Annotated in this window: 51 protein-coding genes, 1 tRNA gene, 2 pseudogenes and 1 riboswitch (1 of these 55 running past the window's edge); of the genes and pseudogenes, 25 read left to right on the top strand and 29 right to left on the bottom strand. The window is 45.2% G+C overall.

The genetic code is table 11. The features are described 5' to 3' along the window. Nucleotides 1–370, bottom strand: partial view of a DUF3945 domain-containing protein gene (locus HMPREF3027_RS02440; RefSeq protein ID WP_070706763.1) — the beginning only. Its footprint begins 1,037 nt before the window's first position; 370 of the gene's 1,407 nt are visible here — the first part of the coding sequence; it begins with the start codon at nucleotides 368–370; its stop codon lies off the left edge, out of view. Nucleotides 371–650: 280 nt separating this feature from the next. Here HMPREF3027_RS02440 and HMPREF3027_RS02435 point away from each other — a divergent pair, with 280 nt between their 5' ends. Then, nucleotides 651–3,836: a P-loop NTPase fold protein gene (locus HMPREF3027_RS02435; RefSeq protein ID WP_070706761.1), complete on the top strand. Its 3,186-nt coding sequence runs from the start codon at nucleotides 651–653 to the stop codon at nucleotides 3,834–3,836. Here HMPREF3027_RS02435 and HMPREF3027_RS02430 read toward each other — a convergent pair. The 11 genes and pseudogenes from HMPREF3027_RS02430 to HMPREF3027_RS02385 form a co-directional block, all read right to left on the bottom strand. Then, nucleotides 3,793–4,092 (bottom strand): annotated as a pseudogene (locus HMPREF3027_RS02430) (conjugal transfer protein TraG); the annotation flags it as partial. The gene HMPREF3027_RS02435 and the pseudogene HMPREF3027_RS02430 sit on opposite strands and share 44 nt — an antisense overlap. Before the next feature lie 57 nt (nucleotides 4,093–4,149). Beyond that, nucleotides 4,150–5,409 (bottom strand): DUF1302 family protein, encoded by a 1,260-nt coding sequence (locus HMPREF3027_RS02425; protein WP_070706755.1) that lies wholly within the window; start codon nucleotides 5,407–5,409, stop codon nucleotides 4,150–4,152. Continuing rightward, complete coding sequence (locus HMPREF3027_RS02420; RefSeq protein WP_070706753.1) at nucleotides 5,409–6,194, bottom strand: outer membrane lipoprotein-sorting protein; 786 nt, start codon at nucleotides 6,192–6,194, stop codon at nucleotides 5,409–5,411. The genes HMPREF3027_RS02425 and HMPREF3027_RS02420 overlap by 1 nt, the downstream gene beginning before the upstream one ends. A gap of 21 nt (nucleotides 6,195–6,215) precedes the next feature. Further along, on the bottom strand, nucleotides 6,216–7,940 hold the full coding sequence (locus HMPREF3027_RS02415) for an ABC transporter ATP-binding protein (RefSeq protein ID WP_070706860.1): 1,725 nt from the start codon (nucleotides 7,938–7,940) through the stop codon (nucleotides 6,216–6,218). Then, nucleotides 7,933–9,717 carry an ABC transporter ATP-binding protein gene (locus HMPREF3027_RS02410; RefSeq protein WP_070706750.1) on the bottom strand — a complete coding sequence of 595 codons (1,785 nt, stop codon included), beginning with the start codon at nucleotides 9,715–9,717 and terminating at the stop codon, nucleotides 7,933–7,935. Before HMPREF3027_RS02410 ends, HMPREF3027_RS02415 begins: the two co-directional genes overlap by 8 nt. Continuing rightward, on the bottom strand, nucleotides 9,717–12,107 hold the full coding sequence (locus tag HMPREF3027_RS02405; RefSeq protein WP_070706748.1) for an efflux RND transporter permease subunit: 2,391 nt from the start codon (nucleotides 12,105–12,107) through the stop codon (nucleotides 9,717–9,719). Before HMPREF3027_RS02405 ends, HMPREF3027_RS02410 begins: the two co-directional genes overlap by 1 nt. A gap of 182 nt (nucleotides 12,108–12,289) precedes the next feature. Continuing rightward, nucleotides 12,290–12,454: a hypothetical protein gene (locus HMPREF3027_RS09580; RefSeq protein WP_168165862.1), complete on the bottom strand. Its 165-nt coding sequence runs from the start codon at nucleotides 12,452–12,454 to the stop codon at nucleotides 12,290–12,292. Between the two features lie 21 nt (nucleotides 12,455–12,475). After that, the gene (locus HMPREF3027_RS02400) at nucleotides 12,476–13,108 is read right to left on the bottom strand and encodes a TetR/AcrR family transcriptional regulator (RefSeq protein WP_070706746.1); all 633 of its coding nucleotides are present in this window, start codon (nucleotides 13,106–13,108) and stop codon (nucleotides 12,476–12,478) included. A gap of 213 nt (nucleotides 13,109–13,321) precedes the next feature. After that, a complete protein-coding gene (gene mobC / locus HMPREF3027_RS02395) occupies nucleotides 13,322–15,325 on the bottom strand; it encodes a conjugal transfer protein MobC (RefSeq protein ID WP_070706744.1) in 2,004 nt (667 codons plus the stop codon). A gap of 313 nt (nucleotides 15,326–15,638) precedes the next feature. Beyond that, entirely contained in the window at nucleotides 15,639–16,919 is a 1,281-nt protein-coding gene (mobB, locus tag HMPREF3027_RS02390) for a conjugal transfer protein MobB (RefSeq protein WP_004331460.1), read from the bottom strand. Continuing rightward, nucleotides 16,919–17,296, bottom strand: a complete 378-nt coding sequence (locus tag HMPREF3027_RS02385) for a plasmid mobilization protein (RefSeq protein WP_070706742.1) — start codon at nucleotides 17,294–17,296, stop codon at nucleotides 16,919–16,921. The genes mobB and HMPREF3027_RS02385 overlap by 1 nt, the downstream gene beginning before the upstream one ends. Nucleotides 17,297–17,900: 604 nt before the next feature. Here HMPREF3027_RS02385 and HMPREF3027_RS02380 point away from each other — a divergent pair. From HMPREF3027_RS02380 to HMPREF3027_RS02295, 19 genes and pseudogenes are all read left to right on the top strand, one after another. Further along, nucleotides 17,901–18,689, top strand: a complete 789-nt coding sequence (locus HMPREF3027_RS02380; RefSeq protein ID WP_070706740.1) for a ParA family protein — start codon at nucleotides 17,901–17,903, stop codon at nucleotides 18,687–18,689. After that, complete coding sequence (locus HMPREF3027_RS02375; protein ID WP_070706738.1) at nucleotides 18,686–19,219, top strand: DUF3408 domain-containing protein; 534 nt, start codon at nucleotides 18,686–18,688, stop codon at nucleotides 19,217–19,219. Before HMPREF3027_RS02380 ends, HMPREF3027_RS02375 begins: the two co-directional genes overlap by 4 nt. Then, a complete protein-coding gene (locus HMPREF3027_RS02370; protein WP_070706736.1) occupies nucleotides 19,216–19,971 on the top strand; it encodes a hypothetical protein in 756 nt (251 codons plus the stop codon). Before HMPREF3027_RS02375 ends, HMPREF3027_RS02370 begins: the two co-directional genes overlap by 4 nt. Before the next feature lie 90 nt (nucleotides 19,972–20,061). Continuing rightward, a complete protein-coding gene (locus HMPREF3027_RS02365) occupies nucleotides 20,062–20,283 on the top strand; it encodes a DUF4134 domain-containing protein (RefSeq protein ID WP_371440872.1) in 222 nt (73 codons plus the stop codon). 59 nt (nucleotides 20,284–20,342) lie between these two features. Further along, complete coding sequence (locus tag HMPREF3027_RS02360; RefSeq protein WP_013760809.1) at nucleotides 20,343–20,669, top strand: DUF4133 domain-containing protein; 327 nt, start codon at nucleotides 20,343–20,345, stop codon at nucleotides 20,667–20,669. Then, on the top strand, nucleotides 20,669–23,185 hold the full coding sequence (locus HMPREF3027_RS02355; RefSeq protein ID WP_070706859.1) for a TraG family conjugative transposon ATPase: 2,517 nt from the start codon (nucleotides 20,669–20,671) through the stop codon (nucleotides 23,183–23,185). The genes HMPREF3027_RS02360 and HMPREF3027_RS02355 overlap by 1 nt, the downstream gene beginning before the upstream one ends. 26 nt (nucleotides 23,186–23,211) lie before the next feature. Next, entirely contained in the window at nucleotides 23,212–23,841 is a 630-nt protein-coding gene (locus HMPREF3027_RS02350) for a DUF4141 domain-containing protein (protein WP_004330928.1), read from the top strand. A 32-nt stretch (nucleotides 23,842–23,873) separates the two neighbouring features. Then, entirely contained in the window at nucleotides 23,874–24,911 is a 1,038-nt protein-coding gene (traJ, locus tag HMPREF3027_RS02345; RefSeq protein WP_070706732.1) for a conjugative transposon protein TraJ, read from the top strand. 66 nt (nucleotides 24,912–24,977) lie between these two features. Next, nucleotides 24,978–25,106, top strand: coding sequence for a hypothetical protein (locus HMPREF3027_RS09790; RefSeq protein ID WP_256374350.1), 129 nt, complete (start codon nucleotides 24,978–24,980; stop codon nucleotides 25,104–25,106). Between the two features lie 168 nt (nucleotides 25,107–25,274). Beyond that, nucleotides 25,275–25,898 carry a conjugative transposon protein TraK gene (gene traK, locus HMPREF3027_RS02340; protein WP_004330615.1) on the top strand — a complete coding sequence of 208 codons (624 nt, stop codon included), beginning with the start codon at nucleotides 25,275–25,277 and terminating at the stop codon, nucleotides 25,896–25,898. Nucleotides 25,899–25,902: 4 nt separating this feature from the next. Beyond that, nucleotides 25,903–26,190: a hypothetical protein gene (locus HMPREF3027_RS02335; protein WP_013760812.1), complete on the top strand. Its 288-nt coding sequence runs from the start codon at nucleotides 25,903–25,905 to the stop codon at nucleotides 26,188–26,190. Continuing rightward, entirely contained in the window at nucleotides 26,180–27,427 is a 1,248-nt protein-coding gene (gene traM / locus HMPREF3027_RS02330; protein ID WP_070706729.1) for a conjugative transposon protein TraM, read from the top strand. Before HMPREF3027_RS02335 ends, traM begins: the two co-directional genes overlap by 11 nt. Before the next feature lie 90 nt (nucleotides 27,428–27,517). After that, nucleotides 27,518–27,823, top strand: a pseudogene (locus HMPREF3027_RS02325) (DUF4138 domain-containing protein); the annotation flags it as partial. Between the two features lie 561 nt (nucleotides 27,824–28,384). Further along, the gene (locus HMPREF3027_RS02320) at nucleotides 28,385–30,196 is read left to right on the top strand and encodes a reverse transcriptase/maturase family protein (RefSeq protein ID WP_070706727.1); all 1,812 of its coding nucleotides are present in this window, start codon (nucleotides 28,385–28,387) and stop codon (nucleotides 30,194–30,196) included. Further along, nucleotides 30,168–30,893, top strand: coding sequence for a conjugative transposon protein TraN (gene traN, locus HMPREF3027_RS02315; RefSeq protein ID WP_083317474.1), 726 nt, complete (start codon nucleotides 30,168–30,170; stop codon nucleotides 30,891–30,893). The genes HMPREF3027_RS02320 and traN overlap by 29 nt, the downstream gene beginning before the upstream one ends. Beyond that, nucleotides 30,887–31,477, top strand: coding sequence for a conjugal transfer protein TraO (locus HMPREF3027_RS02310; protein ID WP_070706726.1), 591 nt, complete (start codon nucleotides 30,887–30,889; stop codon nucleotides 31,475–31,477). The genes traN and HMPREF3027_RS02310 overlap by 7 nt, the downstream gene beginning before the upstream one ends. A 12-nt stretch (nucleotides 31,478–31,489) precedes the next feature. After that, nucleotides 31,490–31,951, top strand: a complete 462-nt coding sequence (locus HMPREF3027_RS02305) for a DUF3872 domain-containing protein (protein ID WP_070706724.1) — start codon at nucleotides 31,490–31,492, stop codon at nucleotides 31,949–31,951. Between the two features lie 11 nt (nucleotides 31,952–31,962). Beyond that, the gene (locus HMPREF3027_RS02300; protein ID WP_070706722.1) at nucleotides 31,963–32,469 is read left to right on the top strand and encodes a glycoside hydrolase family protein; all 507 of its coding nucleotides are present in this window, start codon (nucleotides 31,963–31,965) and stop codon (nucleotides 32,467–32,469) included. A gap of 122 nt (nucleotides 32,470–32,591) precedes the next feature. Next, complete coding sequence (locus tag HMPREF3027_RS02295; protein WP_246830509.1) at nucleotides 32,592–35,168, top strand: TrlF family AAA-like ATPase; 2,577 nt, start codon at nucleotides 32,592–32,594, stop codon at nucleotides 35,166–35,168. 153 nt (nucleotides 35,169–35,321) lie between these two features. Here the strand turns inward: HMPREF3027_RS02295 and HMPREF3027_RS02290 are convergent, their stop codons facing one another. The 14 genes from HMPREF3027_RS02290 to HMPREF3027_RS02225 all read right to left on the bottom strand — a co-directional run bounded on the left by HMPREF3027_RS02290 (nucleotide 35,322) and on the right by HMPREF3027_RS02225 (nucleotide 47,784). Then, a complete protein-coding gene (locus HMPREF3027_RS02290) occupies nucleotides 35,322–35,552 on the bottom strand; it encodes a hypothetical protein (RefSeq protein WP_070706720.1) in 231 nt (76 codons plus the stop codon). Between the two features lie 4 nt (nucleotides 35,553–35,556). Then, nucleotides 35,557–35,811, bottom strand: a complete 255-nt coding sequence (locus tag HMPREF3027_RS02285) for a hypothetical protein (RefSeq protein WP_070706718.1) — start codon at nucleotides 35,809–35,811, stop codon at nucleotides 35,557–35,559. Nucleotides 35,812–35,838: 27 nt separating this feature from the next. After that, complete coding sequence (locus HMPREF3027_RS02280) at nucleotides 35,839–37,113, bottom strand: PcfJ domain-containing protein (RefSeq protein ID WP_070706716.1); 1,275 nt, start codon at nucleotides 37,111–37,113, stop codon at nucleotides 35,839–35,841. A 4-nt stretch (nucleotides 37,114–37,117) separates the two neighbouring features. After that, nucleotides 37,118–37,537: a PcfK-like family protein gene (locus tag HMPREF3027_RS02275; RefSeq protein WP_070706714.1), complete on the bottom strand. Its 420-nt coding sequence runs from the start codon at nucleotides 37,535–37,537 to the stop codon at nucleotides 37,118–37,120. Nucleotides 37,538–37,558: 21 nt separating this feature from the next. Then, entirely contained in the window at nucleotides 37,559–38,227 is a 669-nt protein-coding gene (locus HMPREF3027_RS09835; protein WP_371440869.1) for a hypothetical protein, read from the bottom strand. A gap of 127 nt (nucleotides 38,228–38,354) precedes the next feature. Continuing rightward, nucleotides 38,355–38,687 carry a hypothetical protein gene (locus HMPREF3027_RS09740; RefSeq protein WP_070706709.1) on the bottom strand — a complete coding sequence of 111 codons (333 nt, stop codon included), beginning with the start codon at nucleotides 38,685–38,687 and terminating at the stop codon, nucleotides 38,355–38,357. A gap of 167 nt (nucleotides 38,688–38,854) precedes the next feature. Beyond that, a complete protein-coding gene (locus tag HMPREF3027_RS02260) occupies nucleotides 38,855–39,328 on the bottom strand; it encodes a DUF1896 domain-containing protein (RefSeq protein WP_070706706.1) in 474 nt (157 codons plus the stop codon). 27 nt (nucleotides 39,329–39,355) lie between these two features. Beyond that, entirely contained in the window at nucleotides 39,356–40,597 is a 1,242-nt protein-coding gene (locus HMPREF3027_RS02255) for a site-specific integrase (protein ID WP_210400666.1), read from the bottom strand. Nucleotides 40,598–40,957: 360 nt separating this feature from the next. Then, nucleotides 40,958–41,042, bottom strand: a tRNA-Ser gene (locus HMPREF3027_RS02250). Between the two features lie 114 nt (nucleotides 41,043–41,156). After that, nucleotides 41,157–42,248, bottom strand: coding sequence for a mannose-1-phosphate guanylyltransferase (locus HMPREF3027_RS02245; RefSeq protein WP_070706702.1), 1,092 nt, complete (start codon nucleotides 42,246–42,248; stop codon nucleotides 41,157–41,159). Between the two features lie 4 nt (nucleotides 42,249–42,252). Then, complete coding sequence (locus HMPREF3027_RS02240) at nucleotides 42,253–43,998, bottom strand: bifunctional metallophosphatase/5'-nucleotidase (RefSeq protein ID WP_070706700.1); 1,746 nt, start codon at nucleotides 43,996–43,998, stop codon at nucleotides 42,253–42,255. 11 nt (nucleotides 43,999–44,009) lie between these two features. Then, nucleotides 44,010–46,178, bottom strand: coding sequence for a S46 family peptidase (locus HMPREF3027_RS02235; protein ID WP_070706698.1), 2,169 nt, complete (start codon nucleotides 46,176–46,178; stop codon nucleotides 44,010–44,012). Nucleotides 46,179–46,198: 20 nt separating this feature from the next. Continuing rightward, nucleotides 46,199–46,687: a CYTH domain-containing protein gene (locus HMPREF3027_RS02230; RefSeq protein ID WP_070706696.1), complete on the bottom strand. Its 489-nt coding sequence runs from the start codon at nucleotides 46,685–46,687 to the stop codon at nucleotides 46,199–46,201. Between the two features lie 23 nt (nucleotides 46,688–46,710). Then, the gene (locus HMPREF3027_RS02225; protein WP_070706694.1) at nucleotides 46,711–47,784 is read right to left on the bottom strand and encodes a Smr/MutS family protein; all 1,074 of its coding nucleotides are present in this window, start codon (nucleotides 47,782–47,784) and stop codon (nucleotides 46,711–46,713) included. A gap of 166 nt (nucleotides 47,785–47,950) precedes the next feature. Between HMPREF3027_RS02225 and HMPREF3027_RS02220 the strand changes: the two genes are divergently transcribed. From HMPREF3027_RS02220 to HMPREF3027_RS02200, 5 genes are all read left to right on the top strand, one after another. Further along, nucleotides 47,951–48,259, top strand: coding sequence for a DUF4286 family protein (locus tag HMPREF3027_RS02220; protein WP_070706692.1), 309 nt, complete (start codon nucleotides 47,951–47,953; stop codon nucleotides 48,257–48,259). Then, nucleotides 48,256–49,197 carry a 16S rRNA (cytosine(1402)-N(4))-methyltransferase RsmH gene (gene rsmH, locus HMPREF3027_RS02215; protein WP_070706690.1) on the top strand — a complete coding sequence of 314 codons (942 nt, stop codon included), beginning with the start codon at nucleotides 48,256–48,258 and terminating at the stop codon, nucleotides 49,195–49,197. Before HMPREF3027_RS02220 ends, rsmH begins: the two co-directional genes overlap by 4 nt. 492 nt (nucleotides 49,198–49,689) lie before the next feature. Beyond that, on the top strand, nucleotides 49,690–51,399 hold the full coding sequence (locus HMPREF3027_RS02210) for an MAC/perforin domain-containing protein (protein WP_070706688.1): 1,710 nt from the start codon (nucleotides 49,690–49,692) through the stop codon (nucleotides 51,397–51,399). Nucleotides 51,400–51,403: 4 nt separating this feature from the next. Continuing rightward, on the top strand, nucleotides 51,404–52,855 hold the full coding sequence (locus tag HMPREF3027_RS02205; RefSeq protein WP_168165860.1) for a BACON domain-containing protein: 1,452 nt from the start codon (nucleotides 51,404–51,406) through the stop codon (nucleotides 52,853–52,855). A 546-nt stretch (nucleotides 52,856–53,401) separates the two neighbouring features. After that, nucleotides 53,402–53,601, bottom strand: a riboswitch (cobalamin riboswitch). Between the two features lie 147 nt (nucleotides 53,602–53,748). Next, nucleotides 53,749–54,963, top strand: coding sequence for an L-serine ammonia-lyase, iron-sulfur-dependent, subunit alpha (locus tag HMPREF3027_RS02200; protein WP_070706684.1), 1,215 nt, complete (start codon nucleotides 53,749–53,751; stop codon nucleotides 54,961–54,963). A gap of 57 nt (nucleotides 54,964–55,020) precedes the next feature. On the opposite strand, the gene HMPREF3027_RS02195 is transcribed toward HMPREF3027_RS02200, so the two are convergent. From HMPREF3027_RS02195 to HMPREF3027_RS02185, 3 genes are all read right to left on the bottom strand, one after another. Beyond that, nucleotides 55,021–55,629, bottom strand: a complete 609-nt coding sequence (locus HMPREF3027_RS02195) for a LysO family transporter (protein WP_070706682.1) — start codon at nucleotides 55,627–55,629, stop codon at nucleotides 55,021–55,023. After that, nucleotides 55,626–55,895, bottom strand: a complete 270-nt coding sequence (locus HMPREF3027_RS02190; RefSeq protein ID WP_141756211.1) for a LysO family transporter — start codon at nucleotides 55,893–55,895, stop codon at nucleotides 55,626–55,628. Before HMPREF3027_RS02190 ends, HMPREF3027_RS02195 begins: the two co-directional genes overlap by 4 nt. A gap of 188 nt (nucleotides 55,896–56,083) precedes the next feature. Beyond that, nucleotides 56,084–57,289, bottom strand: a complete 1,206-nt coding sequence (locus HMPREF3027_RS02185) for an ATP-binding protein (protein WP_070706678.1) — start codon at nucleotides 57,287–57,289, stop codon at nucleotides 56,084–56,086. Nucleotides 57,290–57,671 lie beyond the last annotated feature (382 nt).

Raw genomic sequence — 57,671 nt, 5'->3', positions numbered from 1 at the left:
GATAGTCTTCAAAGGGTACACCAACCTCTGCCAACTGCTGTCTGCTTTCGGGAGTCTCTCGGCTTTGAAGCAGAGTACGCAGGTTATCTACGCCTTGCTCCACATTGCTCGCCAACACCTTGTATAGCCCGAAATGGGAGGGGTTATTGAACTGCTTGAGGAAGTTGGTCATGAAGTTCTTCAGCAGTCCATCCTTGCTATTGAACCTCAAAAAGGCTGCTTGGTTGGCTTCAAGAGGCTCAGTCGTTTTGAGCTTGCCCTTATCATCAATCCCCGAAACGATGGTGAGTTTTCCCGCTTCATGCTGGTTCTTTACCTCGGTGCGATCCTCTAAGACCAGCACGTAGTTGTCATTGCTATTTGCTTCCATAAATCACTCTGTTTGATTTGAATAATACCTTTCAGACAGCAAATATATAGGCTAAAATGACCTCTTCTAAGTCCCAGGGAATTATAAGGAAAGGAAGTGATGAAAAAGAAAATTCGCCCAAACATTTCAACTTCAAGATTATCTGACCTAAAATGAGTACATTTGTCGTACTAGATGGGAAGACTATTGGAAAACATATGGCTACTAAATTGTTGAAAAATAAGATATCACAGTTTAAGTCTACAGCTGACTCAACACTGGTCAAAAAAAAGAGGTAATTATGGCACAATTCAAATTTATATCAAATGAGCCATGCGGGAAAGATTTATTTGCAGGTAAAGCACACGAATCCACTGCCAAGCAAATAGCAAATCTTTTAATAGAAGCCAAAAGCTCTCTTATGATAGGTCTAGAAGGGGGCTGGGGAACAGGGAAATCCAATCTCATTTCTTTAGTTCAAAAAGAAATGAGAGAAAACTCCCCTCTCTTTTTTACGTATGATGCCTGGGGACATCAAGATGACTTGACAAGGCGGTCAATTTTAGAGGAACTTACTTATTACATCTGCAATAATGAGCAAGCTTCTCAAGCATTGAAGGGAAGAAAGAAAGATGTTTGGAAAACAAAGTTAAAGAGCCTTCTCTCCAAAAAAAGGGAAGTTCGAACTACAGACATCCCAAAAGTTAGTGTAGGGATACTTGTTATTACATTAGCCATTATATTAACACCCATTTTCTCTTCAATAGCTGATTCTCTGCCGGCATCAACCTATTGGTTCATAAAACCAGTATTCACGGCTATTCCACTACTCATTACACTTGTTTACATTGTCGTTCGATTTTGTAAAACAAGAAATAGAAGTTGGGAACTACTATTGGAGGAGCTGGTTTCTCTTTACAAGGAGAAAACTAAGGAAAACACGACCTATGAAGAGGAATTTGCTGCAGAACCTTCATCTAAACAGTTTAAGGATTGGATGAAAGAGTTAGATGAGGATTTACAAAATAAGCTTGTTATTGTATTTGACAATATGGATAGACTTCCATCGCATAAAGTTCAAGAATTTTGGGCAGCTATTCATAGCTTTTTTGCGGAGGTCAAATACAATAATATTCAAGTAATAGTTCCCTTTGATCGAAAACACATTCTTGTTGCCTTTTATCCTGAGACCATAGCCTTAGACACAGAAGATGAAATGAAAACATTTTACGGCAATGATTTTATCAATAAAACATTCGATGTGGTTTATCGTGTTGCTCCTCCAACAATGAGCAACTGGAAAGGATATTTAAGCTCAATGTGGAAAGAGGCTGTAGGAGAAGAACTCTCCCAAGAAAGTTCTATTACACAAATATATGATTTGATGACAGAGTCGAAGTCACCTCGTAAAATTATCTCTTTCATCAATGAGTGTATCACATTAAAAAACAATCAGTCGTTTAATGTGCCAGACGAATATATTGCTCTTTATGTTGTAGGCAAGTATTCAATTCAACAAAATCCCTATGACGAACTCTTAAATCTTAAATTCTGCGCCCCTCTTGCCTATAAGTATCGAAATGAAGAGACATCAAAATTTCTTTCAGCTCTTTATTTTCAGTTGCCAACAGAAGAAGCTCTTGAATTAATTTACACAGATCAATTAAGAAGAGAATTAGATAGTGGGAAAAGCGATTTACTTCTCAAGCTCGAGGATAGCACTCTTCTCAATGACTTATTAGAAAATGCCATTGCAAAAGTAAATAACCCTCAGTATGCTACAAATGCTCTGACGCAATCGGGACTAACAATTGAGGTCAAATTTTGGGACCAACTACTTATGAAAACTCAGGCAGGTAAAGACGGTATAAGCCTCAAAGATTATCAAATAGAATTGCTGAAGCACACATCAAAGAATAAAGCTCTCACTCATCTAAAAATGATGATAAAACACCTTTATAGTGATGTGTTGATACAAGAAGATGGAGATAAAGAGCTGAAAATACAAGGCTCTTGTCTAGTCGATGCCGTAAAGCTGTATGATAGCGTTGCAAATCTTAGCGATAAGCTAAGAGAATTTGACTATCTAAATCCGTTTAACCTCCTCAGAAAAACCTATACGCACCCTGAATGCTATATCGATTTTATAGAAAAAGCAAAAGAAGAGCACTCAAAATACTTAATAGAATGCCCTGAAGACAAAGTGGACGATTACCTATCTAAACTTCCTGTTGAAAGGTTAAACACCTTAGTGGCCGTTCCATATCTAAAGCACGAACTTCCTAAATACCAAAAACTATTACAAAGTCAAATCACAGAAGTCGAAGTATCTGATGAAGCCGAAACTCTACTTAATAGATGGGTTGAGTTAGAAAGCATACCACCCACACTGCCTAGTGACAACAACATTGATAATTGGTTTTCTGAGTGTGAGAAAGAGGGGCCTTTCTATTACTATTTAGTTTCAATACGAATGGCTAAAGGGGGGTCGTACACTGGAAGTGAGTTTGATTTACTTAGCGAAAGTGCTAATGAGCAAACAATAAAAACAATCGTTAATCATATTGAGTCGTTTATATCTTATGGAATGCTGTTATTAGGGTGCGAAACAATGGCCCAATATCCTATGTATTGTCAGGTAGTGCAGTATATGATTTCAAACAAACTAGGAAAAGAAGAAAATTCATTGCCAATAGACGCTCTTCTTCCAACGTACAGTTTCTTTGTTAAGACACTTAAGATTAAACTGCTTGACTTGCTTCAAGACTGGAGCCGTTGGAAAGACGACTATGAAAACAAGATAACGATAGAGAATATTTCAAATGTACCTATTGCTTTCTTTGACGAAACTAGAGACATGAATAACATTGGTATAGTGTATCATTGCAACAGCACGGCAATCAACTATATGCAAAAAATAGAAAGCGCTGATTGGGAGGATAATTTCAAGAGAAAAAACACGCAATATCAACTGCTAATTACAACTCGTTCAAACATACCAAAAGCTTATGAAGCTTTTAAGGCTACCATAACGAATGAGTTTAAGGATCAAAGTCGCATAGTTGAAGATGATGTTTATCAAAGTTTGGTAGAGTGCTTTGAGAGTCAAGGCAAAGATTGGTCTTCTGTCTATAAAAACATTCGAGATATGTATGCTAGCTCAGGTGAAAATATAACAGAACAACTTTTTGTTCGTTATGGCCACAACATTATCAACAAAGCATGTCTTATAGACACTCCTGAATCTGTAAGGACTCTTTTACCAACTTCACTTCTAAAAAACGAATTAACACTATCTATTATCACAAGTAACACCTCACAAGTTGTAGAAATAATACAGCATGCTAGTAGAGACTATGCGACAGAGTTTGTTGTTGAGATCAAGTCTGTACTCGAAGTTGAGAAAAACAAAGAGTTGGCAGAATTATTGCACTTGCTTGAAGCTAGTCCAACTTCAAAAGAGATTTCAGTTGCGAATCGTTCTTAATTCTCTCAATCTCTCTATCTACGAGGGATAGCACCTCTTGTTTGACTTGGCGATAATTGGCTTCAATAGCCTCACGCAGACTGTCGGAGCCATTTCCGTTTGTAAAGTCCGCTATGATGGGGATAGGCTGGTAAGCTTTCGTTTCAGCAGAGACCTTGGCAACATCCACCACGATTTCTGCGTGGAAGATTTTCTGATCGATGCGTTCATCGAAATTGTCAGAGACAGCTCCAACGAACATACCCTGAGTGGGGTTGCGTTTCTATTGTTGTGCTATTCAGCTGGTGTCGTTTGCTTTGCTCATTACATTCGATTAAAAGCTATATTTTGCCTTCGCCCATACTTCTGAATTGTTTTTGTACGTGCTGAACATACCTTCATCGCCTCCAAACCAATCATACCCGAGAGAGAGCTGAATGAAGTCATTCAGAGAGTAGGCGGCAGTAAACCGACTAAACCAACCTTTATGATTGAGGTCGAAATAGGTGAAGTTGGAGAGTTGTAGAGTGTTATCCAACAGCTTTTTCGACACATTGAGCGTAAGGAGTGAATTGTGACAAGGCTGTGCAATCTGGTCTTCGTACTTTAGGATGCTTTCAGAGGAAAACTGTGCCATCACCACCCAATCTTTGGGGGCATACCAATCGATACCCACGAGATAATTCACAGTGTTAAAGCCTTTTTGTTGCTGATCGGACGCATCAGGTCTATAGCTGAAATGCTTCCCCACATTGAAGGCTGCTTCTCCTCGTAATACCAGTTGCCCTAGAGGCTTGGATATGTCTCCTCCGAAAAATCCCATTCGGTAGTATTGCGGAGAAACGACAATGTGGGTATCTGTAGGGCGATATGTAAACACGGGCATCTTGTTCCACGTATGCAATGCGGAGAGCGAAAAGTCCACTCCGGGCAAGGTAAAAGAGAGCTTTCCGCCATACTCGATATTGGCAAAATGAAGACTGGGGTGGCTCCCATTTTCTTCCCAGGCAATAGGCAGTGGGCTATCTTTGGGTAAAATGCACCATGGATTTATTGCGTCGGTAGGTAGTTTATACCCTTCAAAGGTTGGCACGGCAAGCAGTTCCAATTTCATTTTATCGTTAAAAACGAAAAGGCGTAGAGCATTGACTGGCATCCGAATGTCATCATAGTCTTGTGCCAAGAACTCTGTCATATCCATAGGAGAGACCAAGTCGGTAATACGCACACCGTCTGCCGCCCCCCAAATGACCAATTGTCGCCCAAGGCGAAAGCCCCAATGGTCATCTCTATGGTCAAGATACGCTTCCCGCAGTTCAAAACCTGTACGCTCTTTTAATAATGCATTGTAAGTTGCGTTGAATGAGACAAAAAGCGAAGAGCCTTCAAAACTTTTACCTATCTCTCCCCTTATTCTCGTGCGCGAAGACATAAAGTTGTTCGGTTTTTCGGATCGGACGGCATGATAGGTATCCACAAATCCTTTGACTTGCCACGATGAAGCCACCTCTTCTTGACCCCATGCGATATGCAGGGGCAAGAAGAGAATAAACAGCAACAAGAATTTTGCTGAATGACTAGTTGTATCTGTCATTAGAATCGGCCTTTTTCCAAGGTGCTTACACTGAATTGAGCCTCGTTCATAGGGGTATTGAACTTGGGATCCTTAACCTCAAGAATCGTCTGATGATTAGTCTGAACATTGGTCATATGCAGTTTTTTTGCAATCCAAAAACCAGAAACCTTCACAATGTCCGACAATTCAAGGCGACGGTGTAGCTTCCCCATCTTGTCGTAGTACTCCACCTTAACGGCGATAAGGCAGTCTTGACGAATCCACGCCACCTTTCTAGAGTAGATCTCACGTTTGTCTTTAGGCGTGTATTCCAGCTTCCAGCACTTGTGTCCGCCAATAGTCTCTTCGCCCAGCAACTGGTGGGAGTCTTCGTCTACATTGCGACTGCCCATATCATCATAGGTGAAGTCACTGCCCATAAAGTAATCCTGCTTGGCAGAAGAGCCACTGATGCGGCGGGTTTTCTTCATCGCGGGCAAGTAGAGCCATCTGTCATCGTCTTTATTAGGATTGTCGTAATCCCAAGTGAGAAAGCCTGTCCCTTTTACATCTCCGGGATATAGGAAGAACATGATACTCTTACGGTCTTTTTTCCCCGCTCCCACGTCTATGGAGTAAGAGATAAGCTTCCGCTCGCGTACCGCCCCACGCTTATTGATCAGTTTCATGACCAATTCCGATTGACGGGTATCGCCATCGGGACGGTCTTTTACTTTTTGGGCAATCTCTCTGCCCGTCTGAGCCATTGCAGTGGCGGCAAAAGCCAATACCACCAAACTTGCTAAAATAATTCTTTTCATCATGATTGGTATTTTGTTGTTGATTTATCCCATTGACTTTTCAAGCATCTTCCTGTAAGTAGCCGATTGCACCCGCAACTCTGCATCCGTACCCATTGCTTCAATCTTACCTTGATGGAGCAACACGATCTTATCGGCTCCACGAATGGTACGCATGCGGTGAGCGATAACAATGACTGTCTTCTCCTTGATCAGCTCCGACAAAGCCTCTTGTATTAGGCTTTCATTTTCCACATCTAGCGAGGCCGTGGCTTCGTCCATCAGGATGATGGGTGCATCTTTTAGGAGAGCTCTGGCGATGGAGATCCGCTGACGTTCGCCACCAGAAAGTCGCTCGCCGTTTTCCCCGATGACGGTATCAATACCATCAGGCATACGATCAATAAACTCATCACAGCGGGCAATTTTGGCGACACGAGTCACTTCCTCGTCCGTCGCTCCTTTCTTGCCGATACGAATGTTGTCTTTGATACTGGCATTGAATAGCACTACATCCTGAAAGACAATGGCGTAGTTCTTGAGCAGTGTTTCGGGGTCTATTTGACTAATGTCCTCGCCACCGAGCAGGATTTTGCCCTGCTGTATGTCCCAAAAGCGAGCGGCCAACTTGGTCAGCGTGGTCTTGCCACTTCCAGAAGCCCCAATCAATGCTGTCACCTCGCCTTGTTTCGCAGTGAAGCTCACGCCATTGATGACGGTATAATCCTCGTAGCCGAATACTACATCTTTGAAATCTATACTATAATCCCTAGGGTTCATCTCTTGTTTGCCCTCCTGAATAGGCATAGTCTTGATCTCCTTGATACGTGCCACCACACCATCGAGTGTCACGATCATAGCCATAAAGGACAGAATGCCCTCTATAGGCACGTAGATGCTTGCCGTGAGGATGAGGTAGGCGATATAAACCAGAATATTGATTTGTCCGGCAATCAGCATGTTGGCACCGACAATCGCCACCGAGACGATTCCGAGCTTCATCAGCATACCAGCCAGTGCGGTGGCAATACCAGCGGAGAGTTCCATCTTTACCTTATTCCTAGTATTACCGTCTATCTTGTGGTAGAACTCGTTCAGTGTCCGCTCTTCTAGATTATAGGACTTAATCTCCTGTATCTGGTCAATCTGCTCTTGTAAGCCGTCAAGCATGTCACGACTGGTCTTCACATAGGCATTCACATCATTCCGTTGTTTCTTCTTGGAAAGTGAAAAGAGTAGTAGCGAGACGGGGATGACCCACAATGCCGCCAATCCGAGCTGCCAATTATAAGCGAGTATCATTACAGATATAATCACCGTAGAAATGGATGTGGCATAGATATGCGGCACGGAGTGTGAGAATATTTGCTCATAGAGATTCAGGTCGCTCATCATCGTCGCCGAGAGGTCGGATACATCACGCTTGCCGAAATATGAGAGAGGCAGTTTCTTCAGACGGTTGGCTATATCGATGCGAGAGTTGGCACTTTCATTATAGACATTGTCGTAAAGGCGTACGTAATCCCACCTTGCCACAAAAAACATCACCAACAGCATCACTAAGATTATGACGATATAGTCTACAAGGGTCAGCTCTACTGGTGCAGGAATACCCTCCAAACTGCCCAAATATTGGAATAAAAAGACAAATCCGATAATGGGCGGAAACATCTTGGTCAGATTTAGGATGGTATGCGAGAAGATAGACTTCTGCAGGTTCTTCGCACCCTGCTTCGACATGGCGTATTTTTGCTTAAAGAACTTATTCATTTTCATAGTCTCCTCCTATTCTCCAATTGACGGCTTTTTGATACTCGCTCCACAGCTTTTTGTAGACACCGCCTAGGGTTAATAATTCGTTATGCGTACCACTTTCCACGATTTTGCCATTCTCCATTACTAGGATTCTATCGGAATTGATCACCGTGGAGAGCCTATGCGCAATCATCAGCGTGGTTTTGTCCTTTGATAGCTCCTTGAACGAGGCTTGAATGATATGCTCGTTCTCGGGATCTGCAAAAGCGGTTGCCTCATCAAGTATCACGAAGTCGGCATTCTTCAGGAAAGCCCTTGCGATGGAAAGGCGTTGGATCTCGCCACCTGAAAAATAGGTGCCCTTAGTGCCGTATACGGTATCCAAGCCCTTTTCTAGATTATCGACAATCTCTTTGGCTCCAGCTCTGACGAGAGCTTGCTCTATCTCCTCATCGCTGGCGTTGGGGTTACCTAGCAATAAGTTCTCCCTTAGGCTCATCTTAAAGAGCTTAGACATTTGGAATACAAAAGCTACTTTTTGGCTCAAGGCCTCTTTCTTATACTCCTTGATACTAGTACCTCCAATGAAGATGTCGCCCTCATCGGCATCGTAGAAGCGAGCTGCCAAACGTGCCACGGTGGTCTTACCTCCTCCTGAAGCTCCCACCAGGGCAACAGTCTCACCTTTGTTCACCTTAAACGATACATTGTCCAGTACTTTGTCTTTCCCATATGAAAAGGAGACGTTTCTGAACTCCAAGCCCTCTCCAACAGCTGTTGCTTCGCCGTAAGTGAGGTCTTCATAATCCAAAGCTGTGTCAATCTTATCCAACGCCAACTCTGCGAAGTAGATGAAGTTTTGCATGGAGGCACTTCGCATCATAAAGACACCGAACACAGGTCCTATTAATAGATAGATAACGGAATTGCCCAGCACCTCTCGCATATCAGCTCCCGAGGTGATCATCATAATGGCAACAGGCACCAAGAAGAATGCCGTAGAGCTTGAAATGGCTTCGTACAGCGACATCTTATTCTTGAACCCCATGCTCCACCGCACCACGAAATCTTTCAGCTTTACGATGAGTGAGTAGAAACGATCGAAGCTCTCCACGCTCTGGGCAAAGGTCTTTACGACTGGGATGCCACGCACATATTCTACCGATTCGGCAGAAAGATTGGCAAGTCCCTCGTAATACTCTTCCCGCAACTTCTTGCTCTTTGGGGTCGCCATAGTCGCCATCAATAGAACGGTTATGACCATCGGAACAAGGCTCACTAGACCAAGCCGCCAGTCGAAAAGGAAGAAGAAGACCAATAGCACGATGGGCGAAACAATCGTCATAGCGAGATCGGGCAACTGATGTGCCAGCATCGTGTGGGTCTCTCCAGCCCCATCGACAATCGTCTTGCGGAGATTGCCACTTTCACGATTGGCAAAGAAGCCCAAAGGTTTCGCCATCATCTTCTTCACGCTGAGTTTGATGATGTTGGCCTCTACCTCAAAAGCGAAGAGGTGGGATACCATCAATGCACAGAAATAGAGTAGCATTCCTGTTGCAGCAAAACTCGCTGCCAGAATGGCGTAGTATCGTATGGCTCCCCCATCGACACTACCACTCAAGATAATCCCGCTGACAATCTTATGGATATAGACCATAGGCATCAGCACCAAAATACCCGAGAGGGCCGAGAAAACCATCGCCAGCGGAAGCATATACCTTTTCTTACCTGCGTAGTGGAGTGATCGCTTCAATACCGACGGCTTCTTCTGTTTGTTTGTATTACTCATTATGATTCAATTATGTTTGTTTGTTCTTTTGGTCTTTCAATAGTGTTCGTCTCCTTGCCAAACAGACGGAACTTCTGGATGAGTATAGGCGTCACAAAGAGGTCAGCAAGCAGTGCCGACAAGATTCCTAGCACAGATAGTATGCCCATATGTACAAAGGAGAGTCCCTCTGATGTGGTGTATACAGCGAAATTGGCACAGATTACTACGCTTGTTAAGACGATTGGAGTGCCAATAGTGTGGAATGAACGAAGGATAGCATTCCTATAATTGCCCTTACGGTCAAACTCAAGATGACTATGATTGATGAAGTGTATGGTATCGTCCACAGCTAAGCCGAGGATCATCGGCATAATAGTGGCCGTCATCATATCCAATGGATAGCCCAGCCACCCCATTAGTCCTCCAACGACCAGTGCCGGGGTGATATTGGGGATTAAACCGACAAGCCCTATGCGTACACTGCCAAAAACGATCATCATCAGTATACCTATAATAAGGAGAGAAATGGCGAACGAAACCATTTGCCCGCGTGCGATATACTGCATCATTACGGTAAACTGTGGGATACTTCCAACGGTAGTGACCGCTGCATTGGGGAAGAGCTTCTGTGCGTAAGCAATTATATCGTTCAACTCTCGCTCCGTTTCCCCAGAATCGTATGAGTTCATCTCCACCATCAGGCGAAGACGGCGGTAGTCGTAATCTATCCAATACTCTGCTTCACTACCTCCCGCATTTTCGTAAAGGAGCAACAGCTGTGCAACCTCATCAGGGTTATGGGGAATGGTATAATAAGAAGGATTACCGTCATGGAGCGTTTGATTTAGGTCTTTGAGTATATTCAATACCGAGGTCGTTCGTTTGGTCAACTTATACCCACCAGCATGCTGTGCAAGGGAGTCCAATCGCAGTAGCATTGCTGGAGACTTTGCCAATCCATCTTCTGGGAAGTCAATCATTACATCGTAGGTATAAACAGACCCAAGTTCGCTTTCCCCTACCTCCAATAGGTTGTTAACGTAATCAATCTTTCGTCCCATCGTTCGCTCTACATCAAAAGCTGTCTCTATTTTGGTGAATTGGTAGATAAGAACCACAGAGATGATCCCAGTGAGCCATAGTATCAAAGTGCCATGCCTGAGTACACTCTTACCTAAGCTTTCTAGCTTCTGATCCATCCACCTTCCACCAGTCTCCTGCACCTTGGGGTGAGGTTTTCCGTCCTTGCCAAAACTGAGGAGAATGGGCATCAAGGTGATGGAGAAAAGAAATGACAGCATCACACACGAAGAGGAGGCTATTCCGATAAAACGCATCGGCTGCATAGGAATGGCGAGGAATGAAAGCAAGGAAGCGAAAGTGGTGAGTGCACTGAAAAGCACTGGCCACCCCATTTCCCCTACCGTTTCCTCTACGGCTTGTTTCCTTATTCCATGAATGAGGAACCTACGCTTGAAATAGGTGTATACGTGAATATTGTATGCAATGGAAACGGCAAAGACCAGCAACATAGGGATCATTACCATACCGCTGTCTATGGTCATACCAACATATCCCAGTACCCCATACACCACGATGATGGAGCTGATAGCGGTGAGAAGAGGGACGACGACCCCTCTAAATGAACGTGTCACCAGTAGGAGAATAAGAATGGAGACGAGGGCTGCGATACCCATTACACGTGGCATTTCCGTCCCAATCCATTTCATTTTCATCGCTGTCACATAGGGTAGCCCAGTTCCTTTGGGATGAAGTGCCTTGTACTTGTCCTTGGTGATAATATGATCTAGTTCATTGCCCGTAAGGACCTCGGGTGAAACAGGGTTCTTCCCCTTATTCCAAACAGAGTCTTCGGGAAAAGTACGTAGCTTGAGTATAATCCACGAAAGCGTCCCATCTTTGGAAATTAATCGCTCTGCTACGTGAGGTTTCATATAAGCCTTGCGACGAATCTCTTCCAATTGCTTGGGATCCGTAGGGATCGTATCGGGAACTATCTGCTCAATGGCGATACCATCTTCGCCTCCCATCATAAACTCGATGTCAGTAAGAGAGGTTATTTTGTCGGCGTACGAAAGGCTGTCCACCATCTCGTTCGTTAGTTCACGGATCAGCTCCAGATTGTCTTTCGTAAACGAATTGTCACACCTAGTCAGCACGGCTGCGAAGTTGTCATTCCCGAATATCTCCTTGAATTCTTCGGTCTTGACAAGCATCGGGTCGTCTTCGAGAAAGTAGTCTTCCCATGAGGCACTTACCTTGAAGTACCTAAGTCCCGATACGCCAATGGCAAGGATCAGGATAAACCCTCCTAGCACTACCCAGCGATTACGCATCATTCTTTTGCCGCATAAGGCAAACCAATTGTTAATTCTTTCTATTTTCATATCGTTTCATGTTATATTGATCTTGAAGTGTCTTTACTCCTAAGTGGCAATAGTCCAAAAGAGAACGGGAAGACGTTTTGTTCAAAAACAAAGCGAGCCGCCTCTGTAGGCGACTCGCTCGATAGGATGATTTCCTAAAATGAAATCTCTTATACTGCAGAACTCCAGAATAAATTCCTCCGCTACTTTGTATTTGGATAGTTTGTATCATTGATTTCATTCTTTATTGTCATTGACCACTCGCCCCAAACTTTAGTGCAATAGACATTGCCACGGCTTTGCCCACACTTATCAGCATCAAAGTGAGAAAGCCCATCAACGCCCTCTTCAAAGAGTAATTCTTTCATTGCTAGTAATATCTGTAATGCTCACAATCCGCTCTGATGATCTACCTTCATAAGTCGCTTCCACCCACCTGTACTGAAGTGGATGTATTCACCGATAAAGCATTCGATATCCTCGGAGGAGAGCTCCTCGTGCAATACAATCTCTCTCACCATACTGATCCACCAAGAGCTGATGAAGTGTATGAAAAAAGGGGAAACATTAGTATCTAGCCCCGGATATAATTCTTTCATCCTTTCTAAATACTCGATTCCGGTTATCGTGCTTTTATCAATCCATCGCTCCCAAAAGTCTTCAAATCGTGTATCTCGAGTATCGAGAAATAGCAACCTGAACTCCTTGCGATAACGAGTAATCACACCCATTACATCTTGCATAGATTGACGGTGATACTCTTCTGAGGTAAAGATCTCAAGTGAAAGGTTATTATCACAATTGTGGTTTTCCAGCATGTTAGTCATCGCCTCCAAAACTGGACGCAAGACGATTGCCAGCAAATCATCCTTGCAAGGATAATAATTGTATATGTTGCTTAGCCCAACACCAGACAGCCTAGAAATCTCACGCATAGACACCGCCTTGAAGCCCTTCCTTAGAAACGCTTCTCGAGCTGTATCTTGCAATAGTCTGCGTGTATGTTCCTTTGTCGTCTGCATAATAACAACTTTATCCTATCTTCTGCGAGCAAAGTTCGCAAAGTTTTCCAGGACACACAATACCTAAAAATAGGGATTTTCCGATCAGCTTTCTTGTTATTTATGACACGATAGAACTGCGAGATGAATGTTTATTAATACTTCCAACTAGTTCATTCCTCTCGTAATCTCTCCAATAGCAACCTTGAAGGCATTGGCATCTATCTTTACGAATCACTCTTTGATGAGGTGAGCAAGTGCAGGGTCGGTCTTGATACGAGCAGTCTCAGAGTCTACGAGGGATAGCACCTCTTGCTTGACTTGGCGATAATTGGCTTCAATAGTCTCCCGCAGACTATCGGAGCCATTTTCGTTTGTGAAGTCCGCTATGATGGGGATAGGCTGATATGCTTTCGTTTCAGCAGAAACTTTGGCAATATCCACAACGATCTCAGCGTGGAATATTTTCTGATCGATGCGTTCATCGAAATTGTCTGAAACAGCCCCAACGAACATACCTTGTGTAAGGTTACTAATCTTACTTGCAGGAATCAAGCTATCCATCTGCGTAGATATAGATGTGGACTTGTCGTTACGGTTGATGGTCATGGACTGCCGTTGCTGAAGCACTTTGCCAAAACGCTCGGAAAGCGTCTTAGCCGTTTCACCAACTACCTGTCCGCTAAAAACATTACCCACGGTGTTCTGTATCACCTTACTCTCCTTATCGCCATAGTCTCGGGTCAGCTGCGAGAAGTCCTGAAAGCCTAGACACACAGCGACCTTGTTACTTCTGGCTGTGGCTATCAGGTTATCTAGACCACGAAAGTAAATGGTCGGTAGCTCATCTATAATCACGGAGCTTTTAAGTTGATGCTTCTTATTGATAAGCTTCACAATGCGACTATTGTAGAGGCCGAGCGCAGCCGAATATATGTTCTGTCGGTCGGGGTTGTTCCCTACCACTAGCACTTTAGGCTCATTTGGGTTATTGATGTCTAGAGAGAAGTCATCGCCCGTCATCACCCAATATAAGGCGGGAGAAATCATTCTTGACAAAGGAATCTTCGCTGATGCTATCTGCCCCTGTAACTGATCTTGAGCTCCACCCTCCCAAGCATCGAGAAAGGGAGAGAGATAGTTAGCAAGCTCGTCATATGAAGTCAGAATAGGGAATATTTGAGCGTAGGGACGATTGAGGAATTCAATAGCATGTGGAAAGGTGCAGTATTTTCCACCCTCATAGATTTTGAGAAACCAAATGATAGCTGCAAGCAAGATAATTGGAGACTCCACAAAGAAGTCCCCCTGCTTCTGTATCCACGTTCGGTTGAGATTAAGCATAATCGTATGTGCCGATTCGTACGCATCGGAGATGTCGCTCATAAAAGCAGGGTTAATCGGATTGCAACGATGACTCTTACGTGGGTCATCAAAGTTAATCACATAGAATTGGGGCTTCACCTCATAAGCATCAAGGTGATTTCGTAAGTGATTGTAAGCAATCTCCGATAGGTCTGGGAACTTGTAGTCATAGATGTACATTGCAAAGCCTTTCTCTATCTGCTGCTTGATGTAATTGTTCACGATGGCGTAGGACTTACCCGATCCCGGTGTACCGAGCACCATCGAGGCACGGAAGGGATTGACCACGTTAATCCAACCGTTATTCCACTTCTTCTTATAGTAAAAACGTGTAGGGAGATTGATCGAGTATTCGTTTTCCATCAGTCTTGTCTCCTGCATGAAGCTCTCGTTCTCCGTATTGAACACATCGTCCATAAGGTTGTTTTTCAGCAGGCGACTCATCCATACGCCAGCCATCAGCAGGCAGATATAGCCCACAGAGAGCGTGAAGATGTAGAGCGAAGCTGCACCAACGACTCCAATCGGAAGTGCCAGAAGCCACCAATTGAGGAAGAAGAGTACAAACCCAATGGCTAAAACAGTCCAAATCTTAGCCCAAGTAATCTTCTCTTCCTTAACCCCACGAGTTCCTAAGCAAGAAAGAGCAAGGAACAGCACACAAAAGAGCTTCGTCCAGAGAATCGAGGAGAAGAGCCCTGCTGTACGTTGAAAGTTCATCAGAATTTTATCTAGTACCGAGAGCGTCAAGCCCCAAGTGTGGAATGCTTCATAGCAAAACCAGTAGCAGTTGATGAGCAGGAATAGTACAGAGATCCCTCTCATAAAGTCCATAATCTTGCCCAATGCTCTCAAATCATCTTCTTGTGCCATAGTTATCTGTTGTTTAATCGTTGTCTAATCACTGTTTCTTCAAAGTCAAATGCGTAGGCTTCTCTGCTTTTCTTTTTCACCGAACTGTATCTTCACGGAGAAAACAGTAGATACCTACGTGACCATTTTCTATTTTCCACGGAGGGGCGATCTATTTCCTCGGAAGTTTCATTTCATTCTTCCGAAGTTTGATTTCATTCTTCCGAACTATCACTCTGTCCTTCCATGGAGATTTATTCTTTTCCCCGTCTCTATTTTCGATTTCCTCCATGAAGAGTGCGATGCCCTCCTCTTTATCATACCCTGCCTTGACTTACCTCTTCCTTCGTCTGAGATGAACCTTGCTCTGTCTGCGGAGCTTGCGTTGCCAAGCCGCCTCTTTCCAATCATCGTTGCTACTACCGAGTGGGAGGTCACCGACAATATCATCTACCAGCTCATCGACAAGGTTGTCTCCCTCGCCCGCATCTGACTGTAACGGTTGAACAGTTGGGGCTTCTTTCAATTGAGAAGAAGAAATACCATACAATGTCTCATCCATAAATGGATTGTAGGTCGGGTTGGAGAGGTAGGCATTAAATGTATTGGCCGAGTACCCCTTGCCTAGTCGGGAGCCATTGAGTGCAATGCCATTCGCATCGTCTATGAACGTAATACCATAGATGCGCCCGCTCTCATTCTTTCGGATAACCGTTCGCAAGCCTTGCTCCTCCAATCGATGTCGCAGCGCTTCCTCTGTCTGGGGAGAAGTACGCATTACTTGTAAGACTTTCTCCCTTACGGCTGGTATCAGAGGCTTGATAGCTTGCTTAGATTGTTGCATCCTATTCTGCACGGCTGTATAGCCCACACCACGACCGATCTCCGAGGCATGGATGGGTGTACTGACCTTATCGCCTTTATCATCAGTCGGTACATAGACCAGGCCATCGTACTTCTTCCCTCGAAACTCTGTTTTGACTTCTTCCACGGCAAGATTGTAGTGGGAAAGAATGGCATTGAGTTCTCCCAGCGAACAGAAGCGGTAATGCTTCAGAACAGAACGAGCTATAGATGCTACCTGCTCTTTGATATTTCCTTTTGCCATATCCACCTTTGAGAGCTCTTGTAGCGATTTATCTGTAATCTCTGTGCTGGGAATTAGATGGTACTTTTTCTCCAGCGCATCCGTAATTTTCTTGCTTCGTCTACCTTCAAACTTATCATTGATCTTTCGACCATCACCGTCTACCCTTAGCGATACGATGTGTATATGCTCACGGGCGATATCATTGTGCTTGAACACAATGTAGGGTTGCTTGCCATAACCCAAAGCCTCCATATACTCCTTAGCTATCTGCGAGAGCGTTTCATCGGACAGCTTCTCGTCTGGATGGGGATTGAGCGAGCAATGGAAGACAGTTTTCTTTGTTCGACACTTTTCGGGTATCAATGCCTGCATATCTGCAAGCACCTCCGACATCGTATATTCGCTGGCTCTGTTTTGGTACAAGCCATGTGCCAATAAGAGTGTCGCTTCCTTTTTATTCACCTTCTTGAAGTTGTAGCCGAGTGCACCCCCGAGGTTCTCCGTTGCTGAAATCTTGGCAATCATTACTTGCGGTAATCAATGGTCAGAGAGATAGCCTGCTCCTGCAAAGCAATGATCTGAGCTGATAGTTGCTCCAGCTTCTCAAGCAGTATCTGAGCAGTTTTCACGCTATGATAGCTGTTGATGGCTCGTACAGCTTGGTTATACAGCACGCCTATCTTATGGATCTGGGCAGTTAACTCGGAGAGCTTACGATAGTACTCCACGGCAGACTTATCTACCGTTATCACCTTGAAATGCTCTCCCAATATCCTTGCTCGCACGAAGTCGGACTTCGTTTCCGCCCCTGATTTATGGAACAACTCAATCGCTCGTTGCTGGTCTTTCGGGTTGGGAAGACGGGTATCCCATCTGTCCCATCGCTCTATCTTTCCATTCATTGTTTTTATCCTTATCTAATTACGACTTTGGAGTAATTCTCTCCCCTTCGGGGCAAGGGTCTTTGTCGGCAGAACCGGAGTTTGTCGGACAAAGACACACCTTGCCAATATCAAGAAGTGATACGATGAAGTATCCACCCCACGGGGGTGTCTACTTCGGGGAGAAAAGCTCCACGACTTCTATCTGCCTGCAAAGTTACAGCGACCTTGTAACTAATTCACTATAAACGACATTCCTATGATTTCACTCCTTTTCCTCATACTTCACTAGAGGTTGAGACTTAGGTTAAGAGCTAGTTATTTTGCAACCAAACTCAGTCATGAGCTAAGTCAATTTTGAGTTGAGTCAAGACCTAACTCTTGAGCTAAGTCAATTTTGAGTTGAGTCAAAACCTAGCTCTTGAACTGAGTCAATTTTGAGTTAAGTCAAGACCTAACTCTTGAGCTAAGTCAATTTTGAGCTGAGTCAAGACCTAACTCTTGAGTTGAGTCAATTTTGAGTTGAGTCAATTTTGAGTTGAGTCAAGAACTAACTCTTGAGTCAGATTTAGAGTGAAACAATCGCCCCATAGGCTTATAACACAAGTAGTAACCAAAGAACAATATGGACACAAACAACCGACCGCTTTACTTAGGCTTCGCTTCACAAAAGGGAGGAGTCGGTAAGAGTACGCTAGCCGAAGTGCTAGCATCTATTTTATACTACGAGAAGGATATCCCTCTTGTCGTAGTGGACTGCGATGGCACGCAAGAGTCATTTTTCAAGCTCAGAGAGCGTGACAGAGATCTTATTGGAACCTCCCCAGATATAGGGAAGGCACTCCACGAGCGACTTGCCCAATATGGGAAGAAGTCTTACCAGATTATCCGAAGTAATCTAGAGCAGGCAATAAGCAATACAGAGCAATACTTGAGTAAAGCACCGATAGCTCCCCAACTCGTCATATTCGACTTCCCAGGTCATGTAGCTACCAGTGCTATGATGGAGCTATCCATTATGATGGACTATATCATCTCCCCCATAGAGGCTGACCCGCAATCATTGGCATCAAGCTTGGCTTATGCCAAGACGATCCAAGAGCTAGGTGTAGGCTTTGCAGAGTCTCAAATCCAAGATCTCTTTTTGCTTTGGAACAAAGTAAATCGCAGTGCCAGCACTATGGTCATCGAACTGTTCAGTCAGCATGCCCAAGAGCAGGGCTTGAAGATCCTAGACGCTCGTATCTACCATTCTGTTCGCTTTAGTCGTGAGCTAGCTCAAGGGGGTGTCAAGGGAGTCTTTCGTTGCTCTTACCTACCTCCAGCTACCACGCTCCGCCCTCAGACAGGTGTAGATGAATGGGTCGAAGAGGTGATGCAGAAACTAGGTCTACAAAAAGGTACAAGCGTATGAGCTCACTGAAAGAACAGCGAGAGCGATTGCTCCAAGCAAAGATGAGAGAGATGGCAAATATAGGGGTCACCAAGCGTACCGCAGAGAATATCCCAGACTTTGATGAGCCGATAGATTTGGATGAAGAACCAACGCTTGAAGATGAGTGTAATGCCGTCTCAGAGACCGAGGAGACAACATCCTCTATTCCGACCTCCTCTCCTCAAGCATCCCAACGTCACAGCTCCAAAAGAAAGCTCTCGGACAAGGATGAGAAGAAGCCTAATCCTAGGAGTTGCTCATCGACACTAGAGTTTGCAGCATACGAAGAGCGTTTCCTGACATCTGTACGAGACGGACGCAACAAGTCTGGCTTCAGCATTCATACCGAAGTGCTACAGCTACTTCGAAATGTGGTGAGTGATCTCCGTGTAGAGACCTCCATCACAAGCTATATTGAGAACATCATATTGGATCACTTGAAAACGCACCAGGAGCTATTAAACCAAATCGCCTCTCAGCGGAGACGAGATAAGACTATTGACCTATGATTGAAGAGACATTAAGATGCTTACTGCTCTTATTAGGGATTGTGTGGGTGATCTTTGGCATCACATATTGGCGGAGACTCTTGAACAGCTCTAAGCAAGACCCTACAAGAAAGGCTACAGCCAAGAAAGAGAAGACGGAAAAAGCAGACTCCAATCAAGAGCGTAAGGAGCTTGTGAGAGACGAATTAGTCGGCAAGAGCAAGCCTTTTATTTCCTCATCTTTCCCTATGGTTCCTAAGAGTTCCTCGTCTGAAAAAGCGGACGATAATCCCGCTACATTTGCAGAGTTAGATAGTGATAAGTCAACTCCAAGAGATGACGCTACAGATCCTTTAGAAGCGGAAAGCGAAACTATCCCTGAGGTAGAAAACGAGATTCAAGTTGCCTATACGATGGAGGATCCAGATGAGGAGAGTATCCTGCGGGAGGAGTTACAGATTGCCAGCGAGGCGATGCCTGAACTCTCCCCGACCGCCATCTTAGCAAGAGATTTATCACGTATTAGCCAATGGAGTAAGCAAGAGGATTCACTGACTAATGAAAATGAAGAGGAGGTGTGCCAGACGCTCCACACCTTACGAGGAACGGAGCTTATGGATCGACTCAAAGAGTATACGCTAGAAGTGGAGGAAGCTCACCGCAATCTCTTTGCAGTCCTGCGGAAAGCTGAAGAGCTAGAAGAGGGACCCGCACCTTCCCAAGTAGAGGCAGAAGCGGGTGAAGAAGACAAACCGCTCTCTTACTACTTGTAACCCAACAATAGAACAGCAAGATTATTCTTTAACAACTTGATATAACGACAGACAATGAACAGACGAATGATTAGCAAGGAACGCCTAGCGATGCTTGCCCTGACCCTGATGATGACAGGTGCGACAGCCTTTGCCCAAGGCAATGGTATGGCGGGCATCAACGAAGCGACCAAGATGGTCACTTCCTATTTTGACCCAGCCACCAAGCTCATCTATGCCATTGGGGCAGTGGTGGGCTTGATAGGCGGTGTCAAGGTGTACAATAAGTTTAGCTCAGGAGACCCCGATACGAGCAAGACAGCTGCAAGCTAGTTCGGAGCTTGTATCTTCCTCATCGTAGCTGCTACTATCCTGCGTAGCTTCTTCCTCTAATGGCTAGTTGGGAAGTAAATAAAGGAGTCGGTCGGACGGTGGAGTTCAAGGGATTGAAGGCTCACTACCTCTTCTTATTTGCAGGAGGGTTACTGGGTATCTTCATCCTTGTAGTGATTCTCTATCTCTGTGGCATCAGTCAGATCATCTGCTTGGGCATAGGCGTAGTGGGTGCCACCGTTGTGGTGTGGCAAACGTTCGCCATGAATCGCAAGTATGGTCAATATGGATTGATGAAGCGAGGAGCTATAAGAAGACACCCGAGGTATCTCTTGAACCGCCGTTCGGTCTATCAGCTTTTTCACCAACTCAATAGCTCTAGATGATGAGAAACAGAAGCAAGATAACCACCTTAGAGTCAAAGTTCCCCTTGCTGAGTGTAGAGCATGGGTGCATTGTCAGTAAGGATGCTGATGTGACGGTTGCTTTTCGAGTGGAGCTACCCGAGCTTTTTACAGTCACATCTGCAGAGTATGAGACGATGCACTCTACTTGGCATAAAGCCATCAAGGTGCTACCCAACTTCACGATCGTTCACAAGCAAGATTGGTTCATCAAGGAGTGCTACCATACGACTTGCAAGCGTGGTCAAGAAAAGCCTTTGAGCTTTCTCGCTCGTGCCTCTGAGAGACACTTCAATGAGCGACCCTATCTGCATCACACGGTCTACCTCTTTATCACGAAGAGCAATCGACAGCGTATGGCACAGCAGAGTAACTTCTCAACACTTTGTAGAGGTCATCTACTGCCTAAAGAGATTACCAACGAAGAGGAGATGGTGAAGTTTATGGAGGCGGTGGATCAGTTCGAACGCATCATCAATGACTCCGAATTGATAAAGCTGGCTCGAATGAGCGAGGCTGAGCTGGTTGGCTCTAGGGAGCAAGCTGCTCTATTAGATCGCTACTTCTCTCTATCAGATAGCAGACACGGCACATTGGAGGATATACGTCTAGGGGCAGACCTCGTACGTGTGGGAGACAATATGCTTTGCCTGCATACGCTCTCTGATACGGATGATCTACCCACTACGGTCAGTACCGATGGTCGCTATGAGCGATTATCAACAGACCGCTCAGACTGTCGCCTCTCCTTTGCATCTCCAGTGGGGCTGATGCTCCCCTGCAACCATATCTATAATCAATACCTCTTCATTGAAGATAGCGAGGCGAACTTGCAGCGTTTTGAGAAGCAAGCTAGGAATATGCACTCTCTAGCGCGCTACAGCCGTAGCAATCAAATCAACGAAGAGTGGATACAGGAGTATCTCAACACCGCACACTCTCAGGGACTCACCTCCATTAGAGCTCACTTTAATGTCTTGGCATGGAGTGAGGATGAAGAGGAGCTACGACAAGTCAAGAATGATGTGGGCTCTGCCCTTGCCTTGATGGAGTGCCGTCCTAGACACAACACCATCGATACAGCGACCCTCTATTGGGCAGCTATCCCGGGTAATGCAGGTGACTTTCCAGCAGAAGAGTCTTTCTACACCTTCATTGAGCCAGCTCTCTGTTTCTTCACGGCAGAGACCAACTACAAGGACTCACTCTCACCCTTTGGGATTAAGATGGCAGACAGATTATCAGGTAAGCCGATACATCTCGACATATCTGATCTGCCGATGAAGCAAGGAATCATTACCAACCGCAACAAGTTTATCTTGGGACCCTCGGGCAGTGGCAAAAGTTTCTTTACGAACCATATGGTACGACAATATTACGAGCAGGGGGCACATGTCCTCTTGGTCGATACGGGTAACTCGTATCAAGGGTTGTGCGAACTAATCCATCGTAAGACAAAGGGGGAGGATGGAGTCTACTTCACCTACACCCATGACCATCCTATCTCCTTCAATCCTTTTTATACGGATGACAAGTTCTTTGATGTAGAGAAGCGGGAGAGTATCTGCACCCTACTGATGACGCTTTGGAAGAGTGCCGATGAGCGGGTCACCAAGACTGAGGCTGGAGAGCTGGGCTCTGCTGTCAATGCCTATATCGAACTCATCTGCTCAGATGCTAGTATTGTCCCGAACTTCAATAGCTTCTACGAATACCTTAGAGATGTCTATCGTAAGGATATGGAGCAACGAGATATCAAGGTGACGCTCTCAGACTTCAATATCAATAACCTTCTGACTACGCTCAAGCAGTACTACAAAGGTGGGCGTTACGACTTCCTACTGAACTCGGATAAGAACATAGACCTGCTCTCTAAACGGTTTATCGTCTTCGAGATTGACCAAGTGAAGGACAATAAAGACCTCTTCCCCGTGGTGACCATTATCATCATGGAAGCCTTTATCAATAAGATGCGCCGACTGAAGGGTATCCGCAAGATGATCCTTATCGAAGAGGCCTGGAAGGCGATTGCTTCGGAGAATATGGCGGACTACATCAAGTATCTCTACAAGACGGTCAGAAAGTATTTCGGAGAGGCTATTGTGGTGACGCAGGAGGTAGACGATATCATCTCTTCACCCGTAGTGAAGGAGAGTATCATCAACAACTCTGACTGCAAGATCCTCCTAGATCAGCGTAAGTACATGACCAAGTTTGATGGCATCCAGTCGATGCTGGGTCTATCCGAAAAGGAGAAGAGCCAAATCCTCTCAATCAATCAGAACAACGATCCTCACCGACTCTACAAAGAGGTGTGGGTCGGGCTGGGAGGTATGCAGAGTGCCGTCTATGCTACAGAAGTGAGTATGGAGGAGTATCTCACCTATACGACAGAGGAGCGAGAGAAGCTGGAGGTGATGCAGCGTGCGGAGCAGCTGGGAGGAGACATTGAGTCGGCTATCCGACAACTCGCCATAGAGAAAAGAGATAAGCAATAATAGTAACAATCAAATACCTAGTGACAATGAAAAAGTATCTGCTGATGGCTCTCTTTGCAATGAGCCTATTTATCCCTCAAGCCCACGCTCAGTGGGTGGTTACCGACCCTGGGAACTTTGCTGGCAACATAGCCAACTCCATTAAGGAGATTGCCACCGCCTCAAAGACGGTCAAAAACACGCTAAGTGGTTTTAAGGAGGTGGAGAAACTGTACAACGACACCAAGAAGTACTACGATGCGCTCAAGCAGGTGAACAACCTTATAGGCGATGCCTACAAGGTGAAGGAGTGCATCCTAATGGTGGGAGACATATCAGAGATCTATGTAACCTCCTACAAGAAGATGCTAGCGGACCCTAACTTCCGCCCCACAGAGCTAGCAGCTATGGCTGCTGGCTATGCCAAGCTTTTGGAACTGAGTGGGGAGAGTCTCAAGGAGCTCAAGTCTGTAGCTAAGAGCAAGGTGTTCTCGATGAATGATAGCGAGCGTATGCAGATGATAGACCGCATCTATACGACACTACGTGAGTATCGATCGATTGTTTCTTACTACACCCGAAAGAATATCTCCGTGAGCTATGTACGTGCTCACGAGAAGAATGATCTAGCATCGGTCAAAGCGCTTTATGGAAATCCAGAGAGCCGATATTGGTAAGAACATCTATGTAAAGATAGCCGTTAGGATCTATGGACTTTGCATCACTACATGAATTACTCCGCTCCACCTATCAGGAGATGATGCCTCTCTGTGGAGAGATGACGGGCATTGCCAAGGGGATTGCGGGATTAGGAGCGCTCTTCTATGTAGCCGTCAGGGTGTGGTCTTCGTTGTCTCGTGCCGAGCCGATTGACCTTTTCCCCTTACTGCGACCTTTTGTGCTGGGCTTCTGTATTATGTTCTTCCCAACGATTGTACTGGGTACGATGAATACTATTCTCTCTCCTGTGGTACAAGGTACAGAGCGAATGGTCAATAAGCAGACGGTACAACTAGACAAGTTGGTTGCTAAACGAGACAAACTACAAGAGGCTGCCTATCTCCGTAACCCCGAGACGGCTTACTTGGTTTCCAATGAAGCTTTTGACCAAAAGATAGAGGAGATGGGGATCATCGGGCCGAGCGATGCGGTGACCATCGCTGGGATGTATGCCGAGCGTGCTGCTTACAAAACGAAGCAATGGCTGATGAAGCAACTCCATGACCTCATAGAGTTGCTATACCATGCAGCTGCTCTGATTATTGATACGCTCCGGACCTTCTTTCTTATCGTGCTGAGCATACTGGGACCAATCGTCTTTGGTATTGCCGTTTGGGATGGATTGTCGGGGTCGCTTACGGCTTGGTTCTCACGCTACATATCGGTCTATCTATGGCTACCCGTGAGCTCTGTTCTCTCGGCTCTCCTCACAAAGATACAGGTGTTGATGGTGCAGAAGGATATTGCAGCATTGAGTGACCCCAACTATCTGCCCGATTCGGGTAGCTGGTACTACATTGTCTTCTTTCTGATTGGTATCGTGGGGTACTTCTGTGTTCCTACGGTAGCGGGCTGGATTATAGAGGCTGGTGGTGGTATCGGGGCATACGGACGCAATGTCAATCAGACGGCGCAACGAGGTGCCCAGGGTGCCTATACGGGAGGTAAGGCGGTCGCTGGTGCCACTGGATCTATAGCTGGCAACGTAGGCGGACGTATCAAAGGGGCACTTATCAAGGGCAAATAGCGTCCCTTCAGCCGAAGGGTGGCTATGACACACTTGATGAGGATGCGATGACCACGTGACGGTCGTATGACGGTCAGGTGGGTAGGATTAGCTCCTCCTATGTGTGTCAATGTAGTAGCTGGGGGAGGAAATCGTAGTGCCTGCCGTGTGGCACTACAGTTTCCTATCCATGGCACTGGAGTTTCCTGCCTATGAAACTAGAGTTTCTTACCTATGAAACTACAGTTTCCTCCGTATGAAACTGCAGTGCCAAGTGGGGTTGGCACTAGAGTTTCACCCGTATGGCACTGGAGTGCCAAGGCACATTGGCACTAGACTACCCCTCAGAAGTTTTTAGATATAAGACAATTAGAATAATGGAATATGGAATTCAAATCACTCACAAACATAGAGACCTCTTTCAAGCAGATTAGGCTCTACGCCATCATCTTTGCGATAGTCTGCATAGCGGTCAGTAGCTATGCGGTCTACGCTTCGTACAGCTTTGCTAAGAAGCAGCGTGAGAAGGTGTACGTACTAGACCAAGGGAAGTCTCTGATGCTGGCTCTGAGCCAAGACGCTTCGATGAATCGCCCAGTGGAGGCTCGAGAGCATGTAAGACGCTTTCACGAGCTTTTCTTCACGATTGCACCCGACAAGGATGCTATCGAGAAGAATATGGAGCGTGCTTTCCAACTATGCGACAAGTCCGCTTTTAACTACTACAAGGATCTAGCGGAGAAGGGGTACTACAATCGAGCTATCTCGGGCAATGTCAACCAACGTATAGAGATTGACTCCATACGGTGTGACTTTGACTCTTACCCCTACGAAGTAACCACCTTTGCTCGGCAGTTTATTATCCGACAGAGCAATGTCACGGAGCGGAGCTTGGTGACTAGTTGCTCGCTGCAAAACTCGGTTCGCTCGGACAACAATCCGCAAGGGTTTCTGATGGAGCACTTCCTCGTGCGAGAGAATCGTGACATCCAAACTTACAAGCGATAAGTCTATGAAGCGGAGAAGTAGACCTACCCTCAGAAGAAGCTATTTGAGAGGGCAGGTACGGCTAAGAGAGCGATGTAATATGCTAACGAACAGACAGCGACAGATTATTGTCTACGGACTGAGTTTCGTCTACTTAGTCTGCTCAATCTGGATGGTGGCACAATTCTTCCTCCCGCACCGTGAGGAGATGCCACCTATCCCTATGGGAGAGCTGGTGGACAGCCCGATACAGAGGGATACAACCTACATCAAGAGAATGGAACATTTAGCGATTAGTAACTATGGAGCATAAACAGAAAGAACAATTGAAGAAGGTGTTAGTCTTCGCAGGGCTAGGGATTATCTTTGCCCTTGCTATGTGGTTTATATTTGCACCCGCCACAAAGGAGCAAACGGACGCTGGTGAGGGGTTGAATGACAACATACCACAAGCTACGACCGAAAAGCTAACGGAGAATAAACTCAAAGCCTATGAACTAGTTGACCATACAACTCAAGAGGAGCAAGCTCGTGAGGAGGTGGGGAGACTGGCGGAGTACTTTCAGCAGGAGGGAAGCTCGTCCGAGAGCAACCCGCAGGAGGCGGTCGTTGGGAATAAGATTGAGTCTTCGATGCAACGCTACGAGGAGAACAACCGTTTGCTAGCGGACTTCTACGGCTCTGACCCTTATGAGGAGGAACGAGAAGCTATGCAACAGGAGATTGATGACCTCAGACGTGAACTGAACGAGCTTAGCCAACAAGACGATGATGAGGAAGTTAAGCAACTAGCTCTTATGGAGAAGAGCTACCAAATGGCGGCTAAGTACTTGCCCGCAGCTAGTGCCTCTCCTGCCCATGGAGCTATGCCTATGAGTGAGCAGGCTCAGGTCGTATCTCCGCCTAGCGGTGGAGCAGCCAAGGACGAGGCTCCCATGGAGATAATAGCTGACCACAAGCCGTTGGTCTCAGCACTGGACCAGCCAATGAGTGACGAGGAGTTTATGGAGATGTACGGAGCCAAGGAGCGGAACATGAGCTTTCATTCACTCTCTAATAGCTCCGCACACTCTGGCGAGCGCAATACCCTTTGCGTTGTGGTAGACAAAACAACGACCCTCAAAGAGGGTGACTACGTTGCTCTTCGCCTACTAGAGACCGCTCGTGTGCAGCAAACTTCAATCCCGAAGCATAGTATCTTAATGGCACAAGCTAAGATAGATGGCAACCGAATGCAGCTAGTGATTAAGAGCATAGAGGTGAATGGTCGCATTCTGCCGGTCAAACTATCTGCCTATGATACAGACGGACAGATGGGAGTCTACATTCCTGGCTCTGAAGAGGTGTCAGCGCTCAAGGAGATGGGGGCAAATGTCGGGGGATCGATGGGAACCTCTTTCACCTTTTCCTCATCGGCTAAAGACCAAATCATCTCAGAGGTGACTAGAGGGGTGATGCAGGGAGCTGGACAACTACTACAGAAGAAGCTCCGCACGATTAAGGTGACGCTCAAAGGAGGATATAGACTATTCCTTGTACAGACGAAGTAAGCTTTTAGAACTCTAACAATAACAACTGATATACTTATGAAGAAATGGATTTTATCTATCGTAGTTTGTGCTACGATAACGCTCCCCGCTATGGCACAACAAGTGGAGGGGAACAATCAACTACTGAGTAGCGGAGACCTTTACCAAGGGATGAGCCGATCGATACCGAATGGACGGGTCGTGTTGCCCTACGGGCTGGAGGTTACGTTTGAAAAGACGGTGCATCTCATCTTTCCTGCAGCTATACGCTATGTAGACCTCGGGTCGCAAAACATTATTGCTGGGAAAGCTGACGATGCGGAGAATGTGCTGCGTGTAAAGGCTGCCGTCCGTGAGTTTGAGACGGAGACCAATATGAGCGTCATCTGCGAGGATGGCTCATTTTACGCATTCAGTGCGCCCATAATAGGGGCTTGATAATAATCACTTTGGCAAGTGATTAGGTTAGTATTCCAATTTATAAACCTATCCCAGACCGACTTATCCGAATGGGAAACCAAACGGGGAGTGAAGCATGTCGGTAACGCGATAAGTCAGTTAATTGCTAAACTGCGACTGAATTGCTATGGGAAAAGACAGACACGAGGATGAAACCTGATTGGTTGAACAATAGTCCTATGACTAATGTAGAGGTGGCAACGGAAAGCAGTTATATACGTTGCCTCGCAGTACCCACGCTTATTGAACGGAGTGATGGGCAAGGAATTTACTGCGACATATCCGTTAGAGAACAGAAAGGGATGTACGTTGCATCCGACAGTCTGTCAAGCCAAGTTATCAAGTCCACTAAATGGGGATTGCCTACACGGAGATGCCGAAAGGCTATGAGCACAGGCTCTGAAAACTCCGCATGGCAACGGAGTTCCCGTAGTAGTCTGAGCGTGGGAAAGCCACGTACATGGCGAAGGGGAACAGCTCGGTAATTTTAATATTGTCAAACGATAACGTGTGAGACGTATGAGAAATCCAGAGACCATATTAAACAGTTTATCTGCACATAGCAAAGATGTGCATTACAAGTACGAAAGGTTGTACCGCATCCTATTCAATGAACAGATGTTTTATGTAGCCTACCAGCGCATTTATGCGAAACCGGGCAACATGACACCCGGCTCAGACGGCAAGACCATTGACGGAATGAGCGTTGATAGAATAGGACATCTGATAGCTGCGCTAAAGGATGAAAGTTACATGCCAACGCCTGCCCGAAGAGTCTATATCCCTAAAAAGAATGGGAAGAAAAGACCATTGGGCATCCCATCAATCGAAGACAAGATGGTGCAAGAGGTCGTCAGACTTATTCTTGAAGCTGTCTATGAGGGACATTTTGAGAATTCCTCGCATGGATTCAGACCAAGAAGAAGCTGTCATACGGCTTTGCGTTCCATCCAAACTCTTTTCACTGGTGCGAACTGGTTCATCGAAGGTGACATCAAAGGATTCTTCGACAACATCGACCACCATATTCTGATTGAAACTCTTCGTGAGCGCATATCAGATGAAAGATTTCTTCGACTGATATGGAAATTCCTAAAGGCTGGATATATCGAAGATTTTACATTTCACAAGACGTATTCGGGAACTCCCCAAGGAGGGATAATAAGCCCTATCTTGGCAAATATCTACCTTGATAAGTTCGATAAATACATGCGTGAATATGCGGAATCATTCGACAAGGGCAAGAAAAAGCGGGAAAACCCACTCCACGCAAGTTACAGCCGAAAGGCTGTAAGATTACGCAAGACTATCCGAAACGCCACTGATGAGGATACGAAACGTGAATTGCTGACACAACTGAAAGAGGTGGAAGCTAAGACACGGAGAGTGCTGGCATCTATGGCAATGGATAGTAATTACAAGAGACTTAAATATATCAGATATGCCGATGACTTTCTAATCGGTGTAATTGGTAGTAAAGCAGACTGTGCGAAAATGAAAGAGAACTTTACAATATTCATGAGAGACAAACTAAAGCTTGAACTCTCCGAAGAAAAGACCCTTATCACAAATGCGCAGGATTCAGCAAAGTTTCTTGGGTATGAAATCTCTGTCAGAAAATCCGAAGCCATGAAGCGAAACAAGCTGGGATGGCTGAAGAGACCGTTCAGCGGACGCATAATACTGACTCTGCCTATCGCCTCCGTCCAAAAGAAATTATTGGAACTGAAAGCAATGGAGCTTAGGGTAATCAATGGAAAGGAAATCTGGTATGCCATGCCACGCAATTACCTGACCAAAGAAGACCCAGCCACAATCTGCGCACGCTATACAACTGAAATCAGAGGTTTGTACCAATATTATAGGATTGCGGACAACATCTCTTTTGCAGGAAGTAAATTCGGTTACATAATGCGATATAGTTTCTGCAAAACTTTGGCAAAGAAACTAAATTCATCAACTGCCAAGGTTATACGAAAGTACAGAAGAGACCATGACTTGGCGATACCTTATCAAGCAAAGAAAGGAGAAACCAAGTTCCGAATATTCTATAATGACGGCTTTGCAAGGCAAGAGCCGGACAAAGACGCAACCTGCGATAATCTACCTAACACGTTTGTACTTCCTTTCCCCACTCTTGCGGAGAGACTCATGGAGCACAAATGTGAATTGTGTGGAGCAACCAATGTCAAGACCGTAATGTATCAAGTCCGTAAACTCAAAGGTATAAATACCGATACGGAGTGGCACCGACTGATGATTAAGAAATGGCGTAAGACGTTGGCAGTATGCAAACATTGTAATGCAAAAATTCATGCCCATGACAAATAAACTGATATTACCAGTGGAGAGCCGTATGCAGGGAGACTTGCACGTACGGTTCGGGGGCAGGCTATGGGAAACCTACCACCGAAAGGTGGTAAGGCGCCCATCGCCGAGCCTACACGTAAAGTATGCTGATGAGCCGGAGAAACTCAGCATAGAGATGAAGGACTTCTTGTCACCAACGGACGGACGCCTGCCAAGCAACCGCTCTGATATTTACTTTAAAGAACTTGGTAACGAGTCGCCCGTATTAGTAAAGCTGATGATGCAGTCTATCTATCAGAATGACAGACGCTGCATTAAGCATATCGGTGCACAGCAGTTCGGCATGAAGTTCCTGCTTCGTGGCTTGTATGCCCATAACGGCTTGCTGTATTTCCACACTCGAATGGAAAACGGCACAAATATGCCGTATTCGTTGGATTTTATCACTTTCAAGGTGGTGGATAAGAAGGTCGCCAAGCGTACTGCCATACAAGAACAGGTGTTGCAGCCACTTCGTGCTTATAATCAGGTAATGCAGGTGAAAGGACAGAGCCACGAGCATTCGGTCTTCGTATTAGAGCAGTTTGCCCTCTCAGATGATAAGCAGCTGGAGGTAACGCTTTATGAGCGAAACGGAGGGCGCACGCTGACCTTTCATGTAACGGCAGAAGACCTGCAGCTGGCAAAGAAGATTGATAACCTCAAACTGAAATGGTAATGAAGAAGAACAATATCATTCTGACAGTATGCGTTGTGGTGGCTATGACTTTCAGTCTGCCATCGTACGCACAGCGGCTCATTCCCTCACAGAAGGGGATCGAAGTCGTGGGTAGTCTACCTATTCTAAAGGGAGAAAAACTCTTTCAAGGAGATAACTTCGGTGCGGGTGTATCGCTCACCCGCTATCTAAAGCGTGAGAACTACACCTTTATAACAGTGGAGTATGAACAGCAGGATATGCCGTACAGGGAGTATAGTGTAAAACTCAAGGATGCTCTCTTACAGGTGGGATATATGCACCCTGTTCTCTCTGACGGGGGTAAGAACGTGCTTCTTTATGGTGGCATATCCGCTTTGAGTGGCTATGAGCAACTGAATAAAGATAAAAAACTGCTGCCCGATGGGGCAACACTGCTCGACCGCTCGCACTTTGTCTATGGCGGTGCCGTGCATGGCTCGGTGGAAGTGTTCCTCACGGACAGGCTTCTGTTTCTTGTCAAGGCACAAGGGCGGTTGCTCTTCGGCTCTGACGTGCATCGTTTCCGTCCTGCGCTATCAGCAGGACTTAGGTTTAATATTTAATAGAAAAGAAACATGAAAAAGAAGATATTAAGTTCGATATGGGTAATGGGCGTACTTGCCCTTGCCGTGTTTTGCCTATCTGCTTGTGATAGGGAGCTGGATGTGCAGCAGTCTTATCCGTTTACGGTGGAGACAATGCCGGTTCAGAAGGACATCATAAAGGGGCAGACGGCTGAGATACGCTGCACACTCAAACGAGGTGGTGAGTTTGCTGACGCTCGCTATACGATACGTTATTTCCAGTCTGATGGCAAGGGCTTGCTAAGAAATGATAACGGCACGGTTTTCAAGCCGAATGACCGCTATCCGCTCACAAAAGATGTGTTCCGCTTATACTACACCTCGCTGTCATCTGATCGCCAAACGATTGATGTATATGTGGAGGATAGTTTTGGTAAGGTTCAGCAGCTGACCTTTAGTTTTAACAACGAGAGAGAAGAGGGCAAGGACAAGCCAGCATCTTCTCGCCACTAAAAACGTAATTGATGCGAACGATAAATTCTTTCATTTTACTTTGTGTATTCTGCCTGTTCTGTCAGCCGACCCTTTCCTGGCGCAGGGTAAGGTTGGCAGACTTGCCGCCTTTTGAGCGGGCGGTAGTTGTAGTAAAATACTTTGAGGGACTACACGGCTGGAAGGATTATCCGTATGTTGGATATGGACATCAGCTGCAACGGAGAGAGCACTTTACGGCAGATATGACGGAACGGCAGGCAGACTCCCTGCTTCGTGCCGACCTTTGGAAATGCTTTGAACACTTCAAAGGCTATGGTAAGGATGCACTGCTGCTCAGCCTCCTTGCATATAATGTGGGCGTGGGGCGATTGCTTGGTTATGGAAAGCACCCCAAGAGTAAGTTGCTGCGAAAAATAGAAGCAGGAGACAGAAACTACTATTGGGAGTATGTTTCGTTCTGCCGATACAAGGGAAAAGTTTTGAATGGGTTAGTCAAACGCAGACAGGTGGAGTTTGCGCTGTTTTATGTACCTTAATTATCAAATACGCTTCTTGCGACATTTTTATGCTCCGCAAGGGGCGTTTTCTTGTTGTTTTATTCGCCTTTTTCGCTATGAATGAGTAACTTTGCGGAAAATAATATTAATATAGAAAAATCATGAACAGAGGATCGGAATGGCGAATTTGGGACTTGCATTTTCATACTCCCTCATCTTATGACTATAAAGATAATAGTGTAAAAAATCAGGACATTATAACTATCTTGAGTGAAAACAATGTTTCTGTTGTTGCAATAACAGACCATCATGTTATTGATATAAAGCGAATACAAGATTTACAAAGATTGGGGAAAGAAAAAAATATAGTAGTTCTTCCTGGAATTGAATTCTGTTCAGAACTTGGAGGCTCTGAAGCTATACATTTTATAGGAATTTTTCCAGAGACAGCTAACCTGAATACAATATGGACGAAAATTCAGGGGCAGTGTAATCTGACACCAGAAGAAATTAATTCAAGAGGACAAGAGCGAATTGTGTGCCCTTTTGAAAAAACAAGTTCCCTGATAATAGAATTAGGAGGTCTTGTTACAATACACGCTGGTAAGAAATCTAACTCTATAGAGGGCATAAAAAATAATTTGCTTGTAAAACAAGAATTTAAACAGCAATTATTATCAACCTACCATCCTCTTTTGGAGGTCGGGAAAATCGAAGATGTAGAAAGCTACAAATCTCATGTGTTTCCTAATATACAATTTTCTTTACCTATTATTATGTGTTCAGATAATCATAATATTCGAGAATACACTACAAAAGAAAAACTGTGGATAAAAGCAGATATGACATTTGAGGGATTAAAGCAGATTTTGTTTGAACCCGAAGAGAGAGTGAGAGTTCAATCTACCAAACCTGACGAGAAGAATATTTATCAGGTAATTGATAGTATAACATTAAAAGAGGATGATTTTTGGGATGGGAAAATTTTTCTCAATCCTAACTTAAATACTATCATAGGAGGACGTTCTACAGGAAAATCATCATTACTTAAAGCAATAGCTGCTAAGCATGGAAATAAAGAAGTTGGAGAAGGTGATTTTATTAGGCAACATCTTGATGGGGTTTCTATCCGATGGCAGGATGGAAATAATCAACTCGGTCGTGAAATAGAATATTTCCGACAAAGTTACATGCACGAGATTGCTTTTGACTCAGAAAAGACGAATAAAATAGTAGAAGACATAATAAAGAGCAAAGATGAAAATAGAATTTTAGAGAATTATTATACTCATCTTACAGATGTTTCTAAAAGTGTAACGGATGGAGTTTTCTATGTTTTTCAACTGCAAAAAGAGATTGATTCTCTAAAAAAGAGTTTATCAGAAAAAGGTAATAGGGATGGTGTTCAACAACAATTGCAACTATTGAAAACAAAAGCATCTGCTCTGCAAAAAGATGGAGCATTAACACAAGAAGAAAGAGTTTCATTTGATGCTTATGTATATCAAATTCGAGAAAAGAAGAAACTTATTGCTGCGGCAGATAACGACCTTGAGTTGTTGAATAGATTAAAAAATCTCACTCCATTCGATTCTTCCTTTGAGAAAAAATGGGATTTTGATAAATTATCTTTTGGGTTGAATCAGTATGAAGTAGATCGTCTGTTTAATGGTTTGAAAGTGAGAACTGAAATGGAATGGACAGAGATCGTCCAAAAATTCATAGAAGATACCTCTAAAGCAAAAGACCAGATAGCCACGGAAATACAAACAATAATAGCTTCTGATATCTACAAAAAAGGATTACGGATATTTGAAGACAATAAGGAATTGAAAGATATTAATAGTAAGATACAAGAAGAAGAAAGAAAACTTACTGCAATTGATGAGATACAGAAAAAGCTTGAGCAAGCAAGGCTACAACGAGATGAATCAATCTGTAAAGTTATTGACAATCATTGCTCTTATAAAATAAGTGCAAATGATATTTGTAACAACTTAGCCATTACTTATGATAAACTTGATATTCGTGTAAAACTCACTTTTCACAAGCAAGAAATGCGGGTCTTTTTGGAGACCAGACTAAATCAAAGAGGTTATGAACGTCAAGAATATCTACACGAATTGCTAAATAAATATGATGAAGATAACAAAGCAATTAGTTTGGACTTCTTTAAGAATCTTCTTTCAGAGAAAGTGCTTCTGAAGAATGGATATGAAGCATTAAATGTTGTAACAGAATTTCTTACCCACAGTTGGTATAGCCTTGATTATAGCTTGACTTATCAAGGGGATAATTTTGTTAATATGTCAGAGGGAAAACAGGCTTTTGTTATCCTGAAACTACTTTTGGATTTTAGTGATAAGAAATGCCCAATACTCATAGACCAACCAGAGGATAGTCTTGATAATCGTGCAATTTATCATGAGTTAGTAGCATACATCAAACGGAAAAAGAAAGAACGACAAATAATATTGGTAACGCACAATTCCAATGTTGTGGTAAGTGCAGACGCAGAAAATGTAATTGTCGCTAATCAAGAAGGTGCGGATACGCCCAACTTAGGAGGTTTGAAATTTCAATATATCAACGGAGCTTTGGAAGATACCAAGCAAAGAGACGAAAAAGATAAGTATATATTATCTTCACAAGGTATCCGTGAACACATCTGTGATATTTTGGAAGGAGGGCGTGTTGCTTTTGAAAAACGTGAACAGAAATACGGCTTTAGAAGATAGAGCAATATTTGGGTGGGCTTTTTGTTACTTTTGAGCCGTCCCAACTCACTGTCAAAAGTAACGAGGTATTTTTCATTGGGGTTTCTTTGCTCCTTTCTTTGTCCGCTCGAAGCTCACGAAAGAAAGTAGCGGTCGGCAGATTTACCGACCACTTTACTCTGTTTGTTTTTCTTGAATGGTTATTCGTCCCGTCTTTACATCGGGGTGAGTGGAGAAAGCCCAATTTATCTCATCATCGGGCAAAGTGCTGTGAATACTTCCACCTATAACCAACCCACAAATTTGCAGGACTTTCTGCTGTGCGTCTACCTTACTCTCTGCAATCAGCTCAAACACTCCCTCGAAAATGTACTGCATCCGTATTCTGTAAACTTTCTTCTTCATAATCTTAAAATTTAACCTTTAATAATTTGTATTCCTTTGGCTCTCCATTAGATAATTTGCGATGTGTGAGCCAAAAGTGATGCGCACCATACCTGTATGCAAAGAACTTATCAAGTTCTGTTTCTTTGGCTATTTTGTTGATAGCCGCTCTTAACTCCTCTTTGCTGTCGGATAGGGTTATTGCGTTGATAACCCTAATGAGAGTATGCGGTATCTCGTCTGCATAGTTATAGATGATGTTTTCAATCTCAGTTTTCATATCTCTGATAATTTAATGGTTCATACTTTATGCTGTTGCTTCCATTCTTCGGATTATAAGACCTCGATTGGCATTGACAAGGTTTACTATCTGCTCGTGGTATTCTGTATTCTTGTTGCAAACTCCACGACTTTGCACCACTTCCAAAGTTTGTAATGATACTTCAATGGTCTCTATTCGCTTGCCTTCGATAGTAGCCGAAAGGATAAGGGAGTCCTCTTTAAGGTAGTATGCATTAGAAAATACGCAATGGTGCATTGATACACCTTCTTCTAAATGTTCCTGCACGCTCTCCAATACGTGGACTTGAATAGTGCCGTCCGTGAAACAGATACCGAAAAACTTGGATTTAAGTTCCTTGAAACGTTTTTCATCTTCCATTGCCTTCTGCTGCTTCTGTTCTATCTCCTCCCTTTCACGCACTCTGAGAAGTTCCTCGTGTCTGCGGTCGTGTTCGGCTTTAAGGTCTGTTGGGCATAAATATTTTGGATTATGAATATCCTTACCTAATCTTCTAAGTGTATCTACATAATCATTCCAAAGAGAAATGTCTGCTATCTCATAGCCGTTACGGACTGCAATCTTGTAGGACTGCCATAGTTTCTCAAAAGTCCTCTTGTTGCCAAGAAAGTAACGTAAGTGGTCTGTGCGCCCAGCTTTTAGCAATGTTTCTGCACGGCTGTCTGTAAGCAATGCCGAAATGAGGGTTGTCGGGGGAATGTCGTGAAAATCATCCTTGAAACCATTTCTGCGGAGCGTGTCCGATGCCTTGAACTTCGGATATGTGGGCGAATAGGCTGCGTATCGGTAGGCTTCGTTGTCGTTGCGGATTGCCATGGGTGCGCAAAAGGAAAATGTATCAACGTAATGCCCCAATATGCGTTGTATGGCAACCAAGGTTTTTCGCCCTTGTGCGTTCCACCAATATTGCCCGATTTCAAGCGCATAATATTCAGCCTTGCTGCCTTTCTCCATTTCAGCCACAAGGAGGAACATGCGCAACACTTGGTATTCTCCGCAAGCGGTGAGGGTGGTGAAATAGTGCTTCTGCTGCAACTTGCGTTGGAAAGTTTCCTTTACCTGCAACTTTGCCCTGCAATGAGGGCAAGTGCAAGTTTCTCTGTGTTTGTTCATTATCCAACTATGCCCACAATCCATACAAGTGGTGCGACCTTTGGGCAAGCGGTAGGCGAAGTGGTTGATGCACTCACGGAATGCCCACTTACTTTGTGTCTTAGTTATCGGGCGAAGGTGCTTGCTCTCGGCAAGGACTGCCTTCTCAAATTTGTTACTCGGTTTCATAGGCTTAAAAATCGAATAGTGAGGGTTGTGCTTGGGTTGCTGTGCTCTCTGTTCTCTTTGGTCTTGCATTACGGCTCTGTATCTTGGCTAGTTCCTCACGCTGATATTGCTTAATGGCTTCTTGCCTTGCTTCGGCTTTTTCTTCCTCCGTGAGTTCTACCATGTGATTGACCATTACTTGGCAATTGGTAGGCTTGCCAATCTCTATATTGTCCTCATCGTAATAGTGGACTGCCATAGAGTAAATCTCATCGTCCTCAAATCCGTTGCAACCGCTTTTCTGCACTTCATTAAGAATGTAGGTGATGCACTCCTCGATATTCTTGTTCGGTTTCATCAAGTTAGGGGCAAACAAGGGGTCTGCCATAGCACGCTGATTAAGATATTCGGCTATTGTCCGTGTGAAATGTTCTGTTCCTTTCATAGTCGTATGTTTATTGATGTTTTAATACTTGGGTATCTCCACGATTTGGCTGATGCGTCCGCATAGGTAGGGTCTTAGGCTGGTGCGGTCTGGGGCATAATATTCTGCCCACTGTCCATATTGATTGACGAGGTACTTCTTCAATACATCAATGAAGTCAAATCGCCATCCTTGTAGCGGTACGGCAGAGCGAAAGTAGGTATTGTTATTCACCGCTTCACAGAGCCAATCCTTATCCTCACGGCTCATTCGCTCGCCACGATTAAGCTTTGCTCTCAGGAGATATACAGAGCTGTCACAAAGACTTTCCAATGGGGGTACGTTCCAATGGACGAACTTGGTAGCCAACGCCTGCTCACTTTGTTCAAACTCAGAACTTATGCGGTAATGAGAGGAGGAGCTATATCCTTTTTCTTTCATTGATGATGTCATGTTTACTTTCTGCTTATTCATAAGAGACCTTTTTTTTATGCGTTCAAAGATCGGAGTATGCTGATTCCTTTTTTCAAGCAAAAACAAGGTAGCGGGGCGAGACTTACACAAGGTTTTGGCGGAAAATACTACCCGAAGTGAACAGCATAGGTGTGGAGATTTTCCAGACAAACCGAATGGCTCGACCTTGGGAAAGTCTTGAAGCCCCGTACTATCTTTGCGATGAAAAAGAATCAGCTTCCGATTTGACCACAGCATAACTGGGGAGCTATGACTGATAAGCAGAAGTGCAATGCCTAAACACAAGAAGCAAAAAGGGTGACCAGCTTCGCAAGAGAGCTAGTCACCCAAAGAGTTGTTTCTCAGAAGTGATAGAGGTGCTATGTCATAGCACGCAAAGTAGTATTACGGCTAGTACAACAATCCAAAAGAGGTAGCGTAAAAACGTAAATGTGATTTGCAGAACGGTACGAACGATGAATCGTAGTACCACAAAACCAATCAGTATCAATAGAGCCGTTACGACCTGTGCTGTGACTAACTTAGAGAGTAAGTACACTCCACCCAATAGGATACCCATAAGTAAGGCAAGTCGGATGATGCGAGACCATTTGGTGCCGTTGCTCGAAGTTGTTTTGGACGCAACTTGTAGTGGTTCCTCTTTATCTGCAGGAACACTTGCCCGTATGAAGGCTGGACTGTGCAGGTCTTTGTTCATGAGAGATCTATTCATATTCGGAGTCTTTTAGAGTTTTCAAGAGCAGAGCCAAGAGACTATGCGACATAAAGACAAGAGATAGAATATGCTCTTGACGTATGGAGCAGAGAGACTATCTTGGCTCTTGAAGCTCAAAAGGCTCACGAGATAGGGATAATCTACATTGTCTACTCTAATGCACTCACATCGCCTATCATGGGAAGTTGATTAGCTTCGATAAGAAGTACAACTGTTCCTGTAAGTTCTGTGTAGAGCGTTTCATACTCAGGGCTTGCATCGAAGTCGTCGGTAAGATTGTATTTGTCAAAGGTCTCTTGGATCGCTCGATTCTTTAGCAATATCGGAGCAAGTCGTTCGGGGAGTGGGGAGGGGAGCTCCTTTTCAAACTCATTCTCCAAGACGGACACAAGCGTGTCGTATTTGGAGAAATGCAGGTCACGATACAGTACTTCACTCGCCATACTCTCTGCCTCGGGATGTGAGAATCCTTCTTCCACAGCATCACAGTAGGTAGTAAGAGCTTCATCAGCTCGTGCCTTGATAAATGCCTTGTCTTCCACCTTTTCAGGGAAATGCTCACTAAGGTAGCTCACTAGCTTTAAGCGGAAGTAGGATAGTTCTTTCTTATTCGTTGTCTTCATCTTCTTATTTGGTTTTAATGGTTGCACTTATTGCCAGCTATTCTCCCCGATACCCATTGCCGTATTGAACTTGCCCAGCTTGTCAGCAAACTGCTCCATGTCATGTTCAATCTTCTTATTGGTAATCCGGGCATAGATTTGCGTTGTTCGGATATTGGTATGACCTAGCATTTTAGAGACACTCTCTATTGGAACACCCTTGCTCAGTGACATTGTCGCAAAAGTATGTCGAGCTAGGTGGAAAGTCAAGTTCTTCTTGATACCACATATATCTGCAATCTCTTTGAGGTATGAATTGGTCTTCTGATTGCTAAGGATAGGGAAGAGCTTGCCATCACGATAAGTTTGGTGGCTATATTTACTGATGATGCGCTTAGGGATGTCGAGGAGCAGCACATTGGTCTCCACGCTTGTCTTCTGTCGCTTAGTCATGATCCACTCTTTACCACCAAGCATCACGATATTGTCGGGTGTAAGATTAGCCACATCAATGTAGGCTAAACCTGTAAAGCAGGAAAAGATGAAGATGTCTCGTACCAGCTCCAATCTTGGGACATTCAACTCCTTGTTGACGATCTGTAAGACCTCTTCGTCAGTCAAGAACCCTCTATTCACTGGTTCTAAGTGAAATCGGAAGTTGACAAAAGGGTCGTGATGTAGTACGCCTAACTTTTGCCCCAAAATGACGATAGTCTTGAAGGTCTTCATCGTTTTAGTGGCTGTATTAGGATTTTGCCCCACCACTGTGCGTAGGTATAGGTCAAAATCATGTATAATCATATAGGTTAGCTCCGTGAGCTTGAGGTCTCTACGTCTGAGTTTATCTTTAAGGAACTCAGAAAAGCGTCTTTTGCAGACCTTATACTTTTGAAGAGTGGGCGCAGAGACTGAGATGCCAACTCGAGCTGCAACATCTTCATTGTGTTTGTCGAAAAGTTGCATGATGGTATCTATATCTTGTTTTTTGCCAAGATGTTCTGACTTGATACGCTCTAACGAAAGCTCATCAGTCATTTCTAACTTGCGAAAGATGGCTTGTAAACCACTTTGGATGTTATCCAGTTGCAAGTTCGTATTCAGAGCTTCGGTGTGACGCCCTTTTACTCGCTCTTTTTCGCGATCCCATTGGGACTGCACGATGGTGATACCAGTGGAGCCTAGTGACATCCGCTCATTGTTGAGATAGATGCGTAGCATTACTGGCGTTTTTCCTTCCTTGTTCACATAGTTGCTACGAAGGTAGAATGCTGTTCTGAAAATTGATTGCATACATTGTCTGTTTTTATTGTAGCCAAGCATAGAAAGTTTGCGACCAGAAAAGCTACACATTTATGGTGCTATAACTCTCTACAACTCGCCTACAAAGTTGCACATAATTGTTTGAACTACAGCAATGTACAAGTACTCTAAACAGACTCTCTACGTACTCCTGGCTACAATTATTTTTTGCGAGAAAAAAGTGTAGCCAGATTGTAGCCATTGGAGAGTATTTTGGGCGTTTCGGCTATCTCTGTAACTACTCTGAAGAGGTAGAGGACTATAAAACAAAAGTATCGTAACTCGTTGGAATTACGATACTTATACTTTTTTTAGTAGTGTTCTCTGGCGGTGCTACCAGAGTACTTAAAGCGGAGAGGGAGGGATTCGAACCCCCGGAGGCTCGCACCTCAACGGTTTTCAAGACCGCCGCAATCGACCACTCTGCCACCTCTCCTTACCCTTGAAGCTTTTTTGGTGCCTCAAAAGTGTTGCAAAGATACTAAAATATTTGATATCACCAACCTTCTGGCTCATTCTTTTTTGATTTCGAGCCGTAAAGAAGTGAAAACTACTTCTTCAGCTGCTTCGCGTAGGTATCCATCCAAGCGTGGAGCTTCTTCTCATCACTCTTGGGGGCTATGAGGAGCGTATCCTCCAAGTCCACCACTAGGTAGTCCTCCAGCCCTATCACCACCACATCCTTCCCTGGCGCCCCTTGATGCACCATGGTATGTGGACTATTATCGAGTATCAATCGGCCCTTTGCAGGTGCCTTATCACTGACCTGAGGAGGGTTTTGGGTTTGGTATCGGTAAAGGCTCTGCCATGTGCCGAGGTCATCCCAATCAAAGGCTCCATGAATGGTGGCCACCCCTTCGGCCTTTTCCATCACCCCGTAATCAATAGAGATGGATGGGGAAGCCAAAAAGGCTCTTGCTACCGCCTCTGTCTCGTTGGCACTTCCATAAGCATCGATCTCGGCAAAATGAACCGCCACCTCGGGAAGATACCGCTCAAGTGCCTCAATAATATCCTTCACTCGCCAGATAAATATCCCTGAATTCCAAAGATAGTTACCCGTAGCCAAAAGCTTGATGGCCTCCTCTTCAGAGGGCTTCTCCTGAAAGCGGATAATAGGACCAATACCATCTGCTTTGGCTTGCTCCGTCATCTCAATATACCCATACCCTATAGCTGGATAGGTCGGTTCAATCCCAATCGTCATCAGGCAGTGGTGCTCCCTAGCATAGTCTGCTGCCTTGAGCACCGTCTCCTTAAATAGGGCCACATTTTGGATATGCTGGTCGGCAGGAGAGGCAATCATCACTGCATCAGGATTAATGCTGGCGATCTTGTAAGCGGCATAGGCAATGGCAGGAGCGGTATTTCGGCGCTCCGGCTCAGTAAGGACCTGACTAGGATGCAGGGCGGGTAGCTCCCTTAGCATCTGAGCTTCAAACTGCTTTCCCGTCATCACATAGATATTCTCCTCTGGGATAAAGGGGTCAAAGCGGTCAAAAGTCTCCTGTATCATCGTCCTCCCAGATTCAATTATATCTAGGAATTGCTTCGGTCGGTCGTTTCTACTCCATGGCCAAAAGCGGGACCCTACCCCTCCAGCCATGATCACACAATAATTATCCTTAGATAAGCTATTCATAGTATCACTGCTTTAGATGACTAAATAAAGTGGTGCTATCACGCTGTATAGCTGGCTCAGTCCACTCCTTTGGATCAAATGACCACTTGGCCTTAATGACAGGCGTGTAAGGGTCATTTTTCTTCAAAAACAGCATAAAATAATGCCTCAAGTCTCGGTCCGTCGTCTCCACAATTCTATCCCGTAATTCTTGAACTGGGATACCAGCTCCCTTTGTAAGCAAGCCACCTCCGCCCGAACCACGATACGAATTGACCGCCACCAGATAGGTACGGAGAGGGTCAAAAGGCTCCACCCCCACAGAGGTAATCCTTACCCGCTCTCCACGAGGTCTCCGCACGTCCACCGTATAGGTGATACCCGAAGCGGTATCAAAGTTGTAGGTCGGATGAGCTGTAGCCAAATACTGCCCACCAAAGAGTTCCTCATTGATCTGAATCAAGCCATCAGCGGGGCCCGACATAGTTTGTATCCAGCGGTCGTAACTCTCCTCCAGAGCGCCACGCACCTCATCACCCGTCAGTTGCATTAGGTAGAGGCTATTTTCGTAGCGATAGAGCTTAAATAGGTCTCGAATAGAGATGGGGCCTTTCTTCAATAAGACATTGAAGTCCAATGGTGCCGTCAGCGTTATCTCTGCTTGTGGAAAAGCAAATTGCTCCACCTGGTGAATTAGGTCGGTAAAGGTTGCAGGGCGAAAGAATGAGCTCCTCGCATCGATATCCTCCGCCAGGTGCCCTACTGGTGACGAAATAAATGCATCAACCGCCTCACGCTCTTTTGCAAAGCTCGCCATAAAGGAAGGGTCGGGTTCTACCTCCTTAAGAGACACAATCTTAGGTGCGATCTTAATAGAGCTAGCGCCATTAGATTGCTTACAGAAGAATACCTCAGTATCACTGACACTCATGGCATCACTTCCAGGATTAAGGAGATAAGTCACCTTTCCATTCTGATGCACCACTGAGTCAAGTAATTCTTTATGGTCATGCCCCAAGAGGATTAAGTCTAGCTCTGGCACCTCACGTGCCATCTGATAGCCCACATGCTCTGCCTTGGGGTAGTAAGCTCCGTCTCTATTTCCACTACCACTGTGGATCAAAGCCACAATCATATCGGGCTTCGATGCCTTTATCTCGTCTACATACTTACGAACCGTCTCCACCTGATCGATAAACTTCATACCGCTCCAAAGGTGAGCCGGCAGGTTGTCGGTAAGGCTTGGTGTAGTAGTTCCTATTACCGCAATCCTTCGTCCACCCTTATTGACGATCACAAAGGGCTGGAAATAGGGCTCCCCACTATCCTCCCTCAGCACATTGGCACCAAGTGCAGGGATATTGAGCTGAGTCACAAACTTATCGTAAACGCTATGACCGGTCTCTATGTCGTGGTTGCCCATCGTAATGGCATCATACCCATACTGATTGAAAAAGGTAGCCAATGGATGCACCCCTACCGTATCAATATAATTATAGTAGTAGGCTGTAGGCTGCCCCTGTAGGATATCTCCTGCATCAAGGAGCAACACTTCCTGATTGCTCTCCTTCAGCTCCTGCACATAGGCAGCTACCCGAGCATAGCTCCCTTCGCTAGGCTGGTCATTGACCAAGTCATAGGGAAATAGACGGCCATGCACATCGGTGGTATGTACGATGCGAATAGATTGGCACTGCTCCTCCTTGCGACACCCCGACAAAGTCAGGATACAGCAAAAGAGCAGCAGTGCTTTTGGTAGACTTCTATTCATAAATCCACTTTTTACTCAACGATATCCAACTCATTCATCAGTCTATCAGCCCCTAGATATTTATCCAATATCATCAGTAGATATCTCACATCTAGGATAATACTCCGCTGATAATCGGGCAGATACTCGATATCACCACCAACGCCCTCCCAGTTGCGGTCGAAGTTGATACCCACAAGCTCACCCTTACCATTCACCAAAGGCGAACCCGAGTTACCACCTGTAGTATGAGTAGTGGCCACAATATTCACAGGCATCTTACCATTTGGTAGAGCCCAGCGCCCGAAGTCCTTATTACGGTAGATATCCACCACCTTAGGGAGGAGATAAAATTCAGGGCTTTCGTCATCCCACTTCTCCATAATTCCATCCATAGTGGTCTGGGCGCCATAATAGACATTGTCCCTAGGCACATAACCCTTGATCTGACCAAAGGTGTAGCGGAGTGTAAGATTGGCATCAGGCCAAAGGTTCATCTCCCCATCCATCTCCAGCATTCCCTGTAGCAAGGTACGGCGAGCTAGAGCAAAGTCACGGTCATACTCCGAGAGTGCTTTGGAGATAGTCTTCATATCCTCACGCACTGAGAAAGCGAGTAAAGTGACAGGGTCTAACGCATAGGCCACCTCACCCCCTTCAGAGCTCAGTACCTCCACCATCTTCGCCTTATCGAAATAGATCGATTCATCAAAGATAGCACCCAAGTCCTTACTGTCCATCAAGCTTCGGATAGCAAAAGGGGTTTGCAATTGAATCGATAGCTCCTGCCCCTCCGTCACACGGTCAATGTACTTCAGCACCGCCTCAAACATCGCAGCGGTCACCTTGCGATCTACCTCCTTATTGTAGTCCTTGTCAAAGTAGCCGAGGATCACCTCATCGTACCATTTAGCGGCCTCCTGTGGGTCACGAAGTTGCCTCAACTCCTCATCACTTTTGATCAGCGGAGCCTTAGCCGTCTCCACCGCTCTCCAGAGCCCCTCCCCATAGATCTTGGCGAGTGCCCGGAGCGTAGCCCGCTCCTTCACCATCGTCTCTATCTTGGCAACCGCCTCGGCATACTCAGGCTTATTCTGCTGCTTACTGTAGGCAAGGAGACGATCCACCATCTCCTGCTTCACCGCCTCGAAGTTCTTCTTACGTGCTGCCCAACTGGTGCCAATCGCATTCTTATAAGCGTTGGTCGAACCTTGATACTTTGCAGCATATTGGATATTGACCGCTTCATCCTTCATCATCTCCTCCCACATTGCCTCTTGGCGCACCTTACGAAGGTCTATTCGGATCTGGTTATCCACCTCCAGACGCTCCCGCACCTCGCTAGGCGTGTAGAAGTGATTGGTAGTGCCTGGGAAGCCCATCATCATCACGAAGTCTCCCTCCTCTACCCCCTTGCCACTCACCTTGAGGTAATACTTAGGCTTTAGAGGTACATTATCTGCAGAATACTCCGCTGGCGAACCATCGGGAGCTGTATATATTCGGAATACAGAAAAGTCGCCCGAGTGTCTAGGCCACTCCCAATTGTCTGTGTCGGCACCAAACTTACCAATACAGCTAGGGGGCGCTGCCACTAGGCGGATATCCGAGTACTGCTTTTTCACAAAGAGATAATACCTATTGCCCTCATAGAAAGGAGCCATATCCAAGGCTACCCCTGCTGTGAGCGCACCTCTATTCTCCACATACCACTGCTTAGCCACCTTACGCAGATAGCCACGACGCATATAAACTAGAGGGTCCTGCTCCCCTACCTTCTCTAGGTACTGCTTGAGATAGTCCGTAGCATCGACAATCTCCTCCACAATCGTCACATTCAAACCTGGATTAGGGAGCTCATCCTGAAGGGTAGGTGCATAAAAGCCATCGCGGAGATAGTTGGCTTCTACCGAACTGTGACTCTGGATCTCACCATAACCACAGTGATGATTGGTAAAGACCAGCCCTTGGCTTGAGACAATCTCCCCCGTACAGCCACCGCCAAATTGCACCACTGCATCGCCCAAAGCGCCCTGACCAGGATTATAGATCTCTTCAGCCGATAGCTTCAAGCCCATCTTCTGCATTCGCTTTAGGTTTTGCTGCTTCAAGAATTGCAGCATCCACATTCCTCCATCTGCCACTGCCCACGGCGCCACTAACACCATAGCGAGCAAAGTAATTAAGTATCTTCTCTTCATAATAGTCACTATATTTTAGATTAGTTATTCCATGTACTATAGGGGTGTACTGCTAGGTAGTTATTGAGGTACCTCTTGTCGTTCGTCACCTCTTCACCGATCCACTCTGGTAGCTCCACCTCCGTATCCACCGATGGGAGTTCCAGCTCCGCCACTATCAAGCCCTCATTGTCCTCGAGGAAAAAGTCCACCTCCCACTTGTTTTCACCGATCATGATGATATGGCGTTGCTTCACCACCTTTGTAAATGGGCTTAGCGCCATAATCTCCAGAGCATCCTCCACAGGGATAGGGTATTCAAATTCACTGCGCACCGCTAGGTTCTCCCTAGAAGCTTGCTTGATTGTTAGAAAGGCCTCCTCCATATTGACCAAACGGACCCGCACCGAGGTGCCTTCTCTACCCTCCCCTTTGGCTACATAAGACTGCTGAATATTTAGCACCTCGTCACTCTCCGGAAGCGATGCCCCCGGTTTGAGTAAAAACTTACGCTCTATCTCTACACCCATAATATATATATTGTATTAATTTCCTATCGAATAGTTACTTGAGTGGCACCAAAGCCATACTCTTGAAACGATGCATCCTGCAAGTCGTGGCGGGGAAACTTCCGATGGATTAAGTCCCACACCGCTTTCCGGAGCACCCCCTCGCCTTTACCGTGGATAAAGATCACCTTCTCCCCCACGTGGTTAGGCTTGCGTCGGCTACGGAGTACCTCCTCCACCTTCTCAAGCTGTATCTCAAGCATATCCTTAGGCTCCATGCCAAGGGTATTATCCACCAATTCATTAATGTGGAGGTCCACCACTAGTGGCTCCCCCTTGTGGCTAGCGACTCCTTTTCTAGCTCTTCTCTTAGGACTATCCAATTGCACTTTAGCCCGCATCATCTCGCTAGCCAATTGCTCCGCCTCCACCTTTTTAGTCACCAGTAGTTGATCCTCCTTTACTAGCTCAAAGGTAATCGCCCCATCATCAAAGTAAGGGCTCTCCACGAAGGCTCCCTCCTTCAAAAAGCGAGCACCATCTATCTTCAGCTCAAAGCTCATCGCTTGCTTAGGTCGGTAGACGATACCGCCCTCCTTAAAGGCAAGTAGCTGCACCGTTGTCCGACTACGCTCTGGCAGCTCCAAAGGGTCAAAGCTCTCCAGCTCCTCACTACTATCAAAGGGTACCACCCCGCTATACCTCAGCTCCTGCTCCGCCCCGCGACCCGAGCTATAGGTTACAAAGAGGTCGTAGTTGGAGTCATTCACTAGATAAACCTCATAGCGGCACCGCCCTATCTGCCCTCCCTCTTCAGGAAGGTAGCAGAGCGATACATTCAGTCGCTCCCCACTAGGGTCATCACCCCGTGCGATCATAGGTTGAGCCTCCTTTCGAGAAGGCTTCTTAGAGACTGGCGACTGCTTTGGTGGCGTCACCACCTCATCATTGGCAGCCTCCTCCACTTTGATTACCTCAGACTGTAGCACAGGCATCTCAAAGCCACTCTCGTCCTCCACATATACCACCCCACTAGAGCGTAGCAGTTTACGCACCACTCCACCTCCAGTAGCGTCCAAAAACCTCACCCGATCCCCAATCTTAAGATCTCTATTCATAGCAATTGCTTTACTTATCGTTTTACAAATATACCTAAAATCAAAGAGAACATCCCCCTTTATATCTACTCAATGCTACGAGTAGTGCTTGAGCACCTCCTTTTCCCCTTAAAATAGCCGCCAAAGAGAGGTCAGATAGCTCCAATATTTTTGGTATCTTTGGGCTATGAAAGGATATCTATATAATGTGACTATTAGTGGCGATCGTAGTTGTAGCGACGACCTACTCTACTACGTGGAGCACCGCCTATTCCCCGCTTGGTCGGAGCGAGAGGGCTGGAGTGCTGCCAAGCTACTTAGGATCCCCACTCCTGTGGAGGATGGCGTCTCTGTTGCCCTCCAATTTGAACTAGCTTCCCCCGCATTACTCGAGGGGTTCGAGCTAATTGAAGACCCACTCGTAACCCGTGTACTAGAGTTATATGGAGAGAGGGTTGGTTTTTTCCCCACCCTTATGGAGATTATAGGGCGATGAAGCGCGAAGAGGTGATACGTGCGGAAGGGTACCATGTACCAGTGCTTTGCGAGGAGAGTGTACAGGCATTAGTCACCGACCCCAATGGCATCTACATTGACTGTACCTTTGGTGGCGGTGGACACTCACGCCGCATCTTAGAGGCACTCTCCCCAAAGGGGCATCTATTCGGACTAGACCGCGACCCCGATGCAGCCCGCGAGTGCCACATTGAGGATCCACGCTTTACTTTCGTCCGCACCAACTTCCGCCACCTCCGCCACTTTATGGACTTCTACGGCATTGAGCAAGTAGATGGCATCTTAGCCGACCTTGGGCTCTCTAGCCATCACCTAGATGATGAGCAAAGGGGATTCTCCTTTCGCTTCGATGGACCCCTTGATATGCGAATGAATAGCAAAGGGGGGCAAACCGCTGCTGAGCTGATCACCTCACTTGATCGCGACCAGCTTGGGGCGCTCCTCGCCACCTATGGCGAGCTCAAGGGGAGCTACCGTATCGCTACACTTCTCAAAGAGGCCTCCGAGCGCGGGCAGCTCTCTACTATTGGAGAATTACTCACCGCCGTGGCACCAGTCGTGCCAGAGAGAGATAAGCAATCGCTAGCCAAGCTATTCCAAGCTCTCCGGATCGCGGTCAATGACGAGATAGGGGCACTCCACCAATTGCTCAGCGATGGTTGCCAGCTGCTAGCACCAGAGAGGCGATTTGTGGTCATCACCTATCACTCACTCGAGGATCGACCCGTTAAGCACTTCTTCCGCACTGGAAATATTGAGGGCATCCGCCAAACAGATACCTTTGGCGCCCCCATCACCCCCCTCAAACCACTACAAGCCAAGCCCATCCTCCCCTCCCAAGAGGAGATAGCTACCAATCCTCGTGCACGTAGTGCAAAGCTTCGCATAGCCATTAAGCAAGGGGATTCGGAAGATTAAACTATTGCACCTACCTTGAGGGTTTCGCAATTAAAAGCACTATTACACGAAGTGTCCGACCCCTCGACTGGGGTCGTAAGGGTGTTTGGGACCTATTTATACACAGATCTTCGAACCTGTGTCTATTTAACAGGGTCTCTGCCGAGACCCTTCATTGGGGGAGGCACCTAATCGGATAGGTCGGACAACTAGTCGCGATCAAGAAAACCCCGAAGGGGTTGCATATCTACCATTGTATGTAGGAGGGTTACTTTCTCAAAAACAAAGCTACTAGCGAATAAATAAAGGGAAGTCTAACTATCAAGTAGTAAATTAAAAGTTATATCGGGTACAAAAGATATGAAACAAGGAGCATTGTTCATTTTCAGTGCAAGGTGATAGATTTAAGTTTTGTTAAATACTCAATAAAAATAGTAGAACCAATAATTTATCAGTACGTTTGACTTTAAAGATATATATATATATATATTACAAACCATAAAAACAGCAAATATGAATTACACCAAGAAGGACAACGTTTACGCTACATTATTCACAGTAATCATTTCCATCCTTGTTAGCTGTGCCCCAAACAACTCAAGACTTATAGATGGATCAAGCGAGACTCCAAGAAGTGTGCAAAGAGCTCCTCAGTTAAGAAGTTTTTCGCAAAAAACTACAACCCCCGATGAAAAGGCACAAATGCTGGACAAAAGAGATTCTATCTTGTTAGAGTTTTCAAGTCTGTCTCAGACATCTTTAAACTCCGCATATGATTTTGACTTAGGAATTTTAGGATTTGGTTATAACCCAGAAAAAGGGTTCCAAGACGACAGCCCATCTCTATTGTTAGAATCCAATCGTAATGCGACACAACCAGTAATCAATATGAGAGAAGTTTCAAAAGACCCATATTCTCTATTTTATCCTACAAATATTTATATAGGGCAATCATCTTTCACTACTAATTCCTCCACCGAAATAACACAGTCATTATCTGACTATTTTAGCACTACAACTTCAAAGACAGGAGCTAGTATCTCTGTAGACTTAACAAAATTCATTGCTAAGCTATCCGCCAAAATAAACTCCAGCTATAAAAAATCACTTGATTTAACAAGTGATGACTTCCACTCGGTTTCATTAACTTTTGCGTCCCAAATAATTTTAACTCAATCCTTATCACTAACCATTCCTAGTAAAAAGCTTAGAACGCCAGAGAGTGACGTTGACCCAAGATTTTCAACTAATTCCTTTTCAAAATCAGCTTCTGAACTGATTAGTGAATATGGACCTTTCGTTTTGAAAAGCTACACCTCTGGAGGAAAAGTAACAATAAATGCTGCATTTGGGAGTAAAAACAGCAAAAACAAATCTCAGATAAATAATGAAACAAGACTATTGATAAATGTAGCATCCAAAGGGGTGTTTGGTACAGTGAGTATCAGTGGATCACAAAATGATAGTACTTCCATAAAAAGATATAAGGAGCTTAAAAACGAATATTCTTTTTCTGATTTCAGTGCGACATCCATCGGGGGGCTTCCACTTAATTTAGCCTCAGCATTCCCAATCTCATCAAGTGATGCCAAATCATTCTCATTCCCAAGAATAGACCTTTCCGCTTGGAGCCAATCTGTAAATGATAGAGACGTTCTCGTAAAGATTAATGACAGTGGATTAATACCAATTTCTGAGCTAATACCAGAAATAAACATTTCAAAGCGAGTTAAAGACTATATTGAAAAAGGAATTGACTACAACCCTTTAAATTATAAAGGGGAACCCATTATCGTTAACAAGAGAGACGGATATGTATACCTTGGGCTTATTTCTAGATTCGGTGATTTATTTTTATTAGACAAAGTAAAACTACCTCAAATGGGCTATGAATGGTGGCTATACTACAAACTAGAAGACTCTCCCATCAATGTATGCCATATGGAATCTTATAGATGTGAGTTTATTGAGCAACTACAACACTATAATATCATTGATTTAACGTCATCAAACAACACAATAAAGCCCTTAATAAAATATTGCAAAATAAAAGACACACTCGCCTCTCGTTCGTTCACTTATATTCTTATAAACAATAAATATGACCGGCGAAAGATCGCCCTTCGCATATTAGACGCTTTTTGTGAGGAATCAGGTCTTGATGATATAGATGAAGTTGAATATATTTCAAATGTACATGGATATGAAATTTATGCACTATAGGTATATGAAAAGAGTTGTATCCTTGCTTGGACTTATGAGTTTAGTCATATTGGCACTTCTACAAGGATGTGCTCCGAAAGAGGACGATATCACCATCCCTAATATTACACCATCTATTCAGGTATTGAAAGCTAATGCAAGTGGTGGCACTTTTACCATAGATATTAAGAGTAATGTCAAGTGGGACGTAGTAGGAGAATGGACTGATTGGTATCTAGCATCAAAGATGGATGATCACACTCTTTCGGTCGTTATTGATGAAAATAAAACAGCCCAAGATCGCCAAACCACAATTTTACTTGACGCACAAGATTGCGAGGTAAGGATTCCTATCATACAAAGAGAAAGAGTTGAGATTACCTTAAAAGAGCATGAGATTTATTTGAGTGCTAAAGCGGAGGAGAGGCGTGTTAAGGTTGAATCAAATTATGCCGAATGGTCGGTAAAATCTAGCGAAGCTTGGCTTACCGTAACGAAAGAAGAGGGTAACTTCTTTACTCTAATAACAGACGAGAATAAGAGTACGGAGGATCCTAGAAAAGCAATCGTAACACTCACTGCTGATGGTAAAGAGGAGAGAATAGTGGTCCAGCAAGATTATGCCACGGTCATAACTTTATCTAAAAGTGCTATCGCTTTCCCTTGGCAAGGAGGTGAAGAGCAGATAGAGATAAGCTCCAACAAAGAGGTAAGGATAAGTTCAGAGAATGCACTGCCCTCAATATTTACTCTCACGGAAGAAAACGAATCACCAAATATCATAAAGGTTAATATAAAGATGAGGCGATATGACTATGAACGCCCACTAAATTTTAACCTAAATGTATCTGCCACTGACCTTGTTGTGCCTATCAGCATAACTGTAGAAGCTTCAATGTTTAATCGAAATCAAAGGGAAGCACTAAAAGCACTATACGTAGCTACTGACGGGGATAATTGGATAAGAAATGATAATTGGCTTTCGGACAAGCCCGTAACAGAATGGTATGGCATAGTGGGGTTTGATGGCACCCAAATACCTGAAATAGACCCAAAATTGAGTGTAACAACACTAAATCTAGACAATAATAATCTAGTAGGTGAGATACCAAAAGAGATCGGATTGCTTGATGACGTAATGTTTCTCCGCTTATCTGGCAACCATCTGCACGGCTCAGTGCCAGAAGAGCTTAGCTCTATCAATAACCTTTTTGAACTTGACTTAAGTAATAATGAATTGGGCGGTATGCTCCCACCATTTTTATTCAAGGACTTGCCCCTCACTCGAGTCTTGAAGTTGAATGACAATAACTTTGAAGGCTACTTAGACTTAGACAATCTAATACCACCAAAGACCAAACTATCTAGGATAGAGTTACAAATGAATAGGTTGCACGGGCCAAGACCAAAGCAACTTAATAGTAGAAACATCAAACTAATAATAGACCCGCAGAAGGACAACTATGGGTTTGAATAGTAATTATCTTCCCATCCTTTGGAGTGTCCGAAAAAAATATTGCGGTATGAAATAGGGTTGGTCAGGGGGTTACGCATTAGAAAGAGACTTAGAAGCGTCAGTTGTACTAATGACCATATACTAGTTATTGGGGATAATGGAGTAAGTATCTCTGCCGAGATCCTTCTTTCTTAATGCGTAACCCCTGACACTCAATCTGCTCTATTTCACTCTTGTAAAACATCACCTACACTTCAGAACATCGTGCGGATAAAATCAAATCCACCCAAAAGTAGCAAATAAAAAGGAAGTGGATGCGAGGCGATGATTGCAAAACCACGACATCCACTTCCAAGAGTGGCTAGAGTGGACACAAAAGGCAGAAGTGTACACTCTCTGCTGCTCCATTGCTGTGCATATCAATGTCGTGAAGCTTCACAGATTCACGCTCATCTTCCTGATCAAATCACCACATCAGCAATCTTAGCCCTCTTCGTGTTGCGGTCAAAGAAAGGGAATTGACTAGACTAAGTCGTTCTGTGGCACCTCTCCAACCCTCGAGAGAGATACAAAATGCACATTGAAGGCAGGTTTTCTGACTTGTCTCCGTCTCCAGCTCCTTCCCATAAGAGACTACTCTCACAGTGGTTTACGCTAGAGCGTTTGATAAGACTTACAGCAGCGGGACTGTACAGGACTTTCACCTGTTTCCCTTTTAACCTCGATGGTTGAACAACCACCAAAGCACCTTCATACGGCAAAGATAATAACAATTGCTAAATCTACCAAATCAACACTTGCTAATATCTTGAAGTTTCTTCCTCCCAACCTGACAGAAAAAGCGAATAGGAAGTCACAACAAAAAGTGGTAACTTTGTGCCTAGATTTTCGCATACTTAGAAGGGGTATACAATATGGAGACAATTAAGACGATATATAAGATAGGGCACGGCCCATCAAGTAGCCATACCATGGCACCAAGGCGAGCAGCAGAGATGTTCGCTGCACGATTCAAGGATCATAATCCTAATCGCTACAGAGTCACCCTCTACGGCTCTCTTGCCGCCACCGGCAAGGGGCACATGACCGATGTAGCGATCCTCGATGTGCTAGAGCCACTAGCACCGACTAAGATCCTTTGGGAGCCCACGATTGTGCCAGAGTTCCACACCAATGGAATGCTCTTTGAGGCACTCGATGAGAGTGATAAGGTACTCGACGAGTGGAAAGTCTACAGTATCGGTGGTGGCTCATTGGCCAATGAGAGCTTTGATGAGAGCCGCCATGATGAGATCTACCCTCACCACACCCTCACAGATATTATGGTCTACTGCCAGCAGCATCGGATTAACTTTTGGGAGTATGTGGAGCGGTACGACGATCCCTCCGTATGGGATCACATTGCCGAAGTATGGCAAGTGATGAGAGAGGCTGTCCAAAGAGGGCTAGAATCCGATGGAGTACTTCCAGGAGGGCTCAACCTGCGTCGCAAAGCTGGCGAGTACCTGATTCGCGCCAAAGGCTATAAGAGTAATGTCAGTAGCCGTGGACTAGTTTACTCATACGCACTCGCTGTTTCGGAGGAAAACGCCTCCGGTCACGTGGTCGCCACCGCCCCCACCTGCGGTTCGTCGGGTGTGGTACCAGCGGTACTCTACCACCTACAGACCTCCCGTGAGTTTCCCGATCGTATGATCCATCGAGCTCTTGCCACAGCTGGACTGATCGGCAACCTTGCCCGTACCAATGCATCCATCTCTGGTGCCGAAGTGGGTTGCCAAGGTGAGGTGGGTGTAGCGTGTGCTATGGCAGCAGCTGCCGCCAACCAACTTTTTGGAGGAAGCCTCAATCAGATAGAGTATGCAGCCGAGATGGCTCTTGAGCATCACTTAGGTCTCACCTGCGACCCCATCTGTGGTTTGGTGCAAATCCCTTGCATCGAGCGCAATGCTTTTGCTGCCGCCCGTGCATTGGATAGCAATACCTTCTCCGCCTTCTCCGACGGGTTCCACCGAGTTACCTTCGACCAAGTGGTAGAAGTGATGAAGCAGACAGGGCACGACCTCCCAAGTCTTTACAAAGAGACCTCCGAAGGCGGTCTTGCCACCAACTACTGCATCATTCCATAAGCAGCGGTCACTATAAAAAGATAAGGCGTATCTGGACATCCAGGTACGCCTTTATTTTTATCCTAAAGCTAGTTCAATGAAGAGTGTCACTAAAATCGGCACACTAAAGTCGCAGACAAAGCCATGGTAAATAGCAGGCACCAAGTACTCCTTACCCGAGGCGTTGAGAATGGCTGGAAGTGTCACATCCATCGTCGTAGCCCCGCCTGCAGCAATAGGTGCAAGAGGACCGAGGTATTTTACCAAGAGCGGTGCCAAAAGGAGTGTCAAGAGCTCACGAAACACATTGGAAAAGAGCGCAATAGCACCTAGCGTAATCCCCAGCTTCTCCGTAATAAGGATACTCGAAAGAGAGTAGTAAGCCAACCCTTGCGATACCGACAGCATCTCATAGAGCGATTGCCCAAGGAGCAAAGCAGCCACCACTCCACCACACATACTTCCAATGATTGTCAGGAAAGGCAACGCCAGTAGACGAGGAGATAACTGCCTAAATCCCCTGATCGTATCACGATCATTCCCCACACTCAAGCCAACTAAAAACAGGAGCAGATAGAGCAGATAATTCCCCAAGTCCGACTCCACAATAGCAGTAGGAACTAAATCACTACCCCCCAAGGCGAGCCCTAGGAGAAAGAAACCGAGCAATATAAGATTAGACTTCATACCTCCCGATTCTTTTTAGGACGCCCAAAGAGCCACGCCATCAGTACACTACCTGCAGTAGAGCACAAAGCTACCACCAGAGCAATCCCTACCACCACCAGCATATTGGCCATCTCACTCTGCGAGTGTGCCACCTCCAGCCCTAGCACAAAGAGTAGCAGACAGATCACCACCATCAAAGCAGTGCTAAGCCCCCTAATCCGTCGCCTCCTCAAGAGCCAACCACATACCACCCCCAGTAAAATACAACTAAATAGCTTCCACATCTCCTCACTCTCCAATATCAACAGCTCCCCCTTGCAAATCTACCAAAGATTACCCTACCCTCAGCAACCCCATCCAGCCTATTCTAAGAAGAGAATGTCGCACGAAGTACCATTCTCGTACACTTGAATCAAGTCTAAATCCCGAAAGCAACGAAGCAGATCGCTCTCGTGCAATAGTCTCTTGGAAGTTACCTCAATAGATTAGCTATATCGGATTTTAGAAAGTCTTCCAACGAAACGCCACCTGAGCCGACGACAAACGACTTTTTAGGGTGAAATGCCTCCACAAAGGCTGGAAGGCCTGAGTTCATCCCTCGCCTGCCGCTTTTCACCTCAATGGCGGTCACCTCTCCATCATTAACAATGATAAAGTCGACCTCCATATCTTGTCTATTCTTTGCGGTATCTCGCCAGTAATATACCTGATAGTCCTCTTCCTCTGCGATACCTAGCAAATGAGTGCCGACGGCACTTTCCACCCACCTTCCCCAAAGCATTGGGTCGGTTCGGTCATTGATAAACGAGCGTCCCTTATAAGCCGTCATCAAGGCATTGTTGTACACCTGATATTTGGGGATAGAGGCCCTCTTGCGGGCATCATCATTAGCAAATTTCTGCAGACCAGTGAGCAATGCGCACTGGTTGAGTATCTCTAAATATGATGCTAAAGTGGTTACATTGCCTGCATCTTGCAATTGACCCATCAGTTTCGTCAGTGACAATATCTCAGCAGAATAGCCACAGCCCAGCTCAAATAGTTGCTTCATCAAGGCAGGCTTGTAGATATTAGAGGTCATTAGTACATCCTTTTCAATGGCAGGCGTTACCAATGAATCCTTGATATACTTACGCCACCGCTTTTCGTCGCTTATCAAATGAACAGCTCCTGGATACCCACCGAAATAGATGTACTCATCGAGCGTCACACCAAAGGCATCGTGCATCTCTTGGTAACTCCAATGCCCAAGACGAATCAGTTCAAAACGACCGGCTAATGACTCCGTAAGCCCTTTCTTGAGCAAAAGCCGACTGCTCCCTAGTAATACCACTTTCAGGTTGCGACCCTTTCGAGCATCTACATCCCACTCTCTCTTGACTACTTCACTCCAATTATCAATCTTCTGAATCTCATCAATAACTAGAAGGTACTCCGCTTCACCACGAAGGGTCATGGTAGTTCGTGCACTTTCCCATACTCGCCGTATCCAATCGTTATCATTTGGCTCAACAGCATCCGCCACCTCTATTGAATGAGGAATGGTTAGGCTCTTCAAAACTTGCTCCACGAGAGTCGATTTCCCCACTTGTCTTGGCCCAGCCAATACCTGTATGAATCGTCTTGGTTCCTCAATACGTTCCTTCAAGGTATGGTATTGTTTGCGTGTATATTTCATACTCAATTTCAATGAAGATTTCACTCAATTCTAGTTGTAATTTTACTCAATTTCAACTCCAAAATTACTCAATTCTCACTATTCTTCCAAATGTAAATGGAGAATGTTGCACGAAGTGCCATTCTTGCACATTTGCTCAAATGTGCCGAGACGTTGCACGAAGGATGAGGCGCAAGGCCTGAGGGTCAGGGCAAGGTGCTTTAGGCTACCAAGGCCCTACCAGGGCGCTGAGAGCGTACTCACGTACGTGACCGAGCCCGAATCCCGAAAGCAACGCCTCAGATCGCCTTCGTGCAACAGTCTTAAATAAGGGATAGATGGTCTTCATTCAACAGCCCAAAAAAAGCGACAGCTAAGTGGTCAAAAGTTTAGTTGCAACTAA

The organism is Porphyromonas sp. HMSC077F02, from assembly GCF_001815465.1.
GTDB lineage: Bacteria > Bacteroidota > Bacteroidia > Bacteroidales > Porphyromonadaceae > Porphyromonas_A > Porphyromonas_A somerae.
This window is presented reverse-complemented; position numbering and strand designations above follow the sequence as displayed.

Coding starts and splice junctions, on each gene's coding strand:
- HMPREF3027_RS02285 (WP_070706718.1), bottom strand. CDS start 35,811: ATGAAAACTGAGATTGAAAACATCATCTATAACTATGCAGACGAGATA.
- HMPREF3027_RS09790 (WP_256374350.1), top strand. CDS start 24,978: ATGACGGTCAGGTGGGTAGGATTAGCTCCTCCTATGTGTGTCAATGTA.
- traM (WP_070706729.1), top strand. CDS start 26,180: ATGGAGCATAAACAGAAAGAACAATTGAAGAAGGTGTTAGTCTTCGCA.
- HMPREF3027_RS02305 (WP_070706724.1), top strand. CDS start 31,490: ATGAAAAAGAAGATATTAAGTTCGATATGGGTAATGGGCGTACTTGCC.
- mobB (WP_004331460.1), bottom strand. CDS start 16,919: ATGATTGCCAAGATTTCAGCAACGGAGAACCTCGGGGGTGCACTCGGC.
- HMPREF3027_RS02405 (WP_070706748.1), bottom strand. CDS start 12,107: ATGAAAATAGAAAGAATTAACAATTGGTTTGCCTTATGCGGCAAAAGA.
- HMPREF3027_RS02240 (WP_070706700.1), bottom strand. CDS start 43,998: ATGAATAGAAGTCTACCAAAAGCACTGCTGCTCTTTTGCTGTATCCTG.
- HMPREF3027_RS02375 (WP_070706738.1), top strand. CDS start 18,686: ATGAGCTCACTGAAAGAACAGCGAGAGCGATTGCTCCAAGCAAAGATG.
- HMPREF3027_RS02245 (WP_070706702.1), bottom strand. CDS start 42,248: ATGAATAGCTTATCTAAGGATAATTATTGTGTGATCATGGCTGGAGGG.
- HMPREF3027_RS02185 (WP_070706678.1), bottom strand. CDS start 57,289: ATGAAATATACACGCAAACAATACCATACCTTGAAGGAACGTATTGAG.
- HMPREF3027_RS02350 (WP_004330928.1), top strand. CDS start 23,212: ATGAAAAAGTATCTGCTGATGGCTCTCTTTGCAATGAGCCTATTTATC.
- HMPREF3027_RS02275 (WP_070706714.1), bottom strand. CDS start 37,537: ATGAAAGGAACAGAACATTTCACACGGACAATAGCCGAATATCTTAAT.
- HMPREF3027_RS02360 (WP_013760809.1), top strand. CDS start 20,343: ATGGCTAGTTGGGAAGTAAATAAAGGAGTCGGTCGGACGGTGGAGTTC.
- traN (WP_083317474.1), top strand. CDS start 30,168: ATGCAAAAATTCATGCCCATGACAAATAAACTGATATTACCAGTGGAG.
- HMPREF3027_RS02385 (WP_070706742.1), bottom strand. CDS start 17,296: ATGAATGGAAAGATAGAGCGATGGGACAGATGGGATACCCGTCTTCCC.
- HMPREF3027_RS02300 (WP_070706722.1), top strand. CDS start 31,963: ATGCGAACGATAAATTCTTTCATTTTACTTTGTGTATTCTGCCTGTTC.
- HMPREF3027_RS02230 (WP_070706696.1), bottom strand. CDS start 46,687: ATGGGTGTAGAGATAGAGCGTAAGTTTTTACTCAAACCGGGGGCATCG.
- HMPREF3027_RS02320 (WP_070706727.1), top strand. CDS start 28,385: ATGAGAAATCCAGAGACCATATTAAACAGTTTATCTGCACATAGCAAA.
- traJ (WP_070706732.1), top strand. CDS start 23,874: ATGGACTTTGCATCACTACATGAATTACTCCGCTCCACCTATCAGGAG.
- HMPREF3027_RS02410 (WP_070706750.1), bottom strand. CDS start 9,717: ATGAGTAATACAAACAAACAGAAGAAGCCGTCGGTATTGAAGCGATCA.
- HMPREF3027_RS02370 (WP_070706736.1), top strand. CDS start 19,216: ATGATTGAAGAGACATTAAGATGCTTACTGCTCTTATTAGGGATTGTG.
- HMPREF3027_RS09580 (WP_168165862.1), bottom strand. CDS start 12,454: ATGAAAGAATTACTCTTTGAAGAGGGCGTTGATGGGCTTTCTCACTTT.
- HMPREF3027_RS02195 (WP_070706682.1), bottom strand. CDS start 55,629: ATGAAGTCTAATCTTATATTGCTCGGTTTCTTTCTCCTAGGGCTCGCC.
- HMPREF3027_RS02205 (WP_168165860.1), top strand. CDS start 51,404: ATGAAAAGAGTTGTATCCTTGCTTGGACTTATGAGTTTAGTCATATTG.
- rsmH (WP_070706690.1), top strand. CDS start 48,256: ATGAAGCGCGAAGAGGTGATACGTGCGGAAGGGTACCATGTACCAGTG.
- HMPREF3027_RS02210 (WP_070706688.1), top strand. CDS start 49,690: ATGAATTACACCAAGAAGGACAACGTTTACGCTACATTATTCACAGTA.
- HMPREF3027_RS02225 (WP_070706694.1), bottom strand. CDS start 47,784: ATGAATAGAGATCTTAAGATTGGGGATCGGGTGAGGTTTTTGGACGCT.
- mobC (WP_070706744.1), bottom strand. CDS start 15,325: ATGGCACAAGAAGATGATTTGAGAGCATTGGGCAAGATTATGGACTTT.
- HMPREF3027_RS02425 (WP_070706755.1), bottom strand. CDS start 5,409: ATGACAGATACAACTAGTCATTCAGCAAAATTCTTGTTGCTGTTTATT.
- HMPREF3027_RS02190 (WP_141756211.1), bottom strand. CDS start 55,895: ATGTGGAAGCTATTTAGTTGTATTTTACTGGGGGTGGTATGTGGTTGG.
- HMPREF3027_RS02365 (WP_371440872.1), top strand. CDS start 20,062: ATGCTTGCCCTGACCCTGATGATGACAGGTGCGACAGCCTTTGCCCAA.
- HMPREF3027_RS02200 (WP_070706684.1), top strand. CDS start 53,749: ATGGAGACAATTAAGACGATATATAAGATAGGGCACGGCCCATCAAGT.
- HMPREF3027_RS02380 (WP_070706740.1), top strand. CDS start 17,901: ATGGACACAAACAACCGACCGCTTTACTTAGGCTTCGCTTCACAAAAG.
- HMPREF3027_RS02335 (WP_013760812.1), top strand. CDS start 25,903: ATGAAGCGGAGAAGTAGACCTACCCTCAGAAGAAGCTATTTGAGAGGG.
- HMPREF3027_RS02435 (WP_070706761.1), top strand. CDS start 651: ATGGCACAATTCAAATTTATATCAAATGAGCCATGCGGGAAAGATTTA.
- HMPREF3027_RS02280 (WP_070706716.1), bottom strand. CDS start 37,113: ATGAAACCGAGTAACAAATTTGAGAAGGCAGTCCTTGCCGAGAGCAAG.
- HMPREF3027_RS02355 (WP_070706859.1), top strand. CDS start 20,669: ATGAGAAACAGAAGCAAGATAACCACCTTAGAGTCAAAGTTCCCCTTG.
- HMPREF3027_RS02400 (WP_070706746.1), bottom strand. CDS start 13,108: ATGCAGACGACAAAGGAACATACACGCAGACTATTGCAAGATACAGCT.
- HMPREF3027_RS02420 (WP_070706753.1), bottom strand. CDS start 6,194: ATGATGAAAAGAATTATTTTAGCAAGTTTGGTGGTATTGGCTTTTGCC.
- HMPREF3027_RS02220 (WP_070706692.1), top strand. CDS start 47,951: ATGAAAGGATATCTATATAATGTGACTATTAGTGGCGATCGTAGTTGT.
- traK (WP_004330615.1), top strand. CDS start 25,275: ATGGAATTCAAATCACTCACAAACATAGAGACCTCTTTCAAGCAGATT.
- HMPREF3027_RS09740 (WP_070706709.1), bottom strand. CDS start 38,687: ATGAACAAAGACCTGCACAGTCCAGCCTTCATACGGGCAAGTGTTCCT.
- HMPREF3027_RS02235 (WP_070706698.1), bottom strand. CDS start 46,178: ATGAAGAGAAGATACTTAATTACTTTGCTCGCTATGGTGTTAGTGGCG.
- HMPREF3027_RS02310 (WP_070706726.1), top strand. CDS start 30,887: ATGGTAATGAAGAAGAACAATATCATTCTGACAGTATGCGTTGTGGTG.
- HMPREF3027_RS09835 (WP_371440869.1), bottom strand. CDS start 38,227: ATGCTGTGGTCAAATCGGAAGCTGATTCTTTTTCATCGCAAAGATAGT.
- HMPREF3027_RS02415 (WP_070706860.1), bottom strand. CDS start 7,940: ATGAATAAGTTCTTTAAGCAAAAATACGCCATGTCGAAGCAGGGTGCG.
- HMPREF3027_RS02295 (WP_246830509.1), top strand. CDS start 32,592: ATGAACAGAGGATCGGAATGGCGAATTTGGGACTTGCATTTTCATACT.
- HMPREF3027_RS02255 (WP_210400666.1), bottom strand. CDS start 40,597: ATGCAATCAATTTTCAGAACAGCATTCTACCTTCGTAGCAACTATGTG.
- HMPREF3027_RS02260 (WP_070706706.1), bottom strand. CDS start 39,328: ATGAAGACAACGAATAAGAAAGAACTATCCTACTTCCGCTTAAAGCTA.
- HMPREF3027_RS02290 (WP_070706720.1), bottom strand. CDS start 35,552: ATGAAGAAGAAAGTTTACAGAATACGGATGCAGTACATTTTCGAGGGA.